At 59.5% G+C, this 51,798-nt stretch carries 48 protein-coding genes and 1 pseudogene; 24 read left to right on the plus strand and 25 right to left on the minus strand.

The window, feature by feature from the left end:
• The 3 genes from AC6RA8_RS04880 to AC6RA8_RS04890 form a co-directional block, all read left to right on the plus strand.
• On the plus strand, positions 1–2,432 hold a 2,432-nt coding region (locus AC6RA8_RS04880; RefSeq protein WP_500351002.1), incomplete at its 5' end, for a GcvT family protein.
• Between the two features lie 98 nt (positions 2,433–2,530).
• The gene (locus AC6RA8_RS04885; RefSeq protein WP_500351003.1) at positions 2,531–3,775 is read left to right on the plus strand and encodes an efflux RND transporter periplasmic adaptor subunit; all 1,245 of its coding nucleotides are present in this window, start codon (positions 2,531–2,533) and stop codon (positions 3,773–3,775) included.
• Positions 3,776–3,778: 3 nt separating this feature from the next.
• Positions 3,779–6,820, plus strand: coding sequence for an efflux RND transporter permease subunit (locus AC6RA8_RS04890; protein WP_500351004.1), 3,042 nt, complete (start codon positions 3,779–3,781; stop codon positions 6,818–6,820).
• Here AC6RA8_RS04890 and AC6RA8_RS04895 read toward each other — a convergent pair.
• From AC6RA8_RS04895 to AC6RA8_RS04905, 3 genes are read right to left on the minus strand one after another with little or no spacing between them, the layout of a single operon-like run.
• Positions 6,817–7,581 carry a GH25 family lysozyme gene (locus AC6RA8_RS04895; RefSeq protein ID WP_500351005.1) on the minus strand — a complete coding sequence of 255 codons (765 nt, stop codon included), beginning with the start codon at positions 7,579–7,581 and terminating at the stop codon, positions 6,817–6,819. The genes AC6RA8_RS04890 and AC6RA8_RS04895 overlap by 4 nt on opposite strands.
• An 18-nt stretch (positions 7,582–7,599) precedes the next feature.
• Entirely contained in the window at positions 7,600–8,655 is a 1,056-nt protein-coding gene (locus AC6RA8_RS04900; RefSeq protein WP_500351006.1) for an NAD(P)/FAD-dependent oxidoreductase, read from the minus strand.
• Positions 8,652–9,578 carry an aldo/keto reductase gene (locus AC6RA8_RS04905; RefSeq protein ID WP_500351007.1) on the minus strand — a complete coding sequence of 309 codons (927 nt, stop codon included), beginning with the start codon at positions 9,576–9,578 and terminating at the stop codon, positions 8,652–8,654. The genes AC6RA8_RS04900 and AC6RA8_RS04905 overlap by 4 nt, the downstream gene beginning before the upstream one ends.
• Before the next feature lie 217 nt (positions 9,579–9,795).
• On the opposite strand from AC6RA8_RS04905, the gene AC6RA8_RS04910 reads away from it, so the two are divergent.
• The 4 genes from AC6RA8_RS04910 (at position 9,796) to AC6RA8_RS04925 (ending at position 12,510) form a co-directional block, all read left to right on the plus strand.
• Entirely contained in the window at positions 9,796–10,458 is a 663-nt protein-coding gene (locus AC6RA8_RS04910) for a DUF2461 domain-containing protein (protein ID WP_500351008.1), read from the plus strand.
• On the plus strand, positions 10,459–11,406 hold the full coding sequence (gene ppk2, locus AC6RA8_RS04915) for a polyphosphate kinase 2 (RefSeq protein ID WP_500351009.1): 948 nt from the start codon (positions 10,459–10,461) through the stop codon (positions 11,404–11,406).
• Between the two features lie 16 nt (positions 11,407–11,422).
• Positions 11,423–11,662 (plus strand): HP1242/YdcH family protein, encoded by a 240-nt coding sequence (locus tag AC6RA8_RS04920; protein WP_500351010.1) that lies wholly within the window; start codon positions 11,423–11,425, stop codon positions 11,660–11,662.
• A gap of 128 nt (positions 11,663–11,790) precedes the next feature.
• Positions 11,791–12,510, plus strand: a complete 720-nt coding sequence (locus tag AC6RA8_RS04925) for a lysozyme family protein (protein ID WP_500351011.1) — start codon at positions 11,791–11,793, stop codon at positions 12,508–12,510.
• Positions 12,511–12,666: 156 nt separating this feature from the next.
• On the opposite strand, the gene AC6RA8_RS04930 is transcribed toward AC6RA8_RS04925, so the two are convergent.
• The 10 genes from AC6RA8_RS04930 to AC6RA8_RS04975 all read right to left on the minus strand — a co-directional run bounded on the left by AC6RA8_RS04930 (position 12,667) and on the right by AC6RA8_RS04975 (position 23,186).
• Positions 12,667–13,743: a BMP family ABC transporter substrate-binding protein gene (locus AC6RA8_RS04930; protein ID WP_500351012.1), complete on the minus strand. Its 1,077-nt coding sequence runs from the start codon at positions 13,741–13,743 to the stop codon at positions 12,667–12,669.
• Positions 13,744–13,773: 30 nt separating this feature from the next.
• Positions 13,774–14,694 carry an ABC transporter permease gene (locus AC6RA8_RS04935; RefSeq protein WP_500351013.1) on the minus strand — a complete coding sequence of 307 codons (921 nt, stop codon included), beginning with the start codon at positions 14,692–14,694 and terminating at the stop codon, positions 13,774–13,776.
• Positions 14,695–14,712: 18 nt separating this feature from the next.
• Positions 14,713–15,021 (minus strand): hypothetical protein, encoded by a 309-nt coding sequence (locus AC6RA8_RS04940; protein WP_500351014.1) that lies wholly within the window; start codon positions 15,019–15,021, stop codon positions 14,713–14,715.
• Positions 15,021–16,103: an ABC transporter permease gene (locus tag AC6RA8_RS04945; RefSeq protein ID WP_500351015.1), complete on the minus strand. Its 1,083-nt coding sequence runs from the start codon at positions 16,101–16,103 to the stop codon at positions 15,021–15,023. The genes AC6RA8_RS04940 and AC6RA8_RS04945 overlap by 1 nt, the downstream gene beginning before the upstream one ends.
• Before the next feature lie 57 nt (positions 16,104–16,160).
• Entirely contained in the window at positions 16,161–17,675 is a 1,515-nt protein-coding gene (locus AC6RA8_RS04950) for an ABC transporter ATP-binding protein (protein WP_500351016.1), read from the minus strand.
• Positions 17,672–18,595, minus strand: coding sequence for a xanthine dehydrogenase accessory protein XdhC (gene xdhC / locus AC6RA8_RS04955; RefSeq protein WP_500351048.1), 924 nt, complete (start codon positions 18,593–18,595; stop codon positions 17,672–17,674). The genes AC6RA8_RS04950 and xdhC overlap by 4 nt, the downstream gene beginning before the upstream one ends.
• Positions 18,588–20,888 carry a xanthine dehydrogenase molybdopterin binding subunit gene (gene xdhB, locus AC6RA8_RS04960; RefSeq protein ID WP_500351017.1) on the minus strand — a complete coding sequence of 767 codons (2,301 nt, stop codon included), beginning with the start codon at positions 20,886–20,888 and terminating at the stop codon, positions 18,588–18,590. Before xdhB ends, xdhC begins: the two co-directional genes overlap by 8 nt.
• Positions 20,885–22,270, minus strand: coding sequence for a xanthine dehydrogenase small subunit (xdhA, locus tag AC6RA8_RS04965; protein ID WP_500351018.1), 1,386 nt, complete (start codon positions 22,268–22,270; stop codon positions 20,885–20,887). Before xdhA ends, xdhB begins: the two co-directional genes overlap by 4 nt.
• A 131-nt stretch (positions 22,271–22,401) precedes the next feature.
• On the minus strand, positions 22,402–22,860 hold the full coding sequence (locus AC6RA8_RS04970; RefSeq protein WP_500351019.1) for an SRPBCC domain-containing protein: 459 nt from the start codon (positions 22,858–22,860) through the stop codon (positions 22,402–22,404).
• On the minus strand, positions 22,857–23,186 hold the full coding sequence (locus tag AC6RA8_RS04975) for an ArsR/SmtB family transcription factor (RefSeq protein WP_500351020.1): 330 nt from the start codon (positions 23,184–23,186) through the stop codon (positions 22,857–22,859). Before AC6RA8_RS04975 ends, AC6RA8_RS04970 begins: the two co-directional genes overlap by 4 nt.
• 123 nt (positions 23,187–23,309) lie before the next feature.
• Here AC6RA8_RS04975 and dnaE point away from each other — a divergent pair, with 123 nt between their 5' ends.
• Together dnaE and AC6RA8_RS04985 are read left to right on the plus strand one after the other, a co-directional pair.
• Positions 23,310–26,810, plus strand: a complete 3,501-nt coding sequence (dnaE, locus tag AC6RA8_RS04980) for a DNA polymerase III subunit alpha (protein ID WP_500351021.1) — start codon at positions 23,310–23,312, stop codon at positions 26,808–26,810.
• A gap of 92 nt (positions 26,811–26,902) precedes the next feature.
• Positions 26,903–27,928, plus strand: a complete 1,026-nt coding sequence (locus tag AC6RA8_RS04985) for a hypothetical protein (protein WP_500351022.1) — start codon at positions 26,903–26,905, stop codon at positions 27,926–27,928.
• Positions 27,929–27,978: 50 nt separating this feature from the next.
• Here the strand turns inward: AC6RA8_RS04985 and AC6RA8_RS04990 are convergent, their stop codons facing one another.
• Complete coding sequence (locus AC6RA8_RS04990; protein WP_500351023.1) at positions 27,979–28,173, minus strand: SlyX family protein; 195 nt, start codon at positions 28,171–28,173, stop codon at positions 27,979–27,981.
• Between the two features lie 87 nt (positions 28,174–28,260).
• Here AC6RA8_RS04990 and hisS point away from each other — a divergent pair, with 87 nt between their 5' ends.
• Genes hisS through hisG form a run of 3 tightly spaced genes read left to right on the plus strand, consistent with a single transcriptional unit; the run spans position 28,261 to position 31,486 of the window.
• Complete coding sequence (hisS, locus tag AC6RA8_RS04995; protein WP_500351024.1) at positions 28,261–29,736, plus strand: histidine--tRNA ligase; 1,476 nt, start codon at positions 28,261–28,263, stop codon at positions 29,734–29,736.
• A complete protein-coding gene (locus tag AC6RA8_RS05000) occupies positions 29,733–30,803 on the plus strand; it encodes an ATP phosphoribosyltransferase regulatory subunit (RefSeq protein ID WP_500351025.1) in 1,071 nt (356 codons plus the stop codon). The genes hisS and AC6RA8_RS05000 overlap by 4 nt, the downstream gene beginning before the upstream one ends.
• On the plus strand, positions 30,800–31,486 hold the full coding sequence (hisG, locus tag AC6RA8_RS05005; RefSeq protein WP_500351026.1) for an ATP phosphoribosyltransferase: 687 nt from the start codon (positions 30,800–30,802) through the stop codon (positions 31,484–31,486). The genes AC6RA8_RS05000 and hisG overlap by 4 nt, the downstream gene beginning before the upstream one ends.
• Here hisG and AC6RA8_RS05010 read toward each other — a convergent pair.
• Together AC6RA8_RS05010 and AC6RA8_RS05015 are read right to left on the minus strand one after the other, a co-directional pair.
• On the minus strand, positions 31,483–31,911 hold the full coding sequence (locus AC6RA8_RS05010) for a hypothetical protein (protein ID WP_500351027.1): 429 nt from the start codon (positions 31,909–31,911) through the stop codon (positions 31,483–31,485). The two genes, hisG and AC6RA8_RS05010, sit on opposite strands and share 4 nt — an antisense overlap.
• Positions 31,912–31,915: 4 nt before the next feature.
• Positions 31,916–32,347: a DUF1489 family protein gene (locus AC6RA8_RS05015; RefSeq protein WP_500351028.1), complete on the minus strand. Its 432-nt coding sequence runs from the start codon at positions 32,345–32,347 to the stop codon at positions 31,916–31,918.
• Between the two features lie 126 nt (positions 32,348–32,473).
• Between AC6RA8_RS05015 and AC6RA8_RS05020 the strand changes: the two genes are divergently transcribed.
• The 4 genes and pseudogenes from AC6RA8_RS05020 to AC6RA8_RS05035 all read left to right on the plus strand — a co-directional run bounded on the left by AC6RA8_RS05020 (position 32,474) and on the right by AC6RA8_RS05035 (position 37,028).
• The gene (locus AC6RA8_RS05020; protein ID WP_500351029.1) at positions 32,474–34,762 is read left to right on the plus strand and encodes an adenosylcobalamin-dependent ribonucleoside-diphosphate reductase; all 2,289 of its coding nucleotides are present in this window, start codon (positions 32,474–32,476) and stop codon (positions 34,760–34,762) included.
• 577 nt (positions 34,763–35,339) lie between these two features.
• Positions 35,340–35,552, plus strand: a pseudogene (locus tag AC6RA8_RS05025) (TraR/DksA C4-type zinc finger protein); the annotation flags it as partial.
• Positions 35,553–35,679: 127 nt separating this feature from the next.
• Positions 35,680–36,750, plus strand: a complete 1,071-nt coding sequence (locus tag AC6RA8_RS05030) for a helix-turn-helix domain-containing protein (protein WP_500351030.1) — start codon at positions 35,680–35,682, stop codon at positions 36,748–36,750.
• Positions 36,751–36,827: 77 nt separating this feature from the next.
• Positions 36,828–37,028: a hypothetical protein gene (locus tag AC6RA8_RS05035; protein ID WP_500351031.1), complete on the plus strand. Its 201-nt coding sequence runs from the start codon at positions 36,828–36,830 to the stop codon at positions 37,026–37,028.
• Positions 37,029–37,279: 251 nt separating this feature from the next.
• On the opposite strand, the gene AC6RA8_RS05040 is transcribed toward AC6RA8_RS05035, so the two are convergent.
• From AC6RA8_RS05040 to AC6RA8_RS05065, 6 genes are all read right to left on the minus strand, one after another.
• Positions 37,280–37,831 carry a hypothetical protein gene (locus AC6RA8_RS05040; protein ID WP_500351032.1) on the minus strand — a complete coding sequence of 184 codons (552 nt, stop codon included), beginning with the start codon at positions 37,829–37,831 and terminating at the stop codon, positions 37,280–37,282.
• Positions 37,832–37,951: 120 nt separating this feature from the next.
• On the minus strand, positions 37,952–38,533 hold the full coding sequence (locus AC6RA8_RS05045) for a tetratricopeptide repeat protein (RefSeq protein WP_500351033.1): 582 nt from the start codon (positions 38,531–38,533) through the stop codon (positions 37,952–37,954).
• Positions 38,534–38,643: 110 nt separating this feature from the next.
• Positions 38,644–39,264, minus strand: a complete 621-nt coding sequence (locus tag AC6RA8_RS05050) for a winged helix-turn-helix domain-containing protein (protein WP_500351049.1) — start codon at positions 39,262–39,264, stop codon at positions 38,644–38,646.
• A gap of 542 nt (positions 39,265–39,806) precedes the next feature.
• Positions 39,807–40,343, minus strand: a complete 537-nt coding sequence (locus AC6RA8_RS05055) for a cytochrome b (RefSeq protein ID WP_500351034.1) — start codon at positions 40,341–40,343, stop codon at positions 39,807–39,809.
• Positions 40,340–40,843 (minus strand): cytochrome P460 family protein, encoded by a 504-nt coding sequence (locus AC6RA8_RS05060; protein ID WP_500351035.1) that lies wholly within the window; start codon positions 40,841–40,843, stop codon positions 40,340–40,342. Before AC6RA8_RS05060 ends, AC6RA8_RS05055 begins: the two co-directional genes overlap by 4 nt.
• A 60-nt stretch (positions 40,844–40,903) precedes the next feature.
• Positions 40,904–42,250 carry a lactonase family protein gene (locus tag AC6RA8_RS05065; RefSeq protein WP_500351036.1) on the minus strand — a complete coding sequence of 449 codons (1,347 nt, stop codon included), beginning with the start codon at positions 42,248–42,250 and terminating at the stop codon, positions 40,904–40,906.
• Positions 42,251–42,374: 124 nt separating this feature from the next.
• On the opposite strand from AC6RA8_RS05065, the gene AC6RA8_RS05070 reads away from it, so the two are divergent.
• Positions 42,375–43,223 carry a LysR family transcriptional regulator gene (locus AC6RA8_RS05070; protein WP_500351037.1) on the plus strand — a complete coding sequence of 283 codons (849 nt, stop codon included), beginning with the start codon at positions 42,375–42,377 and terminating at the stop codon, positions 43,221–43,223.
• 67 nt (positions 43,224–43,290) lie between these two features.
• Here AC6RA8_RS05070 and AC6RA8_RS05075 read toward each other — a convergent pair whose 3' ends face one another.
• Positions 43,291–44,190 (minus strand): LysR family transcriptional regulator, encoded by a 900-nt coding sequence (locus tag AC6RA8_RS05075; RefSeq protein WP_500351038.1) that lies wholly within the window; start codon positions 44,188–44,190, stop codon positions 43,291–43,293.
• Between the two features lie 113 nt (positions 44,191–44,303).
• On the opposite strand from AC6RA8_RS05075, the gene AC6RA8_RS05080 reads away from it, so the two are divergent.
• The 3 genes from AC6RA8_RS05080 (at position 44,304) to AC6RA8_RS05090 (ending at position 47,105) form a co-directional block, all read left to right on the plus strand.
• A complete protein-coding gene (locus AC6RA8_RS05080) occupies positions 44,304–44,924 on the plus strand; it encodes a glutathione S-transferase family protein (protein ID WP_500351039.1) in 621 nt (206 codons plus the stop codon).
• A 64-nt stretch (positions 44,925–44,988) separates the two neighbouring features.
• Positions 44,989–45,465, plus strand: a complete 477-nt coding sequence (locus tag AC6RA8_RS05085; protein ID WP_500351040.1) for a nuclear transport factor 2 family protein — start codon at positions 44,989–44,991, stop codon at positions 45,463–45,465.
• A gap of 17 nt (positions 45,466–45,482) precedes the next feature.
• Positions 45,483–47,105 carry an FAD-binding oxidoreductase gene (locus AC6RA8_RS05090; protein WP_500351041.1) on the plus strand — a complete coding sequence of 541 codons (1,623 nt, stop codon included), beginning with the start codon at positions 45,483–45,485 and terminating at the stop codon, positions 47,103–47,105.
• A 523-nt stretch (positions 47,106–47,628) separates the two neighbouring features.
• Here the strand turns inward: AC6RA8_RS05090 and AC6RA8_RS05095 are convergent.
• Positions 47,629–48,507, minus strand: a complete 879-nt coding sequence (locus AC6RA8_RS05095) for a LysR family transcriptional regulator (protein WP_500351042.1) — start codon at positions 48,505–48,507, stop codon at positions 47,629–47,631.
• 92 nt (positions 48,508–48,599) lie between these two features.
• Between AC6RA8_RS05095 and AC6RA8_RS05100 the strand changes: the two genes are divergently transcribed.
• The 4 genes from AC6RA8_RS05100 to AC6RA8_RS05115 are packed head-to-tail and all read left to right on the plus strand — an operon-like array spanning position 48,600 to position 50,989.
• Entirely contained in the window at positions 48,600–49,679 is a 1,080-nt protein-coding gene (locus AC6RA8_RS05100) for an L-dopachrome tautomerase-related protein (RefSeq protein WP_500351043.1), read from the plus strand.
• Positions 49,680–49,683: 4 nt separating this feature from the next.
• A complete protein-coding gene (locus tag AC6RA8_RS05105; protein WP_500351044.1) occupies positions 49,684–49,998 on the plus strand; it encodes a muconolactone Delta-isomerase family protein in 315 nt (104 codons plus the stop codon).
• A gap of 16 nt (positions 49,999–50,014) precedes the next feature.
• Positions 50,015–50,410 (plus strand): VOC family protein, encoded by a 396-nt coding sequence (locus AC6RA8_RS05110; RefSeq protein WP_500351045.1) that lies wholly within the window; start codon positions 50,015–50,017, stop codon positions 50,408–50,410.
• A 42-nt stretch (positions 50,411–50,452) separates the two neighbouring features.
• The gene (locus AC6RA8_RS05115) at positions 50,453–50,989 is read left to right on the plus strand and encodes a peroxiredoxin-like family protein (RefSeq protein ID WP_500351046.1); all 537 of its coding nucleotides are present in this window, start codon (positions 50,453–50,455) and stop codon (positions 50,987–50,989) included.
• Positions 50,990–51,111: 122 nt separating this feature from the next.
• Here AC6RA8_RS05115 and AC6RA8_RS05120 read toward each other — a convergent pair.
• On the minus strand, positions 51,112–51,798 hold a 687-nt coding region (locus AC6RA8_RS05120; protein ID WP_500351047.1), incomplete at its 5' end, for a helix-turn-helix transcriptional regulator.

The raw sequence follows: 51,798 nt of genomic DNA on the forward strand, positions 1-51,798 counted from the left end.
CACGTGCCGGTTGGGATGACGTGATGCTGCTGGAGCGGGATGAGCTGACCTCGGGGTCCACATGGCACGCGGCGGGATTGCTGCCCTATTTCAACATGTCCTACGCGACGACCCACATCCACGACTATTCCATCAAGTTCTACAAGACGCTTGAGGAAGAGACAGGGCTGAACGCCGGTTTTGCCGTTGTGGGCAACCTGCGCATGGCGCAGACGCAAGAGCGTATGGATGAATACATGCTCTATGCCTCCACTGCCGAGACGTGCGGTGTGCCATATCAGTTCATGACGCCTGAGCAGATCAAGGCGAAATGGCCCCTGATCCGGACCGAGGATTTGAAAGGCGCGCTCTATCACCAGACCGATGGCTACATTAACCCGGCAGATGTCACGATGGCGATGGCCAAGGGGGCGCGTCAGCGCGGCGTGATGATCGAACGCAAATGGCAGGCCGACGCCTTTCACTGGAATGGTGAGGCGTGGGAGGTCACGGCTACCAAGATGGTCGAAAAAGGCGGCAACCTTGTGCCGTCCGAAGAGCAGGTCGTGATCACCGCCGAACATGTGGTGACGGCCTCTGGCAACCACGCGCAGCGCACCGCCCAGATGCTGGGTATCAAGATGCCCGCCATCCCGGTTGAGCACCAGTTCATCGTGATGGAACAGGACCCCGAACTGGTGAAGTATCGCGCCGACGGTAATGCCGAACACCCGGTTATTCGCGATGCCGATGCCCAGTCCTATGTCCGCGAGGAGCGTGGCGGCTGGATTTTGGGTGTGTATGAAAAGAACGCGCCTGCACGGTTCGAACATGGCGTGCCGGACAGCTTCCGGGCTGACCTGTTCCAGCTGGATCTTGAGCGGATCGAAGAACAGTACATGGCGATGATCCACCGTGTGCCGTCATGCGAGGACAGTGGCCTCAAGGACGATTTCAACGGTCCCATCTGCTACACACCCGATGGCAACCCGCTGGTGGGTCCCGCGCCGGGTCTGCAGAACATGTGGCTGGCCGAAGGATTCTCGTTTGGGATCACGGCCGCCGGTGGCACCGGGTACTACCTTGCCCAAATGATGGTCGAGGGTGAAGCCGAGATCGATATGGCCCCGCTTGATCCCAAGCGCTACGGCGACTGGATGACAACCGAATATGCAGCCCGCAAGAACGAGGAATGCTACGAGCACGTCTATATTCTGCACCACCCGGATGAAGAGCGTGAAGCGTGCCGTCCGCTGCGGACGGGTCCGGCCTATGATCGGCAAAAGGCGGCAGGGGCGCAGTTCGGCTGCGTAAACGGATTTGAACGGCCCAACTACTATGGGCCGCTCGATGCACCTGACAGCTTTGACCACGACGCGCGGTCCTTCCGTCGCGGCGGCTGGTGGCAATACGCGGTGGACGAAGCCAAGGCGATCCGCGAAGGCGTGGGGCTGGTCGACGCCACGGCCTTTACCAAGCACCGGATTTCCGGCCCGGGCGCCACGGCGTTCCTGGAGTGGTTCACCACCAACAAGTTGCCCAAGGTCGGGCGCATCAACCTGACCTATGCCCTGACGGCGGCGGGAACCACGCGCACGGAATACACCATCGTGCGGCTGGCCGAGGATGACTACTACCTCGTGTCGGCAGCGGCGTGGCATGCCTACGACCAGGATTACCTCTACAAGGCAATCATGGAGAAAGAGGCCGAATTCGGTCGCATCAACGAAGAGGATGTGACCACCAAGTGGGGTGTCTTCGCCATTGCCGGGCCAAAGTCGCGGGACGTGCTGAACGAGTTGGTCAGGGACGCGGACCCGTCAACCGTGCTGTCGAACAAACGTTTCCCATGGCTGTCCTATCGCGACATCGAACTGGGCATGTGCCCTGTGCGTGCGATCCGCGTGGCCTATACCGGTGAACTGGGCTGGGAATTGCACCACCCAATCGAGATGCAGAATTACCTGTGGGACCGGCTTGTGAAAGCGGGCGAAAAGCACGGGATGAAGCTGGTGGGTGCACGGGCGCAAAACTGGCTGCGTCAGGAAAAATCGTACCGCGCGTTTGGCACGGAACTCGGTCGCGACGCGACGCCCATCGAAGCTGACCTGCCTCGTTTCGTTGATCTATCCAAGGATTTCCATGGCAAGGCCGCGATGGAAAAGATCGGCGTGCGCTCAACCTGCGTGACGCTGTTAATTGATGGGCCTGAAGATGCCGACCCCTGGGGGCGCGAGGCGCTCTATGACGGGGATACGCGCGTAGGCCGCCTGACATCTGGCGGGTATTCGGTTGCCTTTGAGAAGTCCATTGGCATGGGTTATGTCCGGCCCGATCTGGCGCAGCCGGGAACCAAGCTGCAGGTCAAGATGTTTGACAAGCTGTGGCCCGCCGAAGTCGTGACCGACAGCCCCTATGACCCCAAGAACGAGGTGATCCGCAAGGACGGGTGAAACCGCCGATTGAACGAAGTTGACCTGCCGACTCGTTGACTTGGCTGCTGCGTCGCATAATTGTCCGATCACGTATTGGACAAAGGCTTAGCACGGCAATGAATATTCTCGGAGTTTTCGCAGTTGGCATAGCGGCGGCGCTTGCATCAACCTTGCCGACCAGCGCTCAGGACGTTGTGCGCCCTGCCAAGGTTGCGACCGTTCAGGAAACAGAAGCAACGATTCAACGCACATATCCTGCGATTGTGCTGCCGTCCGAAGAGGTGGAGTTATCCTTTCGCGTCAGTGGGCGCGTCATTGAGCTTCCTATTCGCGGTGCACAGGATGTGGGGCTTGGTGATCTAATTGCGCAGATTGATCCACGCGATTTCGAACGCCAGATTGCTCAGCTTGAAAGCTCCCGTGATCAGTCCGCAGCCCAGCTGCGCGCCTTGCGGACAGGTGCGCGCGCCGAAGAGATCGTAGCACTGGAAGCCGCGGTTGAATCGGCGCAGGCCCAGGTCGATCAAGCGCTTGATCAGGCTGAACGGACCCGCGAGTTGGCAGAACGTGGCGTTGTGGCCGCTGCGCGCCTTGAACAGGATGAAGCATCTTTGCGGGTGGCCGAAGCGAACCTGCGCGCGCAGCAAGAACAGTTGATTATCGGGCAGTCCGGTGGGCGGGCCGAAGACATTGAAGCGTCCGAGGCAGCTTTGCGTGGATTGGAAGCCCAGCTGCAGGTGGCCCGAGACAACCTTGATGATGCAACGCTGACCGCACCTTTCGCTGGTATCATTTCGCGCCGTGACATCGACAACTTCACAAACGTGCAGGCGGGTCAGAGCATTGCCCTGTTGCAAAACATAGACACGGTGCACCTGGCCTTTGACGTGCCTGGGCCGGATGTGATTGCGCTGTCTGCAAACGGACAGGATCAGATCAAGTCACAGGTGCAATTCGACGCGCTGCCGGGGCAGACATTTGACGCGGAAGTCGTGGAATTCTCGGTTCAGGCAGATGCCGCCACCCAAACCTACCGGGGTCGGGTCAGCGTCGCACAGCCAAACGGGACGGTTATCCTGCCCGGCATGGTTGGTCGAGCCTTGGCAACGGCGCCCGGGTTTGCCGCAGAACTGCGTATTCCACTGACAGCAGTAGGCGCTAATCCGGATGGTTCGCCTTTCGTTTGGCTGCTGGACGACGACAACGCCGTATCCAAACAGCCTGTCACCTTGGGAGAAGCCAGTGGTGCGGAGGTTGCCGTGACTGAAGGAGTAAGCGCAGGTGACCGCGTGATTGCTGCCGGGGTCAGTCAGATCATTGACGGGATGACGATACGTCCGATCACTCGGGTTGGAGATTAAGTTATGGATCTGGCCCGGTTTGCCATCGAAAAGCGTCTGATCTCGGCGATCTCGACGCTCCTCATTCTTATTTCCGGCTACTTTGCGTACACGGTTCTGCCGCGGTTCGAAGACCCCGAATTCATCATCCGTCAGGCCCAGATCATCACACCGTATCCCGGCGCCAGCGCCGAAGAGGTGGCGGAAGAGGTGACCGAGGTTGTCGAAAACGCCTTGCAACAACTGCAAGGCGTGGACGAGGTCAGGTCGGTTTCTTCGCCGGGCCTCAGTATCGTGAACGTCGAATTCACCATCGCTTCGGTACCGGACTATCCGGACCTGTATCAGCGGTTTGCGCAGATGCGTGCCAAGGTCGACGACGCGCAGGGGAACCTCCCGCCCAATGCCCTTGAAAGCATCGTCTTTGATGACTTTGGTGACGTTTACGCCCTGTATTTCGCAGTGGTGGGGGATGGCTTCTCGATCAGTGAACTGCACGAATATGCCAAGGATCTGCAGCGCGAACTGGTGACGGTCGACGGTGTGTCCAAGGTGGTGCTGAACGGTGTTCAGGACGAAGTGATCTATGTCGAATACTCGTCCGCCCGCCTGATCGAACTTGGGTTGGCACCGGACCAGATCGCTCAGATCCTCGAAGGTCAGAATCTTGTCCGGCCCGCTGGATCGATCAAAGCGGGGCAAACCCGGCTGATGGTTCGACCGGAAAGTGCGGTGTCATCGACTGAGGCCATTGGCAACCTGATGATCACCAACGCGCAGACCGGTGCATCTTTCCGTCTATCTGACATCGCAACGATCAGTCGCGGGGTCGAGGATCCGGCGACCATGCTGCTGTACCGCGATGGAAAACAAGGCATCGGGATCGGGATATCGAACACGCTTGGCGGTAACGTGGTCAACATGGGCGTCGCGGTCAAGGAACGGATGGATGCGCTGATTGACCAGCGCCCAATCGGGATCGACGTGCTGCCAATCTCGGATCAGTCCGTCACGGTGAAGGAGTCGGTCGACGATTTCGTCATGAACGTCGTTTTGGCGCTGGCCATCGTCGTGGGCACGCTGCTGATCTTCATGGGGCTGCGATCGGGCATCCTGATGGGGGGCATCCTGATGGTGACCGTCGCAGGCACCCTGTTCGGGATGTACCTCTACGGTCTCGACATGCAACGTATCTCGCTTGGTGCGTTGATCATCGCGCTGGGGATGCTGGTCGACAACGCCATCGTGGTAGTCGAAGGCACGCTAGTGCGTGTGCAAAAGGGCGAAAGCGCGGCATCGGCCTCCATCGCCGTTGTGAACCAGACGAAATGGCCACTGCTTGGCGGGACAATCGTTGGCATTCTCGCTTTCTCGCCCATCGGATTTTCGCCGGACAACACGGGCGAATATGCAGGCAGCCTGTTCTGGACGATTGCCATTTCGCTGCTGTTCTCTTGGCTGGTTGCCATTTGGTTGACACCGTATTTCTGCACCCTTCTGCTCAAGCCCGGCACCGCCGTGGAAGATCGGGAAAACGTCGTGCTGCGGATGTATCGGGGCATCCTCAAACGTGCGATTGCCGTGCGGTATCTGACAATCGGCCTTGTCGTGGTGCTGTTTGCCTCTGCGGTTGCGATGTTCAGCATGGTGCCGCCCGGATTCTTCCCGACTTCCACCCGGGCACAATTCGCGATTGACTACTTCCTCCCGCAGGGCGCTGACATCTCGGCAACCGAGTCGGACATACTGGAAATCAGTGAACATGTGCGCACGCTGCCCGGTGTCACCGGAACAAACACCGCCATCGGTCAGGGCCACACAAGGTTCATGCTGATTTACGAGGCTGAGACGCAGAACTCGGCCTACGGTCAGATCCTGGTTGACGTGGAAAGCTTTGACCAGATCGAGGGTCTGCGCATGGAATTGCAGGCTTGGATTGAAGAAAACTATCCGGTCGCGAATGCCAAAGTTTGGAAATTCGTGCTGGGTCCCGGCGGCGGATCCAAGGTCGAGGCGCGGTTCTTTGGCCCCGATCCCGTGGTGCTGCGCGAACTGGCAGCCGAGGCCAAGGCGATCATGTCCGATGCGGGTGCCATCGCGGTCAAAGATGATTGGCGCGAACAGGTCCAGGTGCTCCGACCCGTCATCGACACTGAAAACGCGCGTCGTTTGGGTCTGACCCAGAGCGATATTTCGGGTGCGCTGGCTACCCACCTGACCGGTTCGACCCTCGGCGTGTATCGCGAGCGGGATGAGCTGTTGAACATCGTCATGCGCCCGACCGCGGTCGAGCGCGATGACGTGACAGAGCTGCGCGATGTGCAGGTCTTCAGCCAGGTGGCCGGTGGGTACATTCCGATCAACCAGGTCGTGGACCGGTTCGAAGTTGTGTTCGAGGCAGGTAACCTGCGTCGCATCGACCGCAAGCTGGCCATCACGGCGCAGTCTGACAACGCTGTGGGTGTTCTGTCTGGTGACCTCTTCAACGAGGTCCGGGGTCAGATCGAGGATATCGTCCTTCCGCCCGGCTATGCGTTGGAGTGGAAAGGGGAATACGGCGACTCTGCCGAGGCCAATGCCGGTCTTGCTTCCACCATGCCTTTGGGCTTTGGCGCGATGATCCTGGTTGTGCTCTTCCTGTTCAATGCGATCCGCCAGCCGCTGATCATCTGGCTGACGGTGCCGCTTGCCCTCATCGGGGTGATCTGGGGGCTTGCCGCCACGCAAACGCCGCTTGAGTTCATGGCGATCCTGGGTGTCCTGTCTCTGACCGGCCTGCTGATCAAGGCGGCCATCGTGTTGATTGACGAAACCGACAGTCAGATCGCCGGGGGCAAACCGCGCATGGATGCCATCGTGGATTCAGCGGTCAGCAGGGTGCGGCCCGTGTTGCTGGGCGTGTTGACAACCGTGTTGGGTGTTGTGCCTCTGATCTGGGATCCGTTCTTTGCCTCGCTCGCAATTGTCATCATCTGCGGGCTCAGCTTTGCCGCGATCCTCACCTTGATCGTGGTGCCGGCACTGTATGCCATCTTCTTCCGGGTCAGCGGGGACGAGGTCGCCTAGCGGATCGTCCGCCGATCCAGCCAGCTTTGCCAGTCTGCGGCGGAGCCGTTGAAGGCATTGATGTCGATCGCTCCGGGCGTATTCGGCAATGTGCCGGTTGAGGTGTATTGCCAAAAGCGCCACGACTGGCCGGGATAGGCCTGAGCCGGGGTTTTGGCTGTGGTGCGCAACCAGAATTCGTAGCCGCGCAGACGGTTCAACTCGGCATCCTCATAAAAGCCGGGCGTCGTATAGATGATGGGTTTCTGCCCATAGTGCGCCTCGACGATGTCCAGCCAGCGCTGCATTTCATTGCGCACAGTGGCGGCATCCGGGCGACGCTGACAGGTCGGTGAAAATGGGTTCCACTCCATATCCAGAACCGGTGGCAGGCTGCCGCGCGTCTTCGGCGCGGTGCGGATAAAGAACTGCGCCTGCACCTCGGGTGCCGTGCAGAAATAGTAGAAGTGATAGGCCCCGCGCCGGATGCCCGCCCGGCCTGCGCCGCGCCAGTGGTCCGTGAACATGGGGTCGGCCAGATCCCCGCCCTCGGTCGCCTTCAGAAAGGTAAACTCGATCCCGACCGCCTTGGCCCGAACCCAGTCCACACTGGTCTGGAAGCGGGCGGCGTCCATGCCGCGTACAGGGAAGGTGCTGGGCTGGCGCCCGGCAAAGCGTACGGGGTCGGTGTCCCCGATGATCATCGGGCCGGTAAAGGGGGCGGGGCCGGGGGCGCAGGCAGCAAGAAAGACGAATGCGGCAATCAAAAGTCGTGTCAACATGAGGCCGAGCCTAGCGGCTTAGAACCGGGCTGGCGACAAGGATTTGATGGTGTCGGCGTCGATGTGCGGAGGACGGCCCAACACCAGATCAGCCAGAAGCTGGCTGGCCGCTGGGGCCGTCTGAAACCCATAGCCGCCCTGACCCGCGCACCAAATGAAATCAGGCACTTGGCGGTCACGGCCCAACACCAGCGTGCGGTCCGGCACAAAGCTGCGCAGACCGGCCCATGACGTCTCAACCCGGGTGACGGGCTCAGTCACGTGCTGGCTATAGCGATCCAGTCCCTCGGCCAGCACCATATCATCGGCCCAGGCGTCTTGCGGTTCAACAAGGTCTTCGTCTGCCGGAGAGACCAACAGCTTGCCCGCATCCGGCTTGGCGTACCACGTCTCGCCGACGCCAAAGAAAATGGGCCATTCGCTGACGTTATGTCCACCGGGCGCAGGCAGGCGTGCCATGGAACGACGGAGGGGCATTATGCCGATCGGTGTGACCCCCGCCATAATGGCAATCTGGTCGGCCCACGCGCCACCGGCGTTCACCAGAATGTCAGCCCTTAACACGTCGCTACCGCAACGGACGGCCCATGTTGTGTCGTGTTCGATCGCGGTCACCGGTACTCCGGTCAGAACCTGCCCGCCATTTGCACGTATTGTCCTTGCGAAATCCTGAATCATGCGATCCGTGTCGATATCAAAGGCATCGGCATGGTAGGCGGCGCGGGTGATCGCACCATTCAGGATCGGAATGTAGGTTCGCGCATCGTCCACCGATATCTCGGGGCACTTCAGGGTTTCGGCGTCGGCTTTAAACTGTTCATCCTCTCCGGCGCGTCCGAGCAAGAGGAAACCGCGCGGACTGAGATAGCGTTTCTGAAAGGCGGCACTTGCCTTGTTCAAGGCGACCACGGATGGCGCGCCATAGTTCTCTTCGAACAGCGCGGCAGACCGGCCCGAGGCATGGTAGCCAAGCGCGCTTTCACCCTCGATCAGCGTAACACGCGCCCCGTCCGACAGTCGTGCAGCCGCCGACACTCCGGCGATGCCACCGCCAATGACGATGATGTCTGTCACGTTTCTTCGATCCGGTCCGTGGCGGGCGGTGGCGTGACGCTGAACCCGGTGATCTGGTCGTAAAGATCAGCGGTCATATCGAAATCCAATGCGGCCAGCGAAGGGGCCAATTGTTCCGCTGAGCGGGCCGAGATGATGGGCCTCGGCTGCGCAGGATGCGCCATGGCCCAGGCCACGGCCAGCGTCGCTGGGTTGGTACCCAGATCGGCAGCGAGTGCAGACAGCTTGGCAGCCGCCTCGCGCATCCAATCCACATTGTAGCGCGCGGCATAGCGGTCATCTTCGGTCAGCCGCCCGGTGCCGCCTTCCACGTATTTGCCAGTCAATAACCCGCCGCCAAGCGGAGAATAGGGCGCGATTTCAATGCCCTGATCCACGGCCATCGGGAAAATCTCGACCTCGGACTGGCGTTTCACCAAGCTGTGCATCGGCTGGATGATGTCGATCCGCACCTCAAACTGCGCGGCCACGGCTTGCGCTTTCATCACCTGCCAGGCGGCGAAGTTTGACACGCCGATATGGCGGATCTTGCCTTGGGCCTTGAGCATTGCCAGCGCATCGAATGTCTCTTGCAGCAGCGTGTCATCGTCAAACCGGTGCAGGTACAGAATATCGACCATGTCCATCTGCAACCGCTGCTGGGACGTGGCAAAACCGGTCAGGATATTGTCGCGGCCAGAGCCACCTTCATAGGCCGCCTTGGTCGCGATGATCAGGTCATCGCGGTCGGTTTGGGCCATCTCACCCAACAGGGTCTCCGAGGCACCGCCGGTATAGACAAAGGCGGTGTCGAAATGGGTGATGCCCGCTGCGCGGGCGGCGTCGAACATGGCGCGGCTCTGGTCTGCATCAGCCTTGCCGCCGAACTGCATGGTGCCGAATGTCAGGGGCGAAAGCGGGGTGCCGGAGAGAGAGGTAATCATGCGACAAGTCGTGCCATGCAGGACACCACCGGTGCAACGGCTAACATCCGTTCAGGCCCGCCTCTCGCAGTCGCGCCTTGTCCTTTGCATATGAAAGACGCGCCGACATTTGGCACGGTGCAACTGCCTCCCGCTGCCGCAATCTGGCAGCAGCTTGCTGTGGACTGGCCACCGTGTTGCGATAGGTTCGGAAAGGAACGACGTGCAGGGGGCGGACATGGCCGACGGGTTTGAACAGATGGTGGACGAGGCGCTGAGCTTTTTTGCCAAGCTGGAGAAGAACAACTCGAAAGACTGGTTCGAGCCACACAAGGCCCATTACAAGGAGGCCATTGCCGGTCCTGCCGGGTTCTTTTCGGATCTGATGGCCGAAGATATTGCCCGCATCACCGGCAAGCCGCACAGTCCCAAAGTTTTTCGCATCTACCGCGATGTCCGCTTTTCCAAGGACAAGACGCCGCTGAACACGCACCTTCACATCATGTGGTCCCCCGCCGACAAGGACCCGCTGGCCCCGTCATGGTTTTGGGGGCTGTCGCCGGAGTATTTCATCCTTGGAATGGGCGTGATGGGCCTGCAGGGCGAACACCTGACCCGCTACCGCGCCTTTGTCGACAGTTGGGGTGATAGTTTGCAAGAGGCGCTGGATGGAGCCAGTAACACTGGTGCGGAGATCAGCGATTGGGGACCGGAGCCGCTGAAACGTGTGCCCAAACCCTATGACCAGGATCACCCCCATGGCGGCCTGCTGAAGCGCAAGGCGCTGGCCGTCTCTGGCGCGATGCAGACCGATTGGCGCGACACCGGTCTTATCAAGGCAACCGTATCGCGGATCAACTCTCTGATGCCTGTATGGAGGGTCTTCGATTCTCACCTGTAAATGACGCACATCAATGACAAAGCGGACATTGGCGTCTCTACGTCTTCACCGAATAGCACTAGGAGAAGACATTTGGCACAATCTGTTGAGACCATTGATCGCAAGCCCTCTAACGCCCAGGCCTTTGACCAGACGAAATACCCCTACGCCGACAAGATGACCCGCACCGAATACGAGGCGGAGAAGGCTGCCTTGCAAGTCGAGTTGCTGAAGGTCCAGCTTTGGGTGCAGGAAACCGGTCAAAAGTTCGTACTGCTGTTCGAAGGGCGTGATGCGGCGGGCAAGGGGGGCACGATCAAGCGGTTCATGGAGCACTTGAACCCTCGTGCGGCACGTGTGGTGGCCCTCAACAAACCGACCGATCAGGAACGCGGACAGTGGTTTTTCCAGCGCTACATCAAGCATCTGCCAACCAGCGGCGAGATCGTTCTTTATGACCGTTCCTGGTACAACCGGGCCGGGGTAGAGCGGGTGATGTCGTTCTGTGCGGCTAATGAGTACCTCGAATTCATGCGCCAGACGCCCGAGTTCGAACGGATGCTGTCGCGGTCGGGCATTCAGCTGTTCAAATACTGGTTTTCCGTCACACAAGATGAACAGCGCCGCCGTTTCAAGGCGCGTGAGACGGACCCGCTGAAACAGTGGAAGCTGTCCCCAATCGACCGGGCCAGCCTCGACAAATGGGATGACTACACCGAGGCGAAAGAGGCGATGTTTTTTTACACGGACACGGCCGACGCACCCTGGACGGTTGTGAAATCCAATGACAAGAAGCGCGCACGCATCAACTGCATGAAGCATTTTCTGTCCAAGCTGGACTATCCGGACAAGGACTTGGCAGTAGCCACCGTACCTGACCCATTGATCGTGCAGCAGGCGGATGCTTCGGTGAATGGGTCCGAGCATATTCTGGCGGCATCGCTGCATCCGCACTCCCGCAAAAGCTGACACCCCGGAGGATCACATGTCAAACACGCCTCATGATCTTGCGCAGGACTTTCCCGAACATGCGGACCGCATTTCGAAGCTGCGGCAGACGGATGCGCATTTCGCCCGATTGATGGATGAATACCACGACGTGAACCGTGCTGTGCACCGCGCCGAAACGGATGTTGAACCCGTGTCCGATACGCATATGCAGGACATGCGCAAGCAGCGTATGGCGCTGAAGGATCAGCTTTACGCGACACTAACGGCTGCCTGATTTGGGATGTTGGCGCGATAGATCGCATTTGAACTAAACTCGGCTCAAAACGCATGACGGTGGCAACCCCGTGTTTAGGGATGTCGCGCCAAAACCCCTGCACGCAATGATTTCAGAACGGGATTGCGATGCGGCGGATTTGGAGCCTTTTGGCGTGCGTTGGGTTGGTGGGGCAGGGGGCCTATGCTTGGGCGGAGGCGTTGCCAATGGTCAGTCGGGCCAGCCTGATGACCAAGGCGGCCCCGCTGATCAGTGCAGAGCCGATGATCCGGCATTCCGGCCCCAGCCTGTTTGCCGGGCGTTCCATCACCGGCATGTTTGCACCGCCTGATCCCAAGGAACTCGACAACTTGCGGAACTACCCGGTCGAGGGCCGGGTTGCGCGGTTGCGCAACCTGATAGCGCAGGCCGAGGCAGGCAAGAAGGGCTATGACGCCGTACAATACGGGGCGCGGGTCAAGCCAGGCGCAGCGCCGACCCAGCTGACGATCCAGCAGATTTACGACTGGATCAAAGCCACACCGGGACAGCCCCATGCCATTGGGCGCTACCAGTTCATTCCGCCGACCCTGCGGCGGCTTGTGCGGCAAGCAGGAATTGATCCCAAAACGCAGTTCACGCCTGAGGTGCAGGACCGGCTTGCAGATATCCTGCTGGCTGATGCGGGCCTTGCCCCCTTCCTTGCCGGAGAGATGCCGCGCGAGACCTTCATGAACAATCTGGCCAAGATCTGGGCAGGTTTGCCCAACGATACGGGCAAATCCCACTATCACGGATATGCGGGGAACAAGGCGACGATGACCTGGGCGCATTTCGATGCGCAGATGGTCCGCATCTTCGCGCAATAGAGGGCGCTGATGGCCCATTTGACCGGCGGGGCGGAGGACACCTCCGCCTTACAGATGGATGCATTGAACCGGTGCGCCCAGCCAACAAAAAGCCCCCAGCGCGGTGCGCCGGGGGCAACAGCTGCGAGGCGGGGGACACCCCCGCCTTACGATGCCTTATTGCGGGATGTCGCCTTCGATGCCTTCGACATAGAAGTTCATGCCCGCCAGCGTGCCGTCATCAGCGGTTTCACCTTCGGCCAGGAAAGGTGAGCCGTCCTGCTTGTTCAGCGGGCCGGTGAACGCATGGTACGATCCATCCGCCAACGCAGCCTTCATCGCCAGCGCCTCTTCCTTGACGTCGGCTGGAACGGCGTCCGAAATCTCGCCAATGCCAACCATGCCTGCGCCGATGCCATCCCATGTGTCTTTCGACTCCCAGGTGCCGTCCATCACGGCACGGGTGCGCGCGATGTAGTAGGGGGCCCAGTCATCGATGATCGATGAGACGCGCGGGAAGGGCGCGTATTGGCCCATGTCTGACGCTTGGCCAAACGTGATAACACCACCTGCTTCCTGAGCAGCCGCTTGCGGCGCTGTCGAGTCGGTATGCTGCAGCACAACATCTGCACCTTGATCGATCAGGGTCTTGGCGGCGTCGGCCTCTTTCGCAGGGTCAAACCACGTGTAGACCCAGATAATCTTGAACTCGACATCCGGATTCACCTTCTTGGCGTGAATATAGGCCGAGTTGATACCACGGATCACTTCGGGGATCGGGAAGGACCCGATGTAGCCGATCGTGTTGGTTTTGGTCATCTTGCCCGCAATGTGGCCTTGAATGGCGCGCCCTTCGTAGAAACGGGCCGAATATGTCGACACGTTCGGATGCAGGCGTTTGTAGCCAGTCGCGTGCTCGAATTTTACGTTCGGGAACTTGGCCGCGACGTTGTTCGTCGGATCCATATAGCCGAACGAGGTGGTAAAGATCAGGTCGGCACCGTCCAGCGCCATCTGCGTCATCACGCGCTCGCTGTCGGGGCCTTCGGCCACGTTCTCTACGAACACGGTCTCAACTGCATCGCCGAACTCTTCCTCGACCGCAAGACGACCCTGATCGTGCTCGTATGTCCAGCCGCCGTCGCCGACGGGACCCACATAGACAAAGCCAACCTTGGTCTTGTCCTGCGCAAGTGCGCCGCCTGCGAGCCCAAGCGCCAGCGCGGCACTTGCCAGAAGTGTCGTAAGTTTCATTTCAGGTTTCTCCCCATTTAGGTGCGCCCCTTATCCCGAGGCGTGGAATGTGCGCCCCAGTGAGCCGGGGGCGCGTGATTTGTCTGCGCTCAGAATCACCAGAACGATGATCGTCACAATGTAGGGGGACATTGCCAAATACTCGACCGGAATGGCAACGCCCGCGCCCTGCAAGTTCAACTGGAGCTGAGTGATCCCGCCAAAAAGATAAGCACCCAGCAGCACGCGCCACGGCTTCCAACTGGCAAACACAACCAGGGCGAGGGCAATCCACCCCACACCGGCGGTCATACCCTCGGTCCACTGCGGCACGCGGATGAGGGAAATGTACGCTCCGCCCAGCCCCGCGCAGGCGCCACCGAAGAGGATGGCAAGGGTCCTGATACGTTTGACCTTGTACCCCAAGGCGTGGGCTGCATCGTGGTTTTCGCCCACAGCGCGCAGGACCAAGCCCATGCGCGTGAACGTCAGCAGTGCCCAGGTGCCCGCCACGATCCCAAGACCCAAGTAAACCATCAGGTCATGACCAAAGATGATCGGCCCGATGACGGGAATATCCGCGAGCGGCCCGAGCGGTGTCGCTTCGGCCCGCGGTGGTTTGATCCCGACATACGACTGCCCCATGAGCGATGACAGCCCCAATCCGAACAGCGTCAGTGCGAGCCCCGATGCCACCTGGTTGGCCAGCGCGACCTGCGTGAGAAAGGCAAAAAGAAGCGACAGCACCCCACCTCCGACGGCAGCAGCCACAAAGCCCACGGTGGGCGAGCCGGTGTTGACAGCGATGATGAAGCCACAGACGGCGCCTGTGATCATCATCCCTTCGACCCCGAGGTTCAGAACACCCGCGCGTTCGACGACAAGCTCTCCGATGGCGGCCAGCAGGATTGGCGTGGCCGCCGCGATCATGGCGGCGATCAGGAGGATCGGGTTGATGGCGGATAGGTCCATTTATTTAGAAAAACTCCATTAGCGCAGAACGATCGCAAAACCGATTGCTGCCATGATCGCGAAAGCAAGAACTTTGGCTGCAGGGTGGCGCACAGGCTTCTCTCTCCTTGCGCTCGGTGACATTCGGAATATGTCGCGAAGGGCGTAAAGGAACCACTCAATGATCGCTTCACCAAATGCAAAAAGCAGGGCAATAAAAGTAAGGGTAGCCAAAGCCTGAACTTCTGGGCTGGCGACCACAACAATGAATGAAAGCAGGAAGCCGATGACACCCGCCAGCAAAACATATCCGATTTGATTCGGTGATATGGAGAAGTGCCACCGCATCACACCACCTCCGCCTTGCCAAACCGCACGCGGTAGTTCGTGAGCAGGTCGAGAGCCAACAAGAAAAACAGGAGCATCCCCTGAAAGACCTGTATCGCCGCCGCAGGCAAACCCAGCTGCGATTGTGCAATATCCCCGCCGATATAGGTCAGCGCCATCAGCAATCCTGCCGCTACGATTCCCAGCGGGTTCAGACGCCCTAGGAAGGCGACGATGATAGCCGTAAACCCATAGCCCACGTTGAAATCAATGCTGATCTGACCCGACGGGCCGGCCACTTCGAACATGCCCGCAAGCCCAGCCAGCAGCCCGGATACACCCAGACAAAACAGAACCAGCCGCCCGGGATTGACCCCGCCAAACTTGGCTGCGCGGGGCGCATCGCCAGTGACCCGAATGGCAAACCCCAGCCTATGCCGCGTCAGCAGAACATAGGCAAAGATCACCGCTATCAGCGCAGCAACCACGCCCCAATGCATTCCCGTCCCGGCAATGATCTCGGCATTGTGCGCTGAGGGATACTGCTGCAAATTGCGCGATCCCGGAAACCCAAACCCTTCGGGATTTTTCAGCAAGCCCAAAGACATAGAGGCCAAAAGCTGCTCAGCCACATAGACCAGCATCAGCGAAACCAAAATCTCGTTGGTGCCAAATTTTACCTTTAAAACAGCAGGGATCATCGCCCAGGCCCAACCGCCCAACGCCCCGGCGAGCACCATCAAGGGAAAGATCAAAACACTCTCCGCAGGATAAAACGCCAACCCCGCACCTGCGCCGCAAATGGCCCCGACAATGTACTGCCCCTCGGCCCCAATGTTCCAGATGCCCGCCCGGAACCCCAGTGCTAGCCCAATCGCGATCAAGACCAAAGGCGCCCCCTTGATCAGAAGCTGCGGCCGGTAAAAAAACGCAAACTCGCCAAAGATCGGCTCCCAGAAAATCGTCGCGATGGCCTGCAATGGGTCTTTGCCCAAGGCGACGAACAGCACCCCGCCAAAGATCATCGTCAGCACCACCGCCAGCACAGGCGTGGCATAGGCCATCACAGCCGAGGGCTGCGGACGCGCCTCGATCCGGATCATCCAACCATCCCCAGCTTCATTTCGCCAAATAAACCGCCGCCGGAGGCTCCGGCAGGATCAAACATGCGCAACCTCCATCCCGTGGGCACCACCCAGCATCAAGCCAATCTGCTCCACATCCAGGCCCGATGTGGCGCGCGGCGCGCTCAAACGCCCCTCGTTCAAGGCCGCAAACCGGTCGGAGATTTCCATCAACTCATCCAAATCCTGCGAAATCACCACAACAGCCGACCCGTCCGCCGCCAAATCCAGCAAGGCTTGCCGGATCGCAGCGGCGGCAGCGGCATCCACGCCCCATGTCGGCTGGTTCACCACCAACACCTCGGGGCGCTGCAACACCTCGCGACCAATCACGAATTTCTGCAGGTTGCCGCCCGACAGCGACCGCGCCGCATTCTCCGGTCCCGGCGTGCGGACGTCGAAACTTGAAATGATGCGCTCTGCAAAATCACGCGTTTTGGTCCAGTTCAGCATCCCACGCCGCACCAGCCCTTCGCGCGCAGCCCCGGTGAGCATCGCGTTCTCCGTCAGCGACATGTTGGGGGCAGCCGCATGGCCCAGCCGTTCCTCGGGTGCTGCAAGCACACCCAGCCCGCGCCGTGCCTCCGGTCCGTTCTTCGCCAGATCGCGGCCCTTGAACTGCACCATCCCGACACCGCAGGGCAATTCCCCCGACAGAACAGCCAGCAATTCGTCCTGACCGTTGCCCGCGACGCCACCAATGCCCATCACCTCACCCGCGCGTACGTCAAAGGAAATATCGCGTAGGGGCATGCCAAAGGCGGAGGGCGATGCAGCCGACAGCCCCGTCACTGACAACAGCACCTCGCCTGCGTCATGTGCAGCAGCCTTGGGCGTGGCGAGTGTGCTGCCCACCATCATCTCGGCCATCTCGCGGGCCGAGGTGTCGCGCGGCAGGCAGGTCCCTACCACCTTGCCACCGCGCAGGATCGTGGCGGCGTCACACAAGGCGCGGATTTCCTCCAGCTTGTGCGAAATATACAGGATCGCCGTGCCCTCTGCGCTCAGTTTGCGCAAGGTTTCAAACAGGATATCGACCTCCTGCGGGGTCAGGACGGAGGTGGGTTCGTCCATGATCAACAGCTTGGGGTCCTGCAAGAGACAGCGAATGATTTCAACCCGCTGCCGTTCCCCTGCTGACAGATCACCCACCACTTTGTCCGGTGACAATGGCAGGCCATAGGTCTCCGACACCTCGCGGATACGGGCGGCGAGCGTCCGCATGGGCGGCGGTGTCTCCATGCCCAACGCGATGTTCTCGGCCACACTCAACGCATCGAACAGCGAAAAATGCTGGAACACCATACCCACGCCCGCTGAACGGGCAGCGCGCGGATCGGCGGGGGCAAAGTCGCCCCCATTCATCTGCATCTGACCTGCGTCCGGTTTCACCAGCCCATAGATCATCTTGACCAGCGTTGACTTGCCTGCCCCGTTTTCCCCCAGCAAAGCGTGGATTTCCCCGGGAGCGATGGACAGCGACACGTCATCATTTGCCACCACGCCGGGATAGGCCTTGGTCAAGCCGTTCAGGGACAAAAGGGGTGTCACGCACGCGTCTCCAGTCGTTGCGGTATGGTCTGCGTGGACTTTGCTAGCCGAAAGGCGACCCCGACCGCAATCAAATGCGGATCTTTCCCCAAAGATGGATCGCCAATGGGGCAGGTGATGCGCGCAATTTCATCCGTGCTGTGGCCCAATGCGGCCAACCTTTTGCGAAACCGCGCCCATTTGGTCGCGGACCCGATCAACCCGCAAGAGGCAAAGCCGCGTGTCAGCACCGCGTGGCACAGGCCCAGATCTATATCATGCGCATAGGTCAGGATCAGATGATGCGCGCTGCGGGGCGCATGGGCGGCAAGGGCAGGAAGGTCAGTGGCAGGCACGGTTGTAACGCCATCGGGCACGGTCTTGGGAAACCGCTCGGCCCCGGTGTCGGCCCATGTCAGTGAATAGCCGGGCATATGCTGCAGGATGTCGACCAGCGCGCGACCCACATGGCCCGCGCCCCAGATCCAGATGTCCTGATCCGGCGCGCGCACCGGTTCGATCATCCATCCGTCCTTCAATTGCGCAGCGGGCAACTGCCCCTGGTTCCGAGCGGCCTTCAAGATGCGCTTGACCGACAGCGGCATTGGCTCGGACCCACGTGCGACCACGTCTTCGGGCAGGGCATGCGCACGGCCCACGTCAAAAACTTCGCTCAGCACCTCGACCGCCCCACCGCAGCATTGGCCCAGATCAGGCCCCAGGGCATGGCGACTGCGCGTATCCTTGGTCAGCATACGGGCAGCAGCGGCCAGCTCAAACTCAAGGACACCACCGCCAATCGTGCCGGATTGCCCGGTCTCCCAGACCAGCATTGCCGCGCCAACCTCGCGCGGGGCCGACCCCTGCACAGACGCAACAACAACCCGCACAACCCGGCCATGCGCCTCGCAGGCCGCGATCAACCCGGCCCGATCAAACATCGCCACGCGCCGTCTGCACGGCTTTCAAAACCGTTTCCGCCGTGGCTGGGGCCTGCAAGTCCGGGTAGTTTGGACCACAAGCTGCCGCCGCATCGCTCAGCGCCAGAAAGGCCGAGATGCCCAGCATCAGGGGCGGCTCCCCGACCGCCTTGGACTTGTAGATTGTATCGGCCCGGTTCTCTCCATCCCACAGCGCCACATTGAACACATCGGGCCGGTCGGAACAGGCGGGTATCTTGTAGGTTGACGGCGCATGGGTGCGCAGACGGCCCTGATCGTCCCATACCAGCTCCTCTGTTGTCAGCCAACCCGCGCCCTGCACATAGCCGCCCTCGACCTGCCCGATATCCAGAGCCGGGTTCAGGGATGCGCCGGCATCATGCAGGATATCAGCCCGCAAAATGCGATTCTCCCCCGTCAGCGTGTCGATCACCACCTCGGTCACTGCTGCCCCATAGGCAAAGTAGAAAAACGGTCGGCCCTGCCCCTTGATCCGATCCCACTTGATCTCGGGCGTCTTGTAGTACCCGGTGGATGACAGGCTGATGCGTGCCTCGTAGGTCAGGGCGGCCACCTCGGCAAAGCTGTAGTTGCCAGACCCGGCCCGCACACGGCCATCGTCGAAAACCACCTCTTCTGGACGACACTGATGCAACTGCGCCAGATGCTCTGCCATCCGATACCGAATGGTGTCGCAGGCCGCCTTGACCGCCATGCCGTTCAAGTCACTGCCCGAAGACGCAGCGGTGGCGGACGTGTTTGGCACCTTGGCCGTGTCGGTGGCGGTGATCTTAACCATCTCCAACGGCACACCAAAGCGGCTGGCAGCCACTTGTGCCACCTTCTGAAACAGACCCTGACCCATCTCGGTCCCACCATGGTTCAGATGAATGGACCCGTCTGCATAAACATGCACCAGCGCCCCGGCCTGGTTCAGGTGGGTCAGGGTGAAGCTGATGCCGAATTTAACCGGTGTCAGCGCAATCCCCTTCTTCAGCACCGGGTTTGCTGCATTCCACTCCGCAACCGCCGCCCGGCGCGCATCGTAGTCCGACGTCTCGCGCAATTGCGCTACCAGCGCGTCGCCAACGAAGTCGTCAACCTTCTGACCATAGGGTGTCGTCTGTTTCTTCTGACCAGAAATACCACCGCCGGAGGCATAAAAGTTGGCAACCCGCACCGCCAGCGGATCAAGCCCCAGATGACCCGCCACATGATCGACAATGCGCTCCATCCCGAGCATCCCCTGCGGCCCGCCAAAGCCGCGAAAGGCCGTGGCACTTTGGGTGTTGGTGCGCAGCCGGTGACTTTCGATCCGTACGTGCGGCAACCAATAGGTATTGTCGGCATGCAGCATCGCCCGGTCGGCCACGGGCAGGGATAGGTCCATGGCCCAACCGCAGCGCACGTATTGGCGCACATCAAGGGCGTTGATCCGGCCCGCATTATCAAATCCGACATCATAGTCGATGCGGAAATCATGGCGCTTGCCGGTGATCATCATGTCGTCATCGCGGTCATAGCGCATCTTGCACGGGCTGCCGGTGGCACGAGCGGCAATAGCGCAGGCCACGGCCAGCGCATTGCCCTGACTCTCCTTACCACCAAACCCGCCCCCCATGCGGCGCGTCTCGACCCGGACAGCATGCATGGGTCGCCCAATGGCATCGGCCACCTTGTGCTGGATCTCGGTCGGGTGCTGGGTGGACGAGATGACATGCATATCCCCATCCTCACCCGGCAGGGCAAGTGCCGCTTGCCCTTCGAGATAGAAGTGCTCTTGCCCGCCAATCTCGAACGACCGTGTAAGGCGGTGCTGTGCCCCGCCCAACTCGGTTGCCGCATCGCCCCGTGCATAGATGCGCGGGCCATCCTCGAACCGGGTGTCCGCGGCAAGGGCCTCGTCGATGGTCAGAACCGGCGTGTCCTCTGCAATCTCGACCTTGCCCAGACGCGCCGCATGGCGGGCTGCCAGATGCGACCGGGCCACCACCAGAAACAGCGGCTGACCAAGGTATTGCACGGTGCCATCCGACAGCAAGGGTTCATCATGGGCCGACGGGGACACATCATTGGCAAAGGGCAGGTCATCCGCCACGAGCACGGCAACCACATCCGAGGCGGCCCGAACAGCCTCCAGATCCATTGCGGTGATCTGGCCACGGGCAACACCGCTCACGCCAAACGCGAGATGCAGTGTTCCCACAGGCGTCGGCATGTCATCCACATATCGCGCGGCGCCGGTCACATGCAGATGGGCAGCATCGTGGGGCAGAGGCTTCGCGACCGTCATGATGTCACCTCCAGCACATTGGTGGCCTGCCCTTGATCCTCCAACCACGCGCGCAACAGCATGTTCTGTGCCGTCTGCATCCGGTAGCTGGCAGAGGCCCGCATGTCGCTGAGCGGTTGGAAATCACGGGTCATGGCCTGCATGGCGCGGGCCACGACCGCGTCGGTCCACGGCTGGCCACGCAATGCGGTCTCGGCATGTACCGCCCGCTTGGGTGTGCCTGCCATGCCGCCGAAGGCGAGGCGTACTTCGGTGACCACATCATCCACAACTTCGATCCAGAAACAGCCGCACACGGCCGAAATGTCCTGATCGAACCGCTTCGATAGCTTGTAACAGCGCAAGGCGTCGCTCTGTCTTGGGATCGTGATCGCCTCGACAAACTCGTTCTCGGCCCGGTCCTGCTTACCGTAGTCGATAAAGAAATCCTCGATCGGCAGCGTCCGAACGCCGTCCACCGATCGCAAGTGCAGGGTTGCACCCAAGGCAATCAGCGCCGGCGATCCATCCCCGATGGGTGAGCCATTGGCGACATTGCCACCAATGGTCGCTGCATTGCGCACCTGCACAGAGCCGTAGCGTCGGATCAATTCGGCAAAGGCCGGGTGGTGCGGGGCAATAGCCTCGTGCAACTCGATCAGCGTTGTAGCCGCGCCGATGTGAATCTCGTGGTCGGTGACGGTCACGCCGGACAGCTCCGGAATGCGGTTGAGGAAGGCGACCGGACCAAGCTCCCTGAACTGCTTGGTCACCCATAGGCCGACATCCGTGGCGCCTGCCACCAATGTGCCACCGGGGTTCTCATCCATCCACGTGGCGAGAGCGTCTGGTGTTGTTGGCGGCTCTGCGCCCGGCTCCGTCGGAGCCTCCCCCAAGGTGTTTTGGGCCAGAAGAAGAGGGGTGTCTTTCACATGATCCGGGACCGGAGCTGTTTCGGCAGCCTTGGCGGCGCGGATGATGGGAGCATAGCCGGTGCAACGGCACAGGTTGCCCGCAAGCGCCGTGTCGTGGTCCGTTTCTCCGTTCAGATGTGCCGTGGCCATCGTTGTAATGAAACCCGGCGTGCAGAAGCCGCATTGCGACCCGTGGTGCTCGATCATCGCCCGCTGAACGGGGTGAAGCGTGCCGTCGGGGGCCGCGATCCCTTCGACCGTTCGCACCGCTTTGCCTTCAAGCTGTGGCATGAACAGGATGCAGGCGTTCAGCGCCCGCGCCCCATCCGCATCCGTGACCATCACTGAACAGGCCCCGCAGTCGCCTTCATTGCAGCCTTCCTTGGTGCCTGTCAGTCCGGGGTGGTCCCGTAGCCAGTCCAGCAGCGTTGTCGTGGGTGTCGTGTCGGCCGTGATCTCGCTTCCATTCAGAAGAAAGGTCGTACGCATATTGTCTTGTGCCTGCCGCGTTACCAACGCCCGTGTTGTGGCCTTTGGTCGATGCGGCGTAGACCAGAAGGCGGGCTGTCGGACGTCAGGTTAGGGCAGGCAGGCAGGGCTTGGCAAGCTGTGCGGCCCTGTCAGGCAGCCATCTTCGCCGCAAGTGCCTCCAGATTGGCCAGCCCGGCTTCCCAGCCCGCCTTGAACTCGCCATCCGCATCTGGTCCAGCAAAGGAGGATACGGCAACCGAGACATGAAGCCGGGTGCCATCGCCCTCTGTCGCGATCCGGTAGGTGACAAGCGTGGTCGCGTTGGTAGCATCGCCCATGTTCACTGTCTCGGTAAAGGCGGCATCGTGTGGTCCGTCAATCCTGTACCAGCGGGTGTCGACGGTGAATTCCGGATTGTCCGCGGGCCCCGCGTGGTGCGTCTCAAGCCCGCCAACCCGGAAGTCCGACGTTTGCAATGTCATGACCATCCCTTCGCCCGGCGCGTTCCAAGTACCGCGCATCTCGGCATCTGTCAGGACATGCCACAGGCGGTCTGGTGTCAGGGGAAATGTGCGGGTCAGTTCAAAATGTCCGGTGTCGGTGGTCATGTCCGGGTCCTTTCCAGTTGGTCGGCGAGGCGGGCAAGCCGGTCCATCCGGCCCTCCCACATCGTCTTGTGCGCGTTGAGCCAGTCCGCCCCGGCGCGCAGGGCATCGGGCCGCATCTCGACCGTGCGGACGCGCCCCTTTTTCGTGCTTGTGACCAACCCACTGTCTTCCAGCACCTTGAGATGCCGCAGGAAGGTCGGCAGCGCCATGTCGTGCCCGTCATGCAGGGCGCTGACCGCAGCGGGGCCGTGGATCAGCTGTTCCACCACCGCGCGGCGGGTCGGGTCAGCAAGGGCACTGAAGAAGCTGTCGAGTTGGTTAGTCATGTGGCTAAGTATTTCTGTTGGGCGATTCGAGTCAAGACACTTAGTTGAATGGCTATCTATTGACCTGTGGATAACATCTTGTGGGGCTTTCCTGCGCGCGCGCCACGACATATCGTGGACCGCATGACTGACGCCCCCCGATTCATTCACCTGCGCACCCACTCCGAATACTCGCTGCTTGAAGGCGCCATGCGCCTGAAAAAGCTGCCGGGCGTTGTGCGGGATGCTGGGATGCCCGCCATTGCGCTGACCGACACGAACAACATGTTTGCAGCGCTTGAGTTCTCGGTCGGCATGGCCGGGGCGGGGGTGCAGCCGATCATCGGCTGCCAGGTCGATCTGCAATACATGACCCCGCGCCCGGGCGAGCGGCCCCGCGATCCTGCCCCGCTGGTGCTGCTGGCCCAGACCGAGGCGGGCTACGAACATCTGATGAAGCTGAACTCGTGCCTTTACTTGCGCGAGGGGTCCGAGCTGCCTCATGTGACGGTTGACGAACTGGCCGCGCATTCTGATGACGTCATCTGCCTGACCGGTGGCCCCGACGGCCCCGTCGGGATGCTGCTGCAAACCGGCCAAGCGCCTGCCGCACAGGCCCTCATGGACCGGCTCAAAGAGACCTTTGCGGACCGGCTCTATGTCGAGCTGCAACGCCATCCGGGCGAGGGTGGCCAGCCCGAGGCCGAGCGTTTGACGGAACGGCCTCTGGTCGAAATGGCCTATGCCATGGACCTGCCGCTGGTTGCCACCAACGACGTCTATTTCCCAAAACCGGATATGTACGAAAGCCACGACGCGCTGATCTGCATCGCCGAGGGCGCCTATGTCGACCAGCAGGAAGCACGACGCCGCCTGACCGCCCAGCACTACTTCAAATCTCAGGCCGAGATGGTGACGCTGTTCGCAGACCTGCCGGAGGCGATCGAAAACACGGTTGAAATCGCACAACGCTGTGCCTTTATGGCCTATCGCCGTGACCCAATCCTGCCGAAGTTCGCAGATGACGAGGTGCAGGAACTGCGCCGCCAGTCCAACGAAGGCTTGCAGGAGCGGCTGAAGGTCATCCCCCATGCGACCTCTGTCGATGAATACCAAAAACGTCTCGATTTCGAGTTGGACATCATCGAAGGCATGGGCTTCCCCGGTTACTTCCTGATCGTGGCCGACTTCATAAAATGGGCGAAGGATCACGATATTCCGGTGGGTCCGGGCCGTGGCTCCGGTGCGGGCAGCCTCGTGGCCTATGCGCTGACAATCACCGATCTTGACCCCCTCCGCTATGCGCTGCTGTTCGAACGCTTCCTGAACCCCGAACGGGTCTCGATGCCCGACTTCGACATCGACTTCTGCATGGACCGGCGCGAGGAAGTGATCCGCTATGTGCAAGAGAAATATGGGCGCGACAAGGTGGGCCAGATCATCACCTTTGGTGCACTTTTGTCGAAGGCCGCTGTGCGCGACATCGGGCGCGTGTTGCAGATGCCCTACGGCCAGGTGGACCGGCTGTCGAAGCTGATCCCGGTTGAAGGGGTCAAACCTGTCAGCATCGAAAAGGCCCTGAAGGACGAACCGCGATTGCGCGAAGAAGCGCGGAACGAGGAGGTCGTTGATCGGCTGCTAACCTATGGCCAGCAGGTCGAGGGGCTGCTCAGAAACGCCTCCACCCACGCCGCCGGTGTCGTGATCGGGGATCGCCCGCTTGATGCGCTTGTCCCGCTCTATCAGGACCCGCGCTCGGACATGCCTGCCACCCAATTCAACATGAAATGGGTGGAACAGGCGGGCCTTGTCAAATTCGACTTCCTCGGCCTGAAAACCCTGACGGTGATCCAGAACGCCGTTGAACAGATCCTCGGCTCGGGCCGCAAACTGCACATCGCAGCGGATGGCACTGAACTCTATACGCCCGCGGATGGGATGGAGAATGACATCGGCGGCATCCCCCTCGATGACGAGGTGTCTTACAAGCTCTACGCCGCAGGCAAGACGGTCGCCGTGTTCCAGGTGGAAAGCTCGGGCATGATCGACGCGCTCAAGCGGATGAAGCCCGACTGTATCGAGGATATCATCGCCCTCGTGGCCCTCTACCGACCGGGCCCGATGGAGAACATCCCGAAGTTCTGCGAGGTCAAGAACGGGCTGAGCGAACGCGACACCCTGCACCCCTCCATCGACCACATTCTGGACGAAACCCAGGGCATCATCGTCTACCAGGAACAGGTGATGCAGATCGCGCAGGAAATGGCGGGCTACAGCCTCGGCGGCGCCGACCTTCTCCGCCGCGCCATGGGTAAGAAAATTCAGGAGGCGATGGACGCCGAGCGCCCCAAATTCCTCGCCGGATCCAAGGAAAACGGCGTGGATGAGGACAAGGCGCTGGAAGTCTGGCACCTGCTCGACAAGTTCGCGAACTACGGCTTCAACAAGTCCCACGCGGCGGCCTATGCGGTGGTCAGCTACCAAACGGCATGGCTCAAGGCGAACCACCGGGTCGAATTCATGGCCGGTGTGATGAACTGCGATATTCACCTCACCGACAAGCTGGCGGTCTACTTCGAAGAGGTGCGCAAGGGGCTCGACCTGCCATGGGTGCCGCCCTGCGTGAACCGCTCCGATGCAACGTTCAAGGTGGTCGACGGCGCGCTGGTCTACGCGCTGGGCGCGCTGAAAAACGTGGGCGTCGAGGCAATGCGGCTGGTGCAAGAGGCCCGCGGCGACAAACCTTTCGTCAACCTCTTCGACTTCGCCCGCCGCGTGGATCTGAAGAAGGTCGGTAAGCGCCCGCTCGAAATGCTGGCCCGTGCAGGCGCCTTCGACCAACTCGACCCCAATCGCCGCCGCGTCTTCGACGCGCTGGATGCACTCAGCGCCTATTCAGCGGCCGTGCATGATCAGAAAAACTCCAACCAGGTCTCTCTCTTCGGCGAGGCTGGCGACGACCTGCCCGAACCGCGCCTCATGCCGGTGGACGACTGGTTGCCTTCGGAACGGCTTGGCGAAGAACACAAGGCGGTTGGTTTCTACCTCTCCGGCCACCCGCTCGACGACTACATGGGTCCGCTGAAACGCAAGGGTATCCTCACGCTGGACGAGGTCACGGCCAAGGCCGAAAGCCAACCGCTTGTGGCCAAGCTGGCGGGGGTCGTGTCGGGCCTGCAAATCCGCAAATCCGCCCGCGGCAACCGCTTTGCCTTCTGCCAGATGTCCGACACGACGGGCGCGTTCGAGGTCACGCTGTTCTCCGAAAGCCTTGAGAAGGCGCAGGACCACCTCGAAACCGGCGCGAAGGTGATCGTCACGGTCGAGGCGACGATGGAATCCGACCAGCTCAAACTGCTGGGCCGATCGGTCGCAGCCATCGACACAGTCGTGGCCGATGTGGGTGGCATGGGGCTGCGCATCTTCGTCGAAGCTCCAAACGCGCTTGCATCTGTCGCAACCGTGCTCGAAGGGGCGGTGACAGCAGCCAAGGGCGCAGGGCGCGGTCCCATCACCGTCTGCCTCATGGATGACAGCCTGCCGGGCGAGGTTGAGATGGATCTGGGCACGGAATACCCGGTCACACCGCAGATCAAGGGGGCGATCAAATCGCTGTCCGGCGTGCTGGACGTGCAAGAGATGTAGGCAACGCTCCGCCCGCATCGCTGGACCTGAAGCGCTCTTGTCGCTAATGACGTCTCCGGGACGCTAAAAATCTGTGGGAGGAGACGCACCTGATGCGACCGGCAATGGCATGTCTGATGCTGCTTGCGCTTGCCGCCTGTGGCGATCCCTTGCGCGGTATCGAACGGGTGTCCGAAGGGGCGATGCTGCCGGCAGAACCCGGCAACAGCGCGCTTCCCTCTGCAGAAGAGCTTGCGCGCGAAGGCCCCATTCTGACCGATCTTCTGAATGACGCAGACGCCGAGGTGCCTTCTAGTGACGGACAGACAACCCCTGCACCCTTGGGCGCCGAGGTCTCGGACGTCGCAGCCATCGTCCGGCCGCAAGCAGACGCAGCACGCGTGGAACAGATCCAACGCACACCACGCGCCTCCGGCGGCATTCTGGGCTGGCTGAGGAGTGCAGGACAGAGTGATACAGCGGCGAATACAGGTGCCGTACAGGCGGCTGCTACCCCGCAAGACGCGGAAACAGCACTCCTAGCCAAGGCCGAAGATATTCCGGCAGCGCAAATCCCGGCGCTTGTCGAGCCAGAAAAGCGGCGCGGGCTGTTTGGCCGCCCCCGCGTCTCGACTGCGCGCGATGCGAATGTCTTGGACGTGGCCCCCGGCATGACCGTCCCCTTCGGGCAGATCGCCCGGGTCTGCGATGCCCGGCCCGCCCAAATGGCCCAAATGGTGGACAAGGCCGCCAGCAAGGGGCGCGGGTACACGCTCTATGACACTGCTCCGGATAGCACCGCACAAAGAACCTTCTATGTCACCGGCTTTTCTGACAACTGTCCGCGCCAGTTCACGGCGGCCCTCGCGCTGTTTGGCGATCCGGCCTTCCACGAACAACTACGCTATGGCCTCCCGGCCGAAGAATACCCCTATTCCACAACCGACAAGGCGTATGAGCAACTCAAACGCCGTGTGTGCAACGTGGGTCGTAACAAACCATGCGGTGATCGGATCAGCCGATTGTCACGCAACACGACCTTCATCAGCGCCTATGAAAATTTCACTGACAACGGGCGCTGGGCGGACATGCTGTTGCACGATGGCGCCGTTCTGGCCACAGCCCTCAAAACACCCTGACAGCAACGCATCTGCTCACCGAAGGACAGATCTCAACTGGGCCTTCAGGTTCAATAATGCGGCGGTCGCTCATCGCCGATGATGACACCACCACCGCCATCTGCCTCACGCTGCGCTTCCCGCTCCACCAGCATCTGCACCCGGCGCGTGAGAAGGGCTATCTCGGTTTCCTGCCGTGCCACCACGTCCGACAATTCGTCCACCGTGCGCTGCAAATGCGCGATCTGTTCTTCCAATTGTTCCATCCCTCCCTCCTGCCATCTCACGCCCTGCTTGCCCAGCCCCCATGCCTGCGGTATCCCCGCGCCCGAACGCAAACCCGGAGCGCCACCATGGCCAAGCCCAAGAAAACTCCACGCCCCAAGGCCCAGACGCCCAAGGGGTTCCGCGACTATTTCGGCACGGACGTCACCGACCGGGCCGAGATGTTGCAAAAGATCGCCGGGGTGTATCATCGCTACGGGTTTGACGCGCTCGAATCCAGTGCTGTGGAAACGGTCGAGGCGCTGGGCAAGTTCCTGCCGGACGTCGACCGCCCGAACGAAGGTGTTTTTGCCTGGCAGGAAGAAGACGGCGACTGGCTTGCCTTGCGCTACGACATGACGGCCCCGCTGGCGCGCGTCTATGCGCAACATCGCAACGACCTGCCCAACCCTTATCGCCGCTACACGATGGGGCCGGTCTGGCGCAATGAAAAGCCAGGTCCTGGGCGGTTTCGACAGTTCTATCAATGCGATGCGGACACGGTTGGTACTGCGTCGATGGCCGCGGATGCCGAGATCTGCGCGATGCTCTCCGACACGCTCGAAGCCGTGGGGATTGAGCGCGGCGACTACGTGATCCGCATCAACAACCGCAAGGTGCTGAACGGCGTGATGGAAGTCGCGGGCCTAGCCGGAGACGACAACGAAGCCGAACGCGGCATCGTCCTGCGCGCCATCGACAAGCTCGACCGGCTCGGGCCGGACGGTGTGCGTGCTCTGCTGGGCGAAGGACGCAAGGACGAAAGCGGCGACTACACTAAAGGTGCCGGTCTGAGCGACGCCGAAGCCGATACCGTCATGGGCTTTATGGATGCCAAACGCGATACGGGTCCCGACACCGTTACGCGTCTGCGTGAACTGGTCCAAGGCTCCGACATCGGCGCAAAAGGCGTCGCCGAACTGGAAGAAATCGCCGCCCTCCTCGACGCTGCAGGCTACGGCCCCGACCGCATCGTGATCGACCCTTCCGTCGTGCGAGGCTTGGGCTACTACACTGGTCCCGTCTACGAGGCGGAACTCACCTTCGACGTCCAGAACGAAAAGGGCCAGACGGTCCAGTTCGGCTCCGTCGCGGGTGGGGGGCGCTACGATGACCTCGTCAAACGCTTCACCGGGCAGGAAGTGCCAGCCACAGGCGTCTCCATTGGTGTCGACCGGCTGCTCGCCGCCCTGCGTGCCACGAACCGCATCGGCACAACTGAACAGGGGCCGGTCGTCGTCACGGTCATGGACCGAGATCGTATGGCCGACTACCAGAAAATGGTGGCCGAACTGCGCAGCGCTGGTGTCCGGGCCGAGGTCTACCTCGGAAACCCGAAAAACTTCGGTAACCAGCTCAAATATGCGGACAAACGAAACGCCCCTATCGCCATCATTGAAGGCGGGGACGAAAAAGAGCGCGGTGTGGTGCAGATCAAGGATCTCTATCTGGGCGCCAAGATTGCTGAGACGGCGACGCATGAGGAATGGGCCGAAAATCCCAGCCAGTTTGAAGTGCCCCGCGACCAGATGCTGGCAAAGGTGCGGGAGATCCTGAACCAATGACCCAAGCACGCCAGCGGGCCTATGCCCTGCGCGACAACTTTGTCGCGGCGGGCGCACAGGCTGTGGAACCTCCCATCCTTCAACCCGCCGACCTGCTGCTTGACCTCTATGGCGAGGATATCCGCGCGCGTGCCTACGTCACCTCTGACGCACTGCGCGGGGAACAGATGCTGCGCCCGGACTTCACTGTGCCGGTGGTCCAGATGCACATGTCAAACGGCGCCGAACCCGCACGCTACACCTATGCGGGCGAGGTATTTCGTCGGCAGGAGGAAGACCCGGACCGGGCCAATGAATTCCTGCAAGTGGGGTACGAGGTGTTTGACCGCACCGACCCGGCCGCCGCAGATGCCGAGGTGTTCGCCCTGATCGCAGATGCGGTCAGCACCCAGTCCCTGCGCGCAGCGACTGGTGACATCGGCGTGCTGATGGCCGCCGTGGACGGTCTCGATACATCCGAGCGGCGCAAGGCCGCCCTGCGTCGCCACATCTGGCGTCCGCGCAGGTTCCGCGCGCTGCTCGACCGGTTCTCGGGGCGCAGTGACGTGCCGGAAACCCGGGTGGCCCTGTTGGCCGGCGAAGTACAGACAGACGCGCCGCTGACCGGATTGCGCAGCCGGACGGAAATTGACGCGCGGATTGCCGCACTACACGCTGATGTCGCTGAGCCACCTTTGTCAGGCGCGCAGATGGACAGCCTTGATGCGCTTTTGAATGTCCGCGAAACGCTGCCCTTCGCGCTGGCGCAGATGCACACCCTTTGTGTGGATCTGCCCGCCATTCGCCCCGCCGTGAAACGCATCGACGCGCGGGCCGAAGCTCTCAGTGCGCGGGGTGTGGACGTGGACAACCTCGAATTCGAGGCCAGTTTCGGGCGCACCTCAATGGAATACTACGATGGTTTCGTGTTCGGCTTTTACGCTGAACAGCGGCCCGATCTGCCACCCATCGCCTCCGGCGGGCGGTACGATGCGTTGACCCGTCGCCTTGGCGCGGGCCAGGAAATCCCGGCAGTGGGGGCTGTCATCCGCCCCGGCCTTCTGGTCGAATTGGAGGCGATGCCATGATCAAGCTGGGTGTGCCGTCCAAGGGGCGGCTGATGGAAAAGACGTTCCAGTGGTTCGACAAGCGGGGCATCACGCTCAGCCGCACGGGATCGGATCGCGAATATGCGGGGGCCGTCGACGGTATCGACGGCGTGTCCCTCGTGCTGCTGTCTGCTGGTGAAATGCCACGCGAGCTGGCCGCCGGACGCATCCACCTTGGGGTGACCGGCACCGACCTTGTGCATGAAAAGCTGCCACTTTGGGAACAGCAGGTCGAACCGATGGCCGAGATGGGCTTTGGCCACGCAGACCTCGTTCTCGCTGTACCGCAGGCATGGATCGACGTGGACCTGACCGATGATCTGGATGCGGCTGCGGCTGCGTTTCGCGCGGCCCACGGGTTCCGCCTGCGCATCGCGACCAAGTATCACCGGCTGGTGCGGGACTTCCTGCGCGAGGCGGGCGTGGCCGATTATGCCCTTGTCGACAGCCAGGGCGCGACCGAAGGCACGGTGGCCAATGAGACGGCTGAGGCGATTGCCGACATCACATCGTCCGGGGACACGTTGCGTGCCAACCACCTCAAGATATTGAGTGACGGTCTGATCCTTGCCAGTCAGGCGACGTTGTGGCGCTCGCGTATCGCCGAGGTGCAGGATGATGATCGCGCCGTACTCAAAGAATTGCGTGCTCGTCTGGGTTAAGCACGCGGTCGTGCGCCGCTCCAACCTGCGATCAAAAGACATGTCACTTTAAGCACCTCCAACGCGACAAAGATCAGATGACCGTGGCTGGAGCTATCGTAAGGTGCGCCCGCAATGATCAAATCGCTGCGTGCCTCAAGCATCGGTTGAACGAAGATCTGTTGGATCAAGAACACGCAGATTGCGGCAATGACAGGCAAGGGGAGCCGCCATCGCGCGAGCATCGCGAGCACGACAATGACGATCCCCAACAGCCATTCGAAGTACCCGATCCATGTGAACTGGGCACGACCGACCTGCAGGGCGAGCGACAGGTCCAGTGTGTCCACAGTGAATTTTGCGGGTGCCGCAATGAGGTTTCCGCTTATGCAGGCCCCTGCCCAGAGGAACATCAGTGCAACGATTGCACGTTGGGCGGTTGCCATGGTGTCAAAGGACCCCAATTTCGGCCAGCGCGCGGTTCAATTCGACTGGCAGCGGATCCTCCCGCTCGCGGCCTTTTGGTAGGTCCGGCGGGGTGTCTTCGGGCTTGAGATATCGCCATCCTTGAAACGGGCGTTTTAGCGCGGATTGAACCCGCACCAACTCGGGGTCTGACACGATGGCACAGCGGCGTATGCCATCGCTGCCAATGACTTCATCCAGCCGGATAATACGCTGACGGCAGGTCAGAACGCCTTTGACGACCCAGAAAATCGAACCACCGTTCAGGATTTCCTTTTCCCGCTTGGGCCACATGCGGGTGACATGGCGGGGAAAGCCATCGGCGGTTTGCGCGCGCTTGGTCTGTTGCCAAGCCGCCAGGCTTTCATAGCTTTCGCTGCCAACCGACAGTTTGATCAGGTTGATGTACTTATCCACAGAGTCGTCCCCAAGCCACACTCTATATTGTAGCGTGTATCGGCGCTTCTGCAATCTGTTGGGGTGTGCTACGGTGGTGATCTTCTGCCGACCGATAGATTCGACTGCCACCATGGGGATGTTCTGATGACACGTTTCGCTGCGCCGATCGCCGAACAGATTTGGGATATGAAGTATCGCTTCAAGGAAGCTGAAGGTACGCCCATCGACGCGACGGTTGAAGAAAGTTGGCGGCGCATTGCGCGCGATCTTGCAAAGGTCGAGAAAGACCCCAAGGCCTGGGAACACACGTTTTACAACGCCTTGGAGGATTTCAAATTCCTGCCTGCCGGTCGCATCACCGCCGGGGCTGGGACAGCACGATCGGTCACCCTGTTCAACTGCTTTGTTATGGGGACAATCCCAGACAGCATGGCCGGTATATTCGACATGCTGAAAGAGGCGGCTCTGACCATGCAGCAGGGCGGCGGCATCGGCTACGATTTCTCGACCATCCGGCCCAAGGGGGCAGGGGTCAAAGGAGTGGCCGCAGATGCCTCTGGACCTTTGAGTTTCATGGACGTCTGGGATGCGATGTGCCGGACGATCATGTCCGCAGGAAGCCGACGCGGCGCAATGATGGCGACCATGCGCTGCGACCACCCGGACATCGAAGATTTCATCACCGCAAAGTCCGATGCGGCGCGCCTGCGCATGTTCAACGTGTCCGTGCTGGTGACGGATGCGTTCATGGATGCGGTCAAGTCTGACGGGTCTTGGGATCTGTTGTTCGACGGCACGGTCTACAAGACGGTTCAGGCGCGTGATCTGTGGAACGGCATCATGAAATCGACCTATGATTACGCGGAACCCGGCGTGATCTTCATCGACCGGATCAACGCCGCCAATAACCTGAACTACTGCGAGACCATCGCGGCGACAAACCCCTGCGGTGAACAACCCTTGCCCCCCTACGGCGCATGCCTGCTTGGTTCCATCAACCTCGCGCGTCTGGTCAGTCAACCATTTGAAGAAGCTGCGGGATTGGACGAAGTTGCGCTGTCCGAACTTGTCGCCACAGCAGTCCGTATGATGGACAACGTGGTCGATGCATCCCGGTTCCCACTCGAAGCCCAGGCGCGCGAGGCACAAGCCAAGCGCCGCATTGGGCTGGGCGTCACCGGGTTGGCAGACGCGCTGTTGATGATGGGCCTGCGCTATGGATCGGACGAGGCGGCGCGTCAGACCGAGCAATGGTTGAAAGCGATCGCCCGCGCCGCCTATCTGGCGTCGGTGCAATTGGCGAAGGAAAAGGGTGCCTTTCCTCTCTTTGATGCAGACGCTTATCTGCAGTCAGGCACGATGCAGGCGATGGACGCCGACGTGCGTGATGCCATCGCCAAGCACGGCATTCGCAATGCGCTTCTGACGTCCATCGCGCCAACGGGTACGATCAGTCTTTACGCTGGAAACGTATCGAGCGGGATCGAACCGGTCTTTGCCTATGCCTACACGCGCAAGGTCCTGCAAAAGGATGGCTCTCGCACCGAAGAGGAAGTCGTTGATTACGCGGTGCAAATGTGGCGCGATAAGTTTGGCGATGCCGAGCTGCCCGACTATTTCGTCAATGCGCAGACACTGGCGCCTTCTGATCACGTGAAGATGCAGGCTGCGGCGCAAAAGTGGGTCGACTCGTCGATTTCGAAAACAATCAACTGTCCCGAAGACATCAGCTTTGACGACTTCAAGAACGTCTATATGCAGGCATGGGACACAGGGTGCAAAGGGTGCACGACATACCGTCCGAACGCGGTGACAGGCTCGGTTTTGACTGTGGCCGAGGATAAACCGGCCGAGGCACCGGTGCTGGCCAATGGCGACGCTGAACCGCTGCAGCCTCATGGTGATGTGATCTACATGGCTGAGCCCTTGGACCGGCCCAGCGCACTTGAAGGCAACACGTACAAGGTCAAGTGGCCGGACAGTGAACACGCGCTCTACATCACCATCAACGACCTGGTGATCGGCGGGCATAGACGTCCCTTTGAAGTGTTCATTAACTCGAAGAATATGGAGCATTTCGCATGGACGGTTGCCCTGACGCGTATGATCTCGGCCGTGTTCCGGCGGGGTGGGGACGTGTCGTTTGTGGTAGAAGAACTTAAGGCCGTCTTTGACCCACGTGGAGGCGCGTGGATGCAAGGAAAATACATCCCGTCAATCCTGGCCGCCATCGGTGGCGTGATCGAACAACACATGATCAAGATCGGTTTTATTGAAGGCGAGGGCATGGGCCTCAAATCGGATCCGCAGGCTGACGTTGCTGGGATTGATGCGCCGCGTGGCAAAGCTTGCTCAAGTTGCGGTAGCTACGAGATGCGCATGATCGAAGGCTGTATGACGTGTGCGTCCTGCGGCTTTTCGAAGTGTGGATAAACTGGTTTGTTCCGGGTGAACTGTAGCGTGTCACACAACATGACCTAAACGTCTCAATAGGTCATTTTGGCTAGTGATACGAAAGGCAAGCCTCGGCTTTAACCGAGGCCTCTTTAATGTTTGGCAGGTACTTGGGAGCTGCGGCTTATTGGGGTCGCAGATGCATTAGATTTATTACGGAGTTTTGGGCGGGAAGCCGTCATTCGCCGCAGTTGCAATATGGAACTGCGCGTTTGAAAGGAGCCGACACTCCCAGGTTCCAAAAGAAACCATTACACCCGGCAATGAAGTTGCGGAAGCCAAGAGAAAAGGTGACCGAGGAGCGATATCCGGGCGTCGATTGTTATGTTCTTCTGGTTGAGGCGTTTACGACACATGTGTGGGACAGATCACCCTGTCCTTGGCTGCTTGAGGATGCACCAGGTAGGCAGGCGGTGATCGATATGATTGTTGCCAAGGGGCAGGCTGCGGGTGTTTGATAACCGCTTTAAGACATGTCTTTGGAACAGCGAAGGGCGCCTGATGGCGGATAGATGGGCCCAAGTATCGTGCCATATCCGAGGGGATCTAGGCATCAATGTCCGATGAACTGGCATTGATGCAGGCCCGCAAGGCTCCTTTGGATGAGAGGCTGACCCATTGTGCCGAATGCGAGGAACCTATCCCCGAGGCGCGCCGCAGAGCCATTCCCGGCTTGAACCTGTGCGTCGACCGCGTGGCCGAATGCGATGCAGTTTATAAGGCTCGGGCTAGTATCAACCAGCGCCGGTCTAAGGAAAGTCAATTGAAGCAACGGGGCTGGTGCAGATGCCTTGATTTCAGGAATCGACGCACTTTTTTCATTAATCGGTGCGCGGTTGCTGATCAGGATCGGCTAATGTCGTGCGAGGCTGCTTTCGGATCAGGAGGTGACGGCTATGATGTATCTGGATCTGGCACTACGCGGCGGCGCGATCACCTTGTTGTTTTTGTTGGCGTTGTTGCTGTGGCGTGCGCCAATTGGGTTGGAGGGTCGGCTGTCGGCGGCGGCTATCTCTGTCAGCAAGTCGTCGCTTCTGGTCACACACGCTGTGCTTCCTCTGGAGTTGCCGCCACTTGCGATGAACAACCTGCTTTTGCTGGCCGCCCTGACACCGGCGGCGATCACGTGGTTCATAGTCAGCATCTTTCTGGACGGACCCAGGCGACGTTGGCCGTGGATTGCGGCGGGTTTGGGGACGTCTGGCGTGATTTACGTTGACCTGATCTCGCCGGGCACGCTGCCTCTGTGCAACACAGTGGCCGTTGCGCTCTACGGTGCGCTAGTGGGGCTTTCCCTTTGGACTGCCCGGGATGATCTGGTGGATTGCAGGTGCCGGGCCCGCCCGGCCTTCGCTGTTGCGATTGCCGGTTTGGCCTTTGTTTTGACGGGTGTGCAGGCCCTTGGGCTTTTAGAGCAAGGGGCGCTTTTGTTGGCTCTGTTGCAGTCTTCGGGGGCATTTGTCGTGAGCTTGGCCTTTGCCCTTTGGCTGCTGCGCCCGGACGCATCCATGTGGCCAGGCGAGACAAACGAGACGCCCACGCCATCGCGGGCCAGTTCAGTTGCTGAGGGACCCGACACTGCGTTGATCGGTCGGATCACGGCCGCAATGTCTGCGGGTATTTGGCGAGAAGAGGGCCTGACCATCGGTGCGCTGGCTTCACGGCTGGCCGTGCCAGAACACCGGTTGCGCCGAGCCATCAACCGCGGGCTGGGGCATCGCAATTTTTCGAGCTTCATCAACCGCGCCCGCATTGATGCGGCTGCCGATCTGTTGCGGGACCCGGCGCATATGCACACGACAATGCTGGAAGTCGCTTATGATGTGGGTTTCGCATCGATGGGTCCGTTTAACCGGGCATTTCGCGCCGAAATAGGCTGCAGCCCGACGGAGTATCGCCGCGATGTGCTGTCTGAGGCACGCGCCGATTCTGAAAGATCATCTCCGATCTCTGCAAATCTGCACTGATTTCCAAACTCGGCGCGCATGGGGCCGGGGATGGGAGCATTTCTTGGGGCAGGCATAGCAGACAAAGGAGATGTCCCATGCGTGAACTTGCTTTGACCTTTGCAATTGTTGTCGCGAGCGTCGGTCAGGTGCAGGCGATGCCCGTCGAGGTCCCTTCCACTTATCCTAAGGAGGGGATGTTCTGTGGCTTTATGGAGTTGTGCACACCCAAGGCAGTTGCGCCGCGCCCAGATGTGACCCAGGACGACGACGACGCTGTGCAGCCCGTGTCGGAATAGCGTCTCGCCTAATCCAAGATGGCGCACACGCTGAGCCCGTGCGTGTACGTCAATCGCCGTGGAGGTGCAGGACCGGAGTATTCTGGGGCCCTGCGTCGCCATGTGGTCAGTTGCCACAGGTGTCGGCAGCCCCAATAGCAGCTTTGGGCCGCTTCTGTGAATACGGCCCAAAGTGGGGTTTTCATCCACTTTCCCAGCGATGCCTGTGGCCGTGTAAATGACTGGCTTGGCTTGAACGCAGCGGCATCATCCTAGCCTGGAGTAATGGGCTGTACCGGTTCGCCCTGCGCCTGCATCAAGGCTTCGAATTCCGGCACGCCCAGAGTGCCCAGAGTCTCGCCATTTGGCCCCAAGATTTCGTAAATCACACCGTCGGTGCCTTTGTTGCTGAACCAAGCGATGCAGTCTTCGTCCCCGCCGCCTTCGGTATGTGGCGCGCCGCCAGCGGATTTCTGAACAAAACTCGCGGTTGGGCGGATTTCGGTCAGTTCACCTTCGGCATCGTAAAGGCGCAACTCGCCCTGGATGATGAACGTGCTGTAGTCCGCATGATGCTTGTGCAGAACGACCTTTTCATTTGCGGCGAACTTCAACAGCAGATCGACGACCTTTAAATCCCGATCAACGTTGAGAACGTGGTACCAAAGGTGCTCAATGCCCTCGAGCGTGTTCCATTTGATATTCGATTGATCGAACGCAGCGGCGACCTCAGTTGCGGCCTTGCTGGCGTTGGCCCCTAGGGCAACGGCCGCGACAGTTGTGCCGATCGTAGTTAGACCCTCACGGCGTGTCATCTTGTTCATCTTCTTGTCCTTTTGATGATTTTCAGGGGTGTCGTCGCTGTGACAATGTTGGTCTGCGCAGCCGCATGACGGGCGCAGGCTGCCCTTCAGACGGATGTTTGACGGCTGACCTGTTCCCGCTCAGAAGAGTTTTTTCTCGTATTTCCACTCATCGGCGTCGGGCGTGACGCTGTCGAGATCGAAGTCATTGTCGATCAAATGCTGCGCAGAACGATCTCCGAGTTCGGCCGCGCGCTGGATGATCCGGCGGCCAAGCTCCTCGTTGTAGGTAACACCACGGCCGCGAAGAATATCCAAGCCATAGTTGAATGCCCCGACCGAGCTGCCCGCTTCCATGGAGCGGCGGTCCCACTCCGCAGCCGCGGCGGCATCCTCGGGCCCGCCCAGACCATTATCTTCCATCCAGGCCATCCAGGTCATCGCTGGAACGTTACCTTCATCAGCCAGGGTGCTGAAGATCTCGCGCGCCGTGTCATGGTTGCCGGCCTTCGACTCGATGTAGCCGATGAAGCCCAAAACCGGATGCGTCTCCCCGTGCCGCATACGGTCGATATGGCTGCAGATCGTAAGCTCTTCGGGATTGTGGGTGCCGTACGCGTCCGACTTGTGCTTGCCGCATTGCCCAAAACTTTGTGCAACAGCAGGTGACGCAAGGACGGTGAGGAGTGCAATAGTCGGGACAGTCAATGAATGCATACGCATCTGGGTCTCGCCTCTCATTCAAGGTGTTGGATCACGATACACTTGAACAATTCGGCCCAGCTGATGTGCGAATTTCCCGCAAGAAATATGCAAAAAAAATGCAAAAACGGCTATTCCAGAAGCCGATAGCCAACGCCACGCACAGTTTCGATCACGGGAGATCGAGACTTGTCGGGGTCAAGCTTCTTTCGCAGGTTAATCATGTGCTGATCCAGCGCCCGTGAGTTGGGCATGAAGTCGCGGCCCCACCCAGCGTCGTAAAGCTCATCCTTGGTGACAACCTTGCCTTGTCGTGTTTGAAGAAATTCAAGCAAACGAAAGTCGCGTGGTGTCAAAGCGACTTCCAGCGTACCACGCCGCGCACTATGCTGTTCGGGCATCAGGACAAGTTGATCGTCAGGCTTGGTGTTGGTCCCACGACGCCAGAACAAGAACAGGCTCAGCAGCCCCACACTTGCCAGCAATCCCATCGCACCCCGACTGACACCGTTCAGAGATACGTGAAGTGCGTTCTGCAGCTCGCTGCGGGTGTAGATCAGACACACCCGAGGTGTGGGCTGGCAATAAAGAAGCTCCTTTCCGTACCGATCATAATTTGACCAACCGGCTTGAAAATCTTCGGACGTGAAGCGTGTGAGATCCTCCAATTCCTGCAATGAAAGATCAAAACGTGTGGGCGCATAGGTGTCTGGCCCGGGATACAGAACTGACCCGGTTTTTTCCCAGACCACGGCTTTCAAAAGGGTAGGATCCTTGCTGAGCAAAAATCCAACGCGGTCTGGCCGTGTCTGAACCTCATATATTGCGCGCGCATCAGCGGAACCCTTCGAAGACGCATGCTTCCAGGGATCACTGGTCACCCATAGGTAGCCAGACCCTAAGAAACAGATGACTCCGATCACCAAAAGCCAAGGTCGCATCATGACATCAGAATGCACGAACGCATGTTTTTTCATATGAGACATTCGTCAAAGCTGACACGGTTCAGCGTGGATTGAACGGAAAGTCTGTTCCGCAAGTTTTTTGTTTGAGTAGCAGTTGACCATGCAGGCGTGGCGAAGGTCCGCAAAAGGAACTGCGACCGCAGCATGTTCACTGTTGCTCCAAGGTTCCGTCCATGCCGTCCTCAATTGCGAAAAGCTGACTGGCCGAGAAAGTGCCGTGTCAGCACAAAGGCCAGAAATGAGCCCAAACAAAAGAACGCTGCGCGTGGCTGAGGTGTGGGCAAAGGTGTCCCGTCCAACTTTGCGCATCGGCGAGGAGGAGGCTCCACTTAGCTCATGCGACGCCCAACTGACATGTGGTTCATTACACGTCGACCGTCCAAACGGCGATGAAGGAAAACCGCAGCGATGTGCAGGCTCAAAAGCGCTCCGAGAAGGGTCGCGACTCCATCGTGCGCACGGTCTGCGGCTTGCGCGAGTGATGTATTCAGTGGGAGCACGGGCAGTGCAACCAGACCAAACGGCGTTACAGTAAATCCAAGCGCCGCGAGTTTCAGGTACCCCGTGATGGGCAACGCAAGGAGACAGATGTATAGCGAGCCGTGGCTGATCATGGCGGCGATGCGCAGGCCAGGTGAAGTGGATTTTGGCGGAGCTGTCGACAGCCAGCGCGACATCATGCGGACCACGGTCAGCAAGAACAGAACCGCTCCGACCGCGATATGGGCTTGGACTAGGGTTTCCGCAAAGATCGGGCGCGGTTCGTAAAGTAGGATATTCAGTGCTGCCAGAACTAACTGCACAGTAACGAGCGCAACCGCGATCCAATGGATCAGTCGCAGATGCAAGCTGTAGCGCACACTCACTCTTCGACACCTTCAAGATAAACGCTTACGTCACATGGGCTTCGACCGCCGCGATCGCACGTGAGCCGCGTTTCGCCCAGGATAAGCGCCGCGTCGAGAGAAGGCCTTGTGAAGGTGAAGTCGGTCTCGGCGGCGCCGGCATGGCACGACAAGCAGGACGCCTGTGGCCGGGTCGACAAGTTGACTGTTCCCTGCCCATTGAATGACCCATAGTGCCACTGCCCATCGACCTTTTTCTTGTGAAACACCGTGCTGAGATTGCCTGGGCTGTAGTAGGTTTCCATCAGGATGCGTGTGCCATCGGGCAGCGGCGCTCCAGTCTGTGCCACTTCCAGGACGTCAGGTGTGGTCAGCATACGTCTGTACGTACCATCTGTCCGATCAACTTGGGCATAGGCGACGTAAGGCTCGCCGTAGCGGTCGGTTGATGTCAGTGTTTCTGCGCCGGCCGCAGCGGCCGCAGCTAAGCCAACTACAGCCAATGAACGTCCGCGTTTCATTGTCTACCTCCTTCGTCCGGAATCGCACCGCCCCAATCATCGTCAGAGCGACCCGTGCACTCATCTCGCAATGACCATGGAATGCGCACCGCGTGCGACCGGGACGGAATGCTCCGTCTTGATCAGCTGCGTGTTGCCCGGATCGAGCGGGTCGGTCTGGATGCGCCAGAAGTCAATGCTCGATCCCGCGCGGCGATCGTCGAAATGGTCGTAATTCGCCACTGCAAGGTAGGTGCCGGAGTTATCGAACACGGCCGCTTCAGGCAGAATACCATCATAAGTGAAGGTGCCGACTTCGGTCAGATCACCCGTCTCTTGATCCAACGCGGCGAGCGTGACCGAAGAGTACCAAGTGATGCGGGCATCATCGTACGGCAAGTAGCTTCGCTCGAGGTTGGTCGTGGCGACCCACCTGCCATCCGGCGATACGGCAAGACCTTCGGGCGAAACCCCGGTCATCACCCGGTCGACCAAAGCGTGACGCACCGTGCCGTCATCGCGGGTCTCCGCATTCATGCGTACGGTCAAGACCTGCCCACGAGGTGCTTCGATCCAAATGCCTGCGATGTCCGGGCCCCAATAGAGAGCGTTCGTCACGGCGTGATTGCCATCCGGCGTGAACAGGACGCGGTATGGTGCGCGATCGATCTCGACAACGTTGCCGTAAGGTTCGACCTCCAGGTTTTCCGTGATACGAGCAAACTGCATAGTGTTGGCGAACTGGTTGATCCAAACCATGATCTCGCCGTCCGGATGCCAGTCCATATCCATGATGTTGTCTTCGCCGAGTGCGTACCCTTCGATCGTTGGAGAGACTGGCTCGGCAAGCGTCCCATCCTCGCCAATCCGGAAGATTTGCATTGGCGTTTCACCGCCAGATCCGCCGTCAATTGAGTAGGAAACGGCGACAAGAGTACCGGTTGGGTTCACTTCGACAGCGATCGGACGCTGGCCAACAGTCAACGTCTGCAATACCTCGGGATCAGATGGATCGGCAAGGCTGACCACGGTCAGCGTCGAGCCAATGGACTTGTCGCCAAAGCTTTGCTCGGCGTCGTTGTCAGGACGCGGCGTGAAGGTTTCGACGACAAATGCAAATTGACCATCCGGAGTGATTTCGACCGCGGCGGGTGGTCCAGCCACCGAGTTTGATGCAAAGATCTCCGCCGCCTCCCAAGCGCGCGGATCACCATCCAACGGGATCACAGCAAGTGTATCAGCGCCCTCACGCGGGCCCAGCATCCCGTTGACGTAGGCAGAGGACACCATGTCGGCATCTTGAACAGAAACGAGGAACCTCCCTTCGAATTCAAGCTGCCCACGGGCGTCGCGTGACCCGGCTTGTTGCGCGAAGGAGGGGGCCGTCAGTGCCGTCGATACGGCCAATATGGTGAGTTGGGTCTTCAAATTGATCTCCTTTCATGACGAGGGTGCATCGCTTGATCCGAGCAGTTCCCGACATAAGATTGATCAATGAAGGCGGCTTACCATGCAGTGAGCCGATAAGTTTGATAAACTGGAGTTATCAAAGGTGTTTGCCCTCACCGACTATGAAAGCGTTATCGCAATCGCGGAGGAGGCGCACTTCGGCCGCGCAGCACGGCGTCTGAACGTGACGCAACCCGCTTTGTCATCACGATTGCGGCGGATTGAGGAAGAACTTGGAGTGCGCCTCTTTGAACGGGATCGCGGTGGGGTCAGCGTCACTCCCGCGGGCGAGCAGTTTGTCGAGGGGGCGGAACGTGTCATCACCACCGCCGAAGAAACGACGCAATCGGCTCGAAATGCACAGGCTGGGTTGGGCCAGACTCTCCGCATCGGTATGACCCAAGTCGCCGCATATCAGATTGTAATTCCTACGCTCATCGCATTCCGTGCACATCACCCGCACGCACGCGTCAAGCTCTATGAAGGGACGACGGCTGGCCTCGAAAAGAGGCTGGAACAGGGGATGATCGATGCCGCCTTCTTGCACCCGCCACTTCACGCGCCAGACCTGTCCGAGACCTTCCTTCTTTCGACACCCATGGCGCTGTTTGATGGCAACCCTGACCCCATGAACCGCAAACCCATGGTCGCTTATCCCCGCTCCGAAGCCCCTGTGCTGATGGGGGCATTGGCCCGTCAAGCAAATGAAGGAAGTGGCGAATACCCGGCAGCGGAAGCAGACACGATGCTGGGGGCTATCATATTGTCGCGCGCCGGCTTCGGGCCTTTCGCAGCCACCGAGGATTACCCGACACCATTCGAAAAGTCAGAGCACTGCTTGGCATCTACCGATACCGGCCTCAAGCTTGAAACGTCGATTGCCCGACGTCTTCTCGACCGCAGGCCCATGATCGCAACGCTGATAAAATCGGCTGTAAGCGCAGCGGGGTAGGAGGCGGATGATACACCACATTCTCTTTGTCGGTGATAGTCTCCACATGCCTTTTCACGCGCGTTCATCACGCAATATCCGAGCAGAGTGACACGTCATGTGCGAGGTGATCAATCAGCGCGCGCACTCGGGTGGTTAAACGGCGGTTCTGAGGAAACAAAGCGGCGACCACGAAGGGTGTCACGCGGCACCCGGCAAAAAGCTCGACCAACTCCCCTGATTTCAAGGCTTCGGCAACGGTGTAGGCCGGACAGCGCGCAATCGCGATGTCATTTGCGGCTAACCGTGCCGAGGCGGCTGGCGCGTTGGTGCGAAACCGACCTTGGACATGTACTGCCAGTTCCTGGCTGTCCACATTGAAGCGCCAGACCGTCGGGTCCGTCATGTTGCCGTCCAGAATGCACTGATGAGTCTCCAACGCCAACGGATGAGATGGCGTCCCATTTCGTTTCAGATAAGCCGGTGATGCGCAGACCACCAAAGGCATTGGACCAAGTTGGCGGGCCTTGAGTGAGCTGTCGCGCATTGGGCCAATGCGGATCGCGAGATCGAGACCCTCCTCGATAACGGACACCCGCCGGTCTGAAAGCCGAAGATCAATCTCGACCTCTGGATGCTGAGCCGCGAAATCAGCAAGAGAACGCGCAAGCCGTACCGAGCCAAACCCGGTTGGCGCCGAGATATGAATAACACCGCGCAAAGCCGACTGTTGGTTTCGGACAGTTTCCTCCAGTTCGTCGAACCCATCTAGAAGCGGTTCACACATGGCCAGATACGTGGCACCCGCATCCGTCAGGGACACACTGCGTGTGGTTCTGTTCAACAGTTGCACGCCAAGCGCGTCCTCCAAATCCGCAACGTATTTGCTCACCAGCCGTGCGGACCGCCCCATGCGCTGCGCGCCGACTGTGAAAGAAGCATTCCTTGCAACAAGCGCGAAGGCCCGCATGCGGTCGATCTTGTCCATGACAGATTGCGCCTCTTGAGGGCTTAAACATTCCCATTTTGTGACGATTATCATCAAATCGCGCAAGCAGTATCTGTGTCTTCAAATCAATTAATCAAAGTAGGAGCCGATACATGCCAAACGTCATTCGCATTCACCACTTTCCAAAATCGGGCCACGCACATCGCACTTTGGTCTTCGCCAAGATCGCAGGTATTGCCCACGAGGCTGTCTTCGTCGATCTCGCTGCTGGTGAACACAAAACACCCGCATTCCTTGCCATGAACCCAAATGGACAGGTGCCTGTGCTGGAAGACGGCGCGACAATCGTTTCGGATTCAAACGCTATTTTGGTGTACCTCGCTCGAAAGTATGCGCCCGACTGGATGCCAAGCGATGTGGAGGGCGAAGCCAATGTTCAAAGATGGCTGACGCTTGCTGCCGGCGAGATTGCCTTTGGCTCTTGCGCGGCTCGGCTCATCACAGTGTTTGGCGCGCCGCTGGATGCGGAGTTCGCTGCCGCTACCGCTGCCAAAGCCATGCAGAAACTGGAAGATGGTCTGAGCGGTCGTGATTGGCTTGTTGGTGATCGACCAACGATCGCTGACGTGGCCACATATTCTTACACGGCCCACGCACCCGAAGGAAATGTTTCATTGGAGCCTTACCCGAATGTCCGTGCCTGGATTGCCCGGTTCGAGGCATTGGACGGTTTTGAAGCGATGCCAGCCACCGAAATTGGTCTCGCGTCCTAACTCCGCAACGCTCGGAGGCCCGTCAGCCTCTGGGCATGCCCACAAGACTGAACTGGACAAGCATATGTCAGCTGAAGCACCACGTTACCCATTGCCGCCATTCACGCGAGAGACAGCGATTGAAAAAGTGCGCCTAGCCGAAGACGGCTGGAATAGACGAGATCCGTCCAAAGTCGCATTGGCCTATACGCCGGACAGCAAGTGGCGCAACCGCGCCGAGTTCCCTGAGGGTCGCACCCAGATCAAAGAGTTCCTGACCCGCAAGTGGGCCAAGGAACTGGAGTACCGACTGATCAAGGAGCTCTGGGCATACGAAAGCAACCGCATCGCGGTCCGCTATGCCTATGAGTACCACGATGACAGCGGCAACTGGTTCCGCGCCTATGGCAATGAGAATTGGGAGTTCGACGACAACGGCTATATGGCGTGCCGTTTCGCCAGCATCAATGAACACCCGATCCAGGAAGAGGAACGCAAGTTCCGCTGGTCATTGGGGCGGCGTCCCGATGATCACCCAGGCCTGAGCGATCTGGGCCTTTGAGCAAAAAGGACAAATCGATGTTTTATGCAGACAACCCATTTCATTCAGGCGAACTGGCAGCGCAAGAACGCGCAGGCGTCAACGGGCTGGCCGCACGCGTGGCACCTTTCATTCGTGACTTCATGCCGGATCAACACCGCGCGTTCTATCAGGCTCAGCCCTTTCTGGTTGCTGCTTCCGGCGATGCACAAGGGCGTGTCTGGACGACCGTCATTGAAGGCGAAAATGGATTTATAAGTTCGCCGGATTCACGCACGTTGTCGCTTGCAACAACGATTGATCCGCAAGATCCACTCAGCGAGGCCATTTTGGACGGCGCGGACATTGGCGTGGTGGGCATCGAGCTGGCGACCCGTCGCCGCAATCGCTTCAGCGGCAGAACACGTCGAACCAAGGAGGGGTTCGCGATCGAGATTCGTCAGACATTCGGGAATTGTCCGAAGTACATAAACGAGCGGGAATGGTGGCGGGTCGATACCTCAGCGCATGAAGCTATAGCATCTGACGAACTCACTCCCGAACAGATGACGCTCATAGCATCTGCGGATACTCTGTTCGTCGGATCCGGTCGGAACGGGTCGCAAAACGCCGTTTCCGATGGCTATGACGCCTCACACCGCGGCGGTGAGCCAGGGTTTGTCCAAGTGGCCGGTCCGACCCGACTGCGCATCCCGGACTACTCGGGCAACAATTTCTTCAACACAATTGGGAACCTACTCGAAGACCCGCGGATCGGGCTGCTTTTTGTCGACTTCGCAAATGGCGGACTTTTGCATGTATCCGGGCGAGCCACCATCGACTGGACCCCAGAGGAGGCGCGCGATCCAAACAACCTGCGTGTTATTGATGTGGAAATTGATGCCGTTATTGATAGGCCCGCAGCGCTCTCCTTACGCTGGACAGCCGAGCCAGTGGCAACGACCAAGCTCGCCGTGACGGACAAGGTGGTGGAAGCCGAGGGCATTGTATCGTTCCATCTTGCATCCGCGAACGGAGAAGCGCTGGCGCCTTTTCGTGCGGGTCAACACCTGCCAATTACGCTCGATATTCCGGACCAGAGTACGAAGGTGCAGCGGACATACTCGCTGTCCGGTTCAGCGGCGGACTCTCACTACCGGATCAGCGTCAAGCGTCAACCTGGTGGTGTCGGCTCTCACTTTCTCCATGACGACGTGCGCGTCGGTGACGTGATAGAGGCCAAACCGCCTTCTGGTGATTTTGTGATCCCCGACGATGATACGCCCTTGGTTCTCGTCAGTGCAGGTGTCGGCCTGACTCCGATGCTTGCCATGCTTTATGAAGCCTCGGCAAGCAATAGTCACAGGTCGGTTTGGTATGTTCACGGCGCTCGAAACGGGCGCGCCTATGCGCTCGGTGATGAGGTAGATCAACTGGTTGCGTCAAATCCCAACTCGACACGGAAAATCTTCTTCAGTGCGCCGGAAGGCACCGATCATCTGGGCAAAACCTTCGACGTCCAAGGCCGGATTACGGCCGCAGATCTCTTGTCGCTTAGAGCGGGATCGGACGCACACTATATGCTTTGCGGGCCGCTGGATTTCATGACTGGACTGAAAAACGGTTTGGAGGCAGGCGGTGTCCCGGCCGACCAGATCAAATTTGAAACCTTCGGAGCGTAGTTTGGTTGTCCGCAATGCCGACTGTGAATGCGGCATCTGCGACGACGCTTGCTGTCATCATGGGGAAGGGGGCGTGTATCTGATTTGGTTCGGTGTTCAGATGATCCGATGCGCCAAGCCAGATGAAACTGCGGCGCGAGGACAACACAAGCTAAATTCACTGAAAACCCCTTGATTTCAAGGGTTTCTCACATCTGCTGCAAATCCGAAGGCCGTTGTCTTTTTCGCGGCCCTCTTCCTACAGTTCGCCACTGTAGATACACCTTTCTGGCCTCAATTCCTGATCATGTCCGCGAGGTACATCGTTGTGGACGGGCTATTTCCGTCTGTCTACAAACTAGAGTCAACATGTATTGTTGAAACACTAACGGTCAGTGCACGAGTATGTGTTGAACGCATCGGCGGCGGCTCTGCTCCTCGGGCTGAAGTTAACTTCGCGCCATTGAATAGAAGAGCCCACATTCGTCTTTGATGGACCGCGGCGCAGCAGAAATGATTGGCGTCGGGCGCCCGGAATGGGCCGTCAAGCGAAGCACTTAGAAACGAAACGTCCAAAAAGCTCCGTCTTGGAGGATGATCGTCCTTCGGGTGGATACACAAACCAAATTGGTGCTTCCGCTTGCCAAAGTGATCCCGGCGCAACTTCCACAAGCGCGCCCGCATCAAGTTCTGCTTGCACGGCCAATCGAGACTTGATGGACAAACCAAGGCCCTGAGTTACAGCACCCGTCAATGTATCAGAGTTTGAAACGAGCACACTGGCCTGAACGGTTGCGTCCTGCCGCTGTCTCTTTGCGTTGGTAAAAGACAACCGTGTTTGCCAAGGCAGACAGACCCACGGTAGTTCAAGAGCGTCTTGCCACGTTTCTGGGGTGCCTTGGCGAGACAGAAAGCCGGGCGAAGCACAAACAATGCGGTCGTTGTCGCACAGCTTGCGCGCGACCAGAGCACTGTCCGTGAGCTTGCCAACGCGAATGGCGCAGTCTTGCCCCTCTCCGGACAGCGACACAAAGCGATCGACTGCAAGAAACTCGATCCGAAGTTGAGGATGCGCTCGCTGAAAATCGGGCAAGGCGGGCAAAATGAACCGGGACAAAATCCAGGGCGACATCGTGACACGCATCAGTCCTCGCAATTCAGCTGCCCCGCTTCCCGCGTCGCGTTCAGCTTGTGCGAGATCCGCAAGGATTGCTTCGATGCGCTCAAGGAAGATCCGCCCTTCATCTGACAGCTTCAAGGCTCGGCTGTTCCGGTGAAACAGAGTGAGCTTAAGGGCAGCTTCAAGCTTGCCAAGCCGGTGGCTGGCCGTCGCTGGAGAGATGCCAACACGCCGTGCGCCAGCCGTGACGCCTTCGGCTTCTGCAATGGCGACAAAGGTCTTCAAGTCATCGATAGAGTACATTCGAATTCTTCAAATGGTGGTTTCTAATTTCAACATCTTTCCACGACTTTTTCATTCGCGCTACTGCGATGTCAACAAATGGAGGAGATGTCATGAAACGCCTTTTGTCTGCCGTCAGTACGATTGCTGTATTGGCCAGCCCCGTTTTGGCCGCGGGATTGGAAACCTACCTTGAATTCCCAAAGGATATGCCTCCCGGCAATCTGGCGATTGGGCCGGACGGGCGCATGTTCATGTCCGTTCATGAATTTTATGGCCCGGAACTGCGGGTGGTTGAAGTCATGCCCGACGGCAGCACCAAGCCTTATCCGACCGATGACTGGGCCCGCGCACCACTGGAGGACGGCGACGGCTTGCAAGGCGTTCTGGGTTTGCGCGCTGACCGCACTGGCGTGCTTTGGATGCTCGACGGCCAGGGCGACGGTCAGACTGGGCGTGTCGTTGGGTGGAACACCAATTCCGAAGAGTTGCATGCGATCTACTATGTTGGTCAGCCGGCAGCACGCCCAACTTCTTTCCTGAACGACCTTGCGGTCGATCTGGAAAACAATGCCATCTATATCTCGGACACTGGCGACGGCTCCAACTCCGCCATCATCGTGATCGACATGGAAACCGGACGTGCCCGCCGCGTGCTCGAAGGCAGTGCGTTTACCGTGCCTGAGGACACGCCGATGATCATCGATGACCGCGAGATCCTGTTGGGCGGCAATCCCGCCAAAATCGGCATAAATCCCATCACCATCGACCCTACAAACACATGGGTTTACTTCGCGCCGATGACGGCTGCGTCGATGTATCGGGTGCGCACAACGGATCTTTTGGATGACAGTCTGAGTGACGAAAAACTGGCCGCCAAGGTCGAACGCTACGGCGACAAGGTGATTTCGGATGGCTCGACTGTGGACGCGGATGGGAATGTCTACATCACCGCGATGACGGACAACGCGATTGGTGTGACCAAATCTGACGGTACCTATGAGGTGCTTTATCAATCTGACGAAGACCTGCCTTGGCCCGACGGGTTTTCGATGGGTGTGGACGGTTTTGTCTATGCGACGATCAACGAACTCCACCGCTCACCGGTTTTGAACGGCGGTGAGGACGCATCGCTCGGCACCTACCGGATCGTGCGGTTTCCGGCCCTCGGCACTGCCGTGAGCGGGAGGTAGCGCGATGCTCTATCGTTTGGACTTCACTGTTGAATACGATGCCACCATGCAACAACAGGGTCTCCTTGGCGTTTGGGCCGAGGAAGCCGAGGCCGCCCTTGGTGCCAAATCCGCGGGCGTCGTAAAAGATCTCTGGAAAGTGGTCGGCGAACGCAAAGTGCTTGCCATCGTCGATGTCGAAACACCTGACGCGCTGGACCAGATCCTGTTCGATCTGCCGATCATGCAGAAGATGGGGCATCACGTGCAGGTCGATGTGAAGTCACTGCGGCGCTACGAGGATTTCGCAACCGACGTCAAAGACCGCATTGGCCGTTAACGCAAAGGCATCTTCGATGACAAAAATGGTTCATTCCTGCATCCGCGTTTTTGACGACGAGAGATCCATCGCCTGGTACAAGGACGCCTTCGATATGGACATTGTCAGCCAACTTGATTTCGACAGTTTTCGCCTGACCTATCTGGCGACGGCGGCCACCGATTTTGAGCTTGAACTGACGCTCAACAAAGCACGGAAAGACCCATATGACCTGGGCGACGGCTATGGGCACCTCGCCTTTGTTGTGGACGATGTCGACGCCCATCATGCGTCCTTGTCCTCAAAGGGTGTCGATATTGGTGACCTCGTCGACTTCGCCCCGGGGGGTGACCTGGTTGCGCGGTTCTTTTTCGCAACCGACCCCGATGGCTACAAGGTCGAAGTCCTTCAGAAGGGCGGGCGTTTTCACTAAAGGCCCGCTCGCTAAACACCACCTAAATCCAAGGAAAGACATATGCTGCTCCCACGCCAAAAGACACCCGACCTGACCTTGCCGACTCTCGATGACGGCACGTTTGACCTTGCCACTGAAGCCTCCGAACGGGGCACTGTTATCTGCTTTTACAGAGGGCTTCATTGCCCGATCTGCGCCAGTTACCTAACCGAACTCAACAAGCGCGTATCCGACTTTGCCGAGCGCGGCGTTGGCGTCATCGCCATCAGTAGCGACGGCGAAGAGCGTACTCGTGCCATGTCTAACAAAATCGAGAATGACGGCATGCGCTTTGCCTACGACCTACCGTTGCCCAAGGCGCGTGAATGGGGGCTCTATATCTCGACTTCGCGCGGCAAAACGTCAATTGGTATCGAAGAGCCGGCGCTCTTTTCGGAACCAGGCCTGTTCATGGTGACGCCCGAGCGAACCCTTTACTATGGTTCGGTACAGACCATGCCGTTCGTACGACCGCATTTTTCAGAGCTGGTTAGTACACTGGATTTTGCAATTGCGAATGACTATCCGGCGCGAGGAGAGTACGTCGGGGCTGTTTGAAGGATCACTTTCACATTCCTCATTTTGATCGAGTTTCACCGACAATTGTGAACGTCCGCTGTGACGAAGCTGCAGCGCGGCAAAGAAGTCCAAAACCAGTGACTGCAAAGGGCCGCGTCCGTCTATGGTCGCTCAGTTGCCTCTTCCCAACCGTTAAGAAGCGTGGTTCGCCGCCCGGGGTATTTTTGCCCAAGTGCTTTTAGCTCTTCCACTCTCTCCATCTTAAAATGCCGGTAGTCTTCCTTCGTCTCGCACCAGCCGACAAGGTACCTCGTCCGATCCAGAAACGCGATCAACAGAGGCCAGACAATCCTATCCGTCGTGCTACCGTCACGATCAGTGTAGATAAGTTGAAGCCGATATTTTTGTCGGATTGCGTGGCGCAACAGGGCGCTGTCAAACCGTTCGAATACAGTGGCGCGGGTCTGAATAGGTTTCGTACTGCCGTCCAAGACAACGGGGCAGAGCTCCGTTGGGATGGCAGAGGAAAGCTTCGAGACCAGATCACGGGCGGCGCGGGCCAATGATGGATCGGCCTCCGAAGCTACCCAGGCGGCACCAAGGGCCGCAGCCTCTAATTCGTCCGCTGTCAGCATCAGTGGCGGCATGTCGTACCCGTCATCAAGCACATACCCGACGCCAGCTTCGCCCGTGATCGGAATGCGTTGAGCATGGAGCTCTGCCATGTCGCGATAAAGCGTGCTGAGTGAGATTTCCAATTCATCTGCTAACTCCCGTCCTGTGATCGGCGACCGGGTAGATCGCAGTATTTGGATAATCTGGAACAGGCGTTCGGTGCGACGCATTTT

The sequence above is a fragment of the Tateyamaria sp. genome, assembly GCF_059783535.1.

Bases quoted from the DNA above. Each gene is read 5' to 3' on its own strand.
- AC6RA8_RS04975 (WP_500351020.1), bottom strand. From the start codon at position 23,186: ATGACTAACCAACTCGACAGCTTCTTCAGTGCCCTTGCTGACCCGACC.
- AC6RA8_RS05110 (WP_500351045.1), top strand. From the start codon at position 50,015: ATGACAAAAATGGTTCATTCCTGCATCCGCGTTTTTGACGACGAGAGA.
- AC6RA8_RS04890 (WP_500351004.1), top strand. From the start codon at position 3,779: ATGGATCTGGCCCGGTTTGCCATCGAAAAGCGTCTGATCTCGGCGATC.
- AC6RA8_RS04940 (WP_500351014.1), bottom strand. From the start codon at position 15,021: ATGCGGTGGCACTTCTCCATATCACCGAATCAAATCGGATATGTTTTG.
- xdhB (WP_500351017.1), bottom strand. From the start codon at position 20,888: ATGACGGTCGCGAAGCCTCTGCCCCACGATGCTGCCCATCTGCATGTG.
- AC6RA8_RS04925 (WP_500351011.1), top strand. From the start codon at position 11,791: ATGCGGCGGATTTGGAGCCTTTTGGCGTGCGTTGGGTTGGTGGGGCAG.
- AC6RA8_RS05010 (WP_500351027.1), bottom strand. From the start codon at position 31,911: ATGGCAACCGCCCAACGTGCAATCGTTGCACTGATGTTCCTCTGGGCA.
- AC6RA8_RS05060 (WP_500351035.1), bottom strand. From the start codon at position 40,843: ATGAAACGCGGACGTTCATTGGCTGTAGTTGGCTTAGCTGCGGCCGCT.
- xdhA (WP_500351018.1), bottom strand. From the start codon at position 22,270: ATGCGTACGACCTTTCTTCTGAATGGAAGCGAGATCACGGCCGACACG.
- AC6RA8_RS05105 (WP_500351044.1), top strand. From the start codon at position 49,684: ATGCTCTATCGTTTGGACTTCACTGTTGAATACGATGCCACCATGCAA.
- AC6RA8_RS04945 (WP_500351015.1), bottom strand. From the start codon at position 16,103: ATGATCCGGATCGAGGCGCGTCCGCAGCCCTCGGCTGTGATGGCCTAT.
- ppk2 (WP_500351009.1), top strand. From the start codon at position 10,459: ATGACGCACATCAATGACAAAGCGGACATTGGCGTCTCTACGTCTTCA.
- hisG (WP_500351026.1), top strand. From the start codon at position 30,800: ATGATCAAGCTGGGTGTGCCGTCCAAGGGGCGGCTGATGGAAAAGACG.
- AC6RA8_RS04935 (WP_500351013.1), bottom strand. From the start codon at position 14,694: ATGGACCTATCCGCCATCAACCCGATCCTCCTGATCGCCGCCATGATC.
- AC6RA8_RS05085 (WP_500351040.1), top strand. From the start codon at position 44,989: ATGTCAGCTGAAGCACCACGTTACCCATTGCCGCCATTCACGCGAGAG.
- AC6RA8_RS05000 (WP_500351025.1), top strand. From the start codon at position 29,733: ATGACCCAAGCACGCCAGCGGGCCTATGCCCTGCGCGACAACTTTGTC.
- AC6RA8_RS04920 (WP_500351010.1), top strand. From the start codon at position 11,423: ATGTCAAACACGCCTCATGATCTTGCGCAGGACTTTCCCGAACATGCG.
- dnaE (WP_500351021.1), top strand. From the start codon at position 23,310: ATGACTGACGCCCCCCGATTCATTCACCTGCGCACCCACTCCGAATAC.
- AC6RA8_RS05080 (WP_500351039.1), top strand. From the start codon at position 44,304: ATGCCAAACGTCATTCGCATTCACCACTTTCCAAAATCGGGCCACGCA.
- AC6RA8_RS04905 (WP_500351007.1), bottom strand. From the start codon at position 9,578: ATGATTACCTCTCTCTCCGGCACCCCGCTTTCGCCCCTGACATTCGGC.
- AC6RA8_RS04895 (WP_500351005.1), bottom strand. From the start codon at position 7,581: ATGTTGACACGACTTTTGATTGCCGCATTCGTCTTTCTTGCTGCCTGC.
- AC6RA8_RS05075 (WP_500351038.1), bottom strand. From the start codon at position 44,190: ATGGACAAGATCGACCGCATGCGGGCCTTCGCGCTTGTTGCAAGGAAT.
- AC6RA8_RS04990 (WP_500351023.1), bottom strand. From the start codon at position 28,173: ATGGAACAATTGGAAGAACAGATCGCGCATTTGCAGCGCACGGTGGAC.
- AC6RA8_RS04970 (WP_500351019.1), bottom strand. From the start codon at position 22,860: ATGACCACCGACACCGGACATTTTGAACTGACCCGCACATTTCCCCTG.
- AC6RA8_RS05115 (WP_500351046.1), top strand. From the start codon at position 50,453: ATGCTGCTCCCACGCCAAAAGACACCCGACCTGACCTTGCCGACTCTC.
- AC6RA8_RS05035 (WP_500351031.1), top strand. From the start codon at position 36,828: ATGCGTGAACTTGCTTTGACCTTTGCAATTGTTGTCGCGAGCGTCGGT.
- hisS (WP_500351024.1), top strand. From the start codon at position 28,261: ATGGCCAAGCCCAAGAAAACTCCACGCCCCAAGGCCCAGACGCCCAAG.
- AC6RA8_RS05030 (WP_500351030.1), top strand. From the start codon at position 35,680: ATGATGTATCTGGATCTGGCACTACGCGGCGGCGCGATCACCTTGTTG.
- AC6RA8_RS05090 (WP_500351041.1), top strand. From the start codon at position 45,483: ATGTTTTATGCAGACAACCCATTTCATTCAGGCGAACTGGCAGCGCAA.
- AC6RA8_RS05100 (WP_500351043.1), top strand. From the start codon at position 48,600: ATGAAACGCCTTTTGTCTGCCGTCAGTACGATTGCTGTATTGGCCAGC.
- AC6RA8_RS05045 (WP_500351033.1), bottom strand. From the start codon at position 38,533: ATGCGTATGCATTCATTGACTGTCCCGACTATTGCACTCCTCACCGTC.
- AC6RA8_RS04910 (WP_500351008.1), top strand. From the start codon at position 9,796: ATGGCCGACGGGTTTGAACAGATGGTGGACGAGGCGCTGAGCTTTTTT.
- AC6RA8_RS05095 (WP_500351042.1), bottom strand. From the start codon at position 48,507: ATGTACTCTATCGATGACTTGAAGACCTTTGTCGCCATTGCAGAAGCC.
- AC6RA8_RS05020 (WP_500351029.1), top strand. From the start codon at position 32,474: ATGACACGTTTCGCTGCGCCGATCGCCGAACAGATTTGGGATATGAAG.
- xdhC (WP_500351048.1), bottom strand. From the start codon at position 18,595: ATGTTTGATCGGGCCGGGTTGATCGCGGCCTGCGAGGCGCATGGCCGG.
- AC6RA8_RS04930 (WP_500351012.1), bottom strand. From the start codon at position 13,743: ATGAAACTTACGACACTTCTGGCAAGTGCCGCGCTGGCGCTTGGGCTC.
- AC6RA8_RS05040 (WP_500351032.1), bottom strand. From the start codon at position 37,831: ATGAACAAGATGACACGCCGTGAGGGTCTAACTACGATCGGCACAACT.
- AC6RA8_RS04985 (WP_500351022.1), top strand. From the start codon at position 26,903: ATGCGACCGGCAATGGCATGTCTGATGCTGCTTGCGCTTGCCGCCTGT.
- AC6RA8_RS04885 (WP_500351003.1), top strand. From the start codon at position 2,531: ATGAATATTCTCGGAGTTTTCGCAGTTGGCATAGCGGCGGCGCTTGCA.